At 38.6% G+C, this 57,671-nt stretch carries 47 protein-coding genes (2 of these 47 only partly in view); 10 read left to right on the forward strand and 37 right to left on the reverse strand.

All coding sequences use genetic code 11. From position 1 onward, the window contains the following. From QWY93_RS01965 to QWY93_RS01985, 5 genes are all read right to left on the reverse strand, one after another. Positions 1-383 carry the 5' portion of a YciE/YciF ferroxidase family protein gene (locus tag QWY93_RS01965; protein ID WP_290246513.1) on the reverse strand. The gene continues 124 nt to the left of window position 1, outside the view, so 383 of the gene's 507 nt are visible here — the first part of the coding sequence; the start codon lies at positions 381-383; its stop codon lies off the left edge, out of view. Positions 384-917: 534 nt separating this feature from the next. Then, positions 918-1,673, reverse strand: a complete 756-nt coding sequence (locus QWY93_RS01970; protein ID WP_290246514.1) for an SDR family oxidoreductase — start codon at positions 1,671-1,673, stop codon at positions 918-920. 210 nt (positions 1,674-1,883) lie between these two features. Beyond that, the gene (locus tag QWY93_RS01975) at positions 1,884-2,708 is read right to left on the reverse strand and encodes a universal stress protein (protein WP_290246515.1); all 825 of its coding nucleotides are present in this window, start codon (positions 2,706-2,708) and stop codon (positions 1,884-1,886) included. Positions 2,709-2,752: 44 nt separating this feature from the next. Continuing rightward, positions 2,753-5,176 carry a phosphoenolpyruvate synthase gene (ppsA, locus tag QWY93_RS01980; RefSeq protein ID WP_290246516.1) on the reverse strand — a complete coding sequence of 808 codons (2,424 nt, stop codon included), beginning with the start codon at positions 5,174-5,176 and terminating at the stop codon, positions 2,753-2,755. A 793-nt stretch (positions 5,177-5,969) separates the two neighbouring features. After that, the gene (locus QWY93_RS01985) at positions 5,970-6,968 is read right to left on the reverse strand and encodes a mannose-1-phosphate guanylyltransferase (RefSeq protein ID WP_290246517.1); all 999 of its coding nucleotides are present in this window, start codon (positions 6,966-6,968) and stop codon (positions 5,970-5,972) included. Between the two features lie 665 nt (positions 6,969-7,633). Between QWY93_RS01985 and QWY93_RS01990 the strand changes: the two genes are divergently transcribed. From QWY93_RS01990 to QWY93_RS02010, 5 genes are all read left to right on the forward strand, one after another. Continuing rightward, the gene (locus QWY93_RS01990; protein WP_290246518.1) at positions 7,634-7,951 is read left to right on the forward strand and encodes a transposase; all 318 of its coding nucleotides are present in this window, start codon (positions 7,634-7,636) and stop codon (positions 7,949-7,951) included. Between the two features lie 32 nt (positions 7,952-7,983). Then, positions 7,984-8,331: an IS3 family transposase gene (locus tag QWY93_RS01995; protein WP_290246519.1), complete on the forward strand. Its 348-nt coding sequence runs from the start codon at positions 7,984-7,986 to the stop codon at positions 8,329-8,331. Between the two features lie 160 nt (positions 8,332-8,491). Then, entirely contained in the window at positions 8,492-10,030 is a 1,539-nt protein-coding gene (gene istA / locus QWY93_RS02000) for an IS21 family transposase (RefSeq protein WP_290246278.1), read from the forward strand. A 50-nt stretch (positions 10,031-10,080) separates the two neighbouring features. After that, entirely contained in the window at positions 10,081-10,818 is a 738-nt protein-coding gene (istB, locus tag QWY93_RS02005; protein WP_290246277.1) for an IS21-like element helper ATPase IstB, read from the forward strand. Positions 10,819-10,832: 14 nt separating this feature from the next. Further along, on the forward strand, positions 10,833-11,438 hold the full coding sequence (locus QWY93_RS02010; RefSeq protein WP_290248802.1) for an IS3 family transposase: 606 nt from the start codon (positions 10,833-10,835) through the stop codon (positions 11,436-11,438). 333 nt (positions 11,439-11,771) lie between these two features. On the opposite strand, the gene QWY93_RS02015 is transcribed toward QWY93_RS02010, so the two are convergent. From QWY93_RS02015 to QWY93_RS02150, 28 genes are all read right to left on the reverse strand, one after another. Further along, positions 11,772-13,469 (reverse strand): capsule assembly Wzi family protein, encoded by a 1,698-nt coding sequence (locus QWY93_RS02015; RefSeq protein WP_290246520.1) that lies wholly within the window; start codon positions 13,467-13,469, stop codon positions 11,772-11,774. A gap of 737 nt (positions 13,470-14,206) precedes the next feature. Then, a complete protein-coding gene (locus QWY93_RS02020; protein WP_290246521.1) occupies positions 14,207-15,289 on the reverse strand; it encodes an NAD-dependent epimerase in 1,083 nt (360 codons plus the stop codon). A gap of 238 nt (positions 15,290-15,527) precedes the next feature. After that, positions 15,528-17,567, reverse strand: a complete 2,040-nt coding sequence (locus QWY93_RS02025) for a right-handed parallel beta-helix repeat-containing protein (RefSeq protein ID WP_290246522.1) — start codon at positions 17,565-17,567, stop codon at positions 15,528-15,530. Between the two features lie 184 nt (positions 17,568-17,751). Beyond that, complete coding sequence (locus tag QWY93_RS02030; RefSeq protein ID WP_290246523.1) at positions 17,752-18,594, reverse strand: hypothetical protein; 843 nt, start codon at positions 18,592-18,594, stop codon at positions 17,752-17,754. After that, complete coding sequence (locus tag QWY93_RS02035) at positions 18,594-19,529, reverse strand: Gfo/Idh/MocA family oxidoreductase (RefSeq protein WP_290246524.1); 936 nt, start codon at positions 19,527-19,529, stop codon at positions 18,594-18,596. Before QWY93_RS02035 ends, QWY93_RS02030 begins: the two co-directional genes overlap by 1 nt. A 44-nt stretch (positions 19,530-19,573) precedes the next feature. Then, positions 19,574-20,326 carry a WecB/TagA/CpsF family glycosyltransferase gene (locus QWY93_RS02040; RefSeq protein ID WP_290246525.1) on the reverse strand — a complete coding sequence of 251 codons (753 nt, stop codon included), beginning with the start codon at positions 20,324-20,326 and terminating at the stop codon, positions 19,574-19,576. 141 nt (positions 20,327-20,467) lie between these two features. Next, positions 20,468-21,292 carry a glycosyltransferase family 2 protein gene (locus tag QWY93_RS02045; RefSeq protein ID WP_290246526.1) on the reverse strand — a complete coding sequence of 275 codons (825 nt, stop codon included), beginning with the start codon at positions 21,290-21,292 and terminating at the stop codon, positions 20,468-20,470. Next, positions 21,289-22,497 (reverse strand): hypothetical protein, encoded by a 1,209-nt coding sequence (locus QWY93_RS02050; protein WP_290246527.1) that lies wholly within the window; start codon positions 22,495-22,497, stop codon positions 21,289-21,291. The genes QWY93_RS02045 and QWY93_RS02050 overlap by 4 nt, the downstream gene beginning before the upstream one ends. Beyond that, a complete protein-coding gene (locus tag QWY93_RS02055; protein WP_290246528.1) occupies positions 22,497-23,321 on the reverse strand; it encodes a glycosyltransferase family 2 protein in 825 nt (274 codons plus the stop codon). Before QWY93_RS02055 ends, QWY93_RS02050 begins: the two co-directional genes overlap by 1 nt. After that, positions 23,275-24,510 (reverse strand): hypothetical protein, encoded by a 1,236-nt coding sequence (locus tag QWY93_RS02060; protein ID WP_290246529.1) that lies wholly within the window; start codon positions 24,508-24,510, stop codon positions 23,275-23,277. Before QWY93_RS02060 ends, QWY93_RS02055 begins: the two co-directional genes overlap by 47 nt. A 59-nt stretch (positions 24,511-24,569) precedes the next feature. Then, on the reverse strand, positions 24,570-25,529 hold the full coding sequence (locus tag QWY93_RS02065) for a glycosyltransferase family 2 protein (protein WP_290246530.1): 960 nt from the start codon (positions 25,527-25,529) through the stop codon (positions 24,570-24,572). A gap of 6 nt (positions 25,530-25,535) precedes the next feature. Further along, on the reverse strand, positions 25,536-26,390 hold the full coding sequence (gene murB / locus QWY93_RS02070; RefSeq protein ID WP_290246531.1) for a UDP-N-acetylmuramate dehydrogenase: 855 nt from the start codon (positions 26,388-26,390) through the stop codon (positions 25,536-25,538). Then, a complete protein-coding gene (locus tag QWY93_RS02075) occupies positions 26,391-27,680 on the reverse strand; it encodes a flippase (RefSeq protein WP_290246532.1) in 1,290 nt (429 codons plus the stop codon). Next, positions 27,677-28,204, reverse strand: a complete 528-nt coding sequence (locus tag QWY93_RS02080; protein ID WP_290246533.1) for a serine O-acetyltransferase — start codon at positions 28,202-28,204, stop codon at positions 27,677-27,679. Before QWY93_RS02080 ends, QWY93_RS02075 begins: the two co-directional genes overlap by 4 nt. Positions 28,205-28,209: 5 nt before the next feature. After that, complete coding sequence (locus QWY93_RS02085; protein ID WP_290246535.1) at positions 28,210-29,460, reverse strand: UDP-N-acetylglucosamine 1-carboxyvinyltransferase; 1,251 nt, start codon at positions 29,458-29,460, stop codon at positions 28,210-28,212. 44 nt (positions 29,461-29,504) lie between these two features. After that, the gene (gene gmd / locus QWY93_RS02090) at positions 29,505-30,632 is read right to left on the reverse strand and encodes a GDP-mannose 4,6-dehydratase (protein WP_290246536.1); all 1,128 of its coding nucleotides are present in this window, start codon (positions 30,630-30,632) and stop codon (positions 29,505-29,507) included. A 107-nt stretch (positions 30,633-30,739) separates the two neighbouring features. Then, on the reverse strand, positions 30,740-31,690 hold the full coding sequence (locus tag QWY93_RS02095; RefSeq protein ID WP_290246538.1) for a GDP-L-fucose synthase family protein: 951 nt from the start codon (positions 31,688-31,690) through the stop codon (positions 30,740-30,742). Between the two features lie 120 nt (positions 31,691-31,810). Beyond that, positions 31,811-32,806 carry a mannose-1-phosphate guanylyltransferase gene (locus QWY93_RS02100; RefSeq protein WP_290246539.1) on the reverse strand — a complete coding sequence of 332 codons (996 nt, stop codon included), beginning with the start codon at positions 32,804-32,806 and terminating at the stop codon, positions 31,811-31,813. Between the two features lie 90 nt (positions 32,807-32,896). Further along, positions 32,897-33,265 carry a GxxExxY protein gene (locus QWY93_RS02105; RefSeq protein ID WP_290246540.1) on the reverse strand — a complete coding sequence of 123 codons (369 nt, stop codon included), beginning with the start codon at positions 33,263-33,265 and terminating at the stop codon, positions 32,897-32,899. Positions 33,266-33,422: 157 nt separating this feature from the next. Then, entirely contained in the window at positions 33,423-34,721 is a 1,299-nt protein-coding gene (locus QWY93_RS02110) for a nucleotide sugar dehydrogenase (RefSeq protein WP_290246541.1), read from the reverse strand. A gap of 88 nt (positions 34,722-34,809) precedes the next feature. Continuing rightward, positions 34,810-35,940 carry a Wzz/FepE/Etk N-terminal domain-containing protein gene (locus tag QWY93_RS02115; RefSeq protein WP_290246542.1) on the reverse strand — a complete coding sequence of 377 codons (1,131 nt, stop codon included), beginning with the start codon at positions 35,938-35,940 and terminating at the stop codon, positions 34,810-34,812. A 98-nt stretch (positions 35,941-36,038) separates the two neighbouring features. Then, the gene (locus QWY93_RS02120) at positions 36,039-36,419 is read right to left on the reverse strand and encodes a four helix bundle protein (protein ID WP_290246543.1); all 381 of its coding nucleotides are present in this window, start codon (positions 36,417-36,419) and stop codon (positions 36,039-36,041) included. A gap of 129 nt (positions 36,420-36,548) precedes the next feature. Continuing rightward, positions 36,549-39,131, reverse strand: a complete 2,583-nt coding sequence (locus QWY93_RS02125; protein ID WP_290246544.1) for an SLBB domain-containing protein — start codon at positions 39,129-39,131, stop codon at positions 36,549-36,551. 75 nt (positions 39,132-39,206) lie between these two features. Further along, entirely contained in the window at positions 39,207-39,557 is a 351-nt protein-coding gene (locus tag QWY93_RS02130; protein ID WP_290246545.1) for a four helix bundle protein, read from the reverse strand. Positions 39,558-40,060: 503 nt separating this feature from the next. Further along, positions 40,061-40,372, reverse strand: a complete 312-nt coding sequence (locus QWY93_RS02135) for a GIY-YIG nuclease family protein (RefSeq protein WP_290246546.1) — start codon at positions 40,370-40,372, stop codon at positions 40,061-40,063. Positions 40,373-40,608: 236 nt separating this feature from the next. Next, a complete protein-coding gene (locus tag QWY93_RS02140) occupies positions 40,609-41,955 on the reverse strand; it encodes a UDP-glucose dehydrogenase family protein (RefSeq protein ID WP_290246547.1) in 1,347 nt (448 codons plus the stop codon). Between the two features lie 222 nt (positions 41,956-42,177). Continuing rightward, positions 42,178-42,480 carry a four helix bundle protein gene (locus tag QWY93_RS02145; RefSeq protein WP_290246548.1) on the reverse strand — a complete coding sequence of 101 codons (303 nt, stop codon included), beginning with the start codon at positions 42,478-42,480 and terminating at the stop codon, positions 42,178-42,180. Positions 42,481-42,620: 140 nt separating this feature from the next. Next, positions 42,621-43,139, reverse strand: coding sequence for a helix-turn-helix domain-containing protein (locus QWY93_RS02150; RefSeq protein ID WP_290246549.1), 519 nt, complete (start codon positions 43,137-43,139; stop codon positions 42,621-42,623). 1,118 nt (positions 43,140-44,257) lie between these two features. Between QWY93_RS02150 and QWY93_RS02155 the strand changes: the two genes are divergently transcribed. Together QWY93_RS02155 and QWY93_RS02160 are read left to right on the forward strand one after the other, a co-directional pair. Continuing rightward, entirely contained in the window at positions 44,258-44,761 is a 504-nt protein-coding gene (locus tag QWY93_RS02155; protein WP_290246550.1) for a UpxY family transcription antiterminator, read from the forward strand. A 113-nt stretch (positions 44,762-44,874) separates the two neighbouring features. Next, a protein-coding gene (locus tag QWY93_RS02160) for an IS3 family transposase (protein ID WP_435380184.1) occupies positions 44,875-46,046 on the forward strand; the annotation gives its coding sequence in 2 pieces (ribosomal slippage) (positions 44,875-45,136 and positions 45,136-46,046; 1,173 coding nt in all). A gap of 732 nt (positions 46,047-46,778) precedes the next feature. Here QWY93_RS02160 and QWY93_RS02165 read toward each other — a convergent pair. The 3 genes from QWY93_RS02165 to QWY93_RS02175 form a co-directional block, all read right to left on the reverse strand. Continuing rightward, positions 46,779-47,150, reverse strand: coding sequence for a hypothetical protein (locus QWY93_RS02165; protein WP_290246553.1), 372 nt, complete (start codon positions 47,148-47,150; stop codon positions 46,779-46,781). Between the two features lie 3 nt (positions 47,151-47,153). After that, on the reverse strand, positions 47,154-49,583 hold the full coding sequence (locus tag QWY93_RS02170) for a penicillin acylase family protein (RefSeq protein ID WP_290246554.1): 2,430 nt from the start codon (positions 49,581-49,583) through the stop codon (positions 47,154-47,156). 259 nt (positions 49,584-49,842) lie between these two features. Then, a complete protein-coding gene (locus QWY93_RS02175) occupies positions 49,843-50,415 on the reverse strand; it encodes a DUF2911 domain-containing protein (RefSeq protein ID WP_290246556.1) in 573 nt (190 codons plus the stop codon). Between the two features lie 617 nt (positions 50,416-51,032). Here QWY93_RS02175 and QWY93_RS02180 point away from each other — a divergent pair. The 3 genes from QWY93_RS02180 to QWY93_RS02190 all read left to right on the forward strand — a co-directional run bounded on the left by QWY93_RS02180 (position 51,033) and on the right by QWY93_RS02190 (position 54,775). Further along, positions 51,033-52,103 (forward strand): endonuclease/exonuclease/phosphatase family protein, encoded by a 1,071-nt coding sequence (locus QWY93_RS02180; protein WP_290246557.1) that lies wholly within the window; start codon positions 51,033-51,035, stop codon positions 52,101-52,103. A gap of 106 nt (positions 52,104-52,209) precedes the next feature. Next, on the forward strand, positions 52,210-54,069 hold the full coding sequence (locus QWY93_RS02185; RefSeq protein WP_379945364.1) for a M1 family metallopeptidase: 1,860 nt from the start codon (positions 52,210-52,212) through the stop codon (positions 54,067-54,069). A 295-nt stretch (positions 54,070-54,364) separates the two neighbouring features. Continuing rightward, on the forward strand, positions 54,365-54,775 hold the full coding sequence (locus QWY93_RS02190; RefSeq protein ID WP_290246558.1) for a lipocalin-like domain-containing protein: 411 nt from the start codon (positions 54,365-54,367) through the stop codon (positions 54,773-54,775). 342 nt (positions 54,776-55,117) lie between these two features. Here QWY93_RS02190 and QWY93_RS02195 read toward each other — a convergent pair whose 3' ends face one another. Then, on the reverse strand, positions 55,118-57,671 hold the 3' portion of the coding sequence (locus QWY93_RS02195; RefSeq protein WP_290246559.1) for an efflux RND transporter permease subunit. The gene runs 851 nt beyond the window's last position; the window shows 2,554 of its 3,405 coding nt (coding positions 852-3,405); its start codon lies beyond the right edge, outside the window; it ends in the stop codon at positions 55,118-55,120.

The following is a 57,671-nucleotide window of genomic DNA, read 5'->3' on the forward strand; positions in this document are numbered from 1 at the left end:
TTCAGGGTTTTGGCGAAAGCACATAATGTCCCATAGGCAGCCATTTCAAAATGCTTGATTTGTTGAAGGGAACCAATAAGACCTGCATCCCTTACCTTGCTGTCTGCACTTCTATTCATGATTTCGATCAGCTCCTTGATTAATGCGGCCATAACTTGGTTTTGTTCTCCGGAGGATAACTCATCCTCTTCAGCAAATACTTTTTCCAGCCTTTCCTTTTGAAGCTTTATCTGGTCAATATGGTGGGTAACCAATTGTTTTAATTCCGGGGAATTTATTTTAGGGAGAATCTCTTTTATCACTTCCAGCTGCTGTACTTCAGCATCGTAAATTTCCCTTGCTTGTTCTATAAACAAATGGGTTAATGTGGTGATATTTTGCATGGCTCTTCATTTTTTTCCTCAATTAAAATAAGCACCTCCTCCCCCTCTAACAATGAGGGAAATCAGCTTTGCATCAGGATTGATGTTATTTCAAGGATTGAAAAATTGTTGAATTGTGTATTTGGTTAACTGGATAACTGAATATTGGGATCCGGGAGGAAATTTCAAGGGTTAAATGCTAATTGTTAATCGTTGGAAGCACGGTTAACTATATTACGGTTAACAAGAATTGAATGCCGAAAGGCGAAGGCCGAAAGTCTAAAGCAAAACGTCACTGCGGGGACGACCATGGGGAGGGCATGGCAGTCCCGTATTTGGAAAAAAAAGCTAAATAGGTAGCTTAATATTCGGGATATGAGATTTGAAAAATTATTATTTTGGAATATGGGTTAAATGTTAATTGTTAACCGATTTGCACCTTTGCTTTTTATTTTTGAATTATGATTCAAATATATCACCGAATAGTGTGGGCAGTTGCTCGCCAATGGAACTCTATTCAACAGTTCAACAATAATACATTTCAACATTAAATCCTTACTGTGCTATCCAACCCCCATCCACGGCCATGGCATCCCCGGTCACAAAGGAAGCTTCGTCTGATAGCAACCAGCAAATGGCCAGTGCTACTTCTTCCGGTTTTCCCATCCGGCCAATAGGTTCCATATCCTCAAATTGCTTTTCTGCAACTTTATCTTTCCCTGTAAACCGGTCAATCATGGGGGTATGGATCACCCCCGGGCATACTGCATTGACACGTATATTTTGTTTTACATATTCCAAGGCAGCAGTTTTTGTAAGACCAATGATGCCATGTTTAGAGGCCACATAAGCAGGCAAGCCTGGGAATCCCACCAACCCGGCAACAGAGGCAGTGTTGACAATTGCACCCTTATTTTGCCTTAACATTAAAGGAATTTCATATTTCATACATAGCCAGATTCCTTTTAAATTTACATCAACGGTCCTATCCCAATTCTCCAATGTACATTCAGCAGTAATGCCCTGTTCCCCTTCAATCCCTGCATTGTTGACCGCTAAATCCAATCGTTTATATGACTTTTTTATTTTCCCCATTAATTTTTCCACATCTTTTGGGTCTGAAACATCACATTTCACAAAAATAGCCTCACCACCTGCCGATTGGATCAAATCCACCGTTTCCTCATCCCTGATACAATCCGCTACTACTATTTTTGCACATTTTTTAGACAAAGTAATTGCTGTCGCTTTTCCAATTCCAAAACTCCCACCTGTAACCAGGGCAACCTTTTCTTTAAATTCCTCTTGCATGATATTTTTATTTAATGATTCAAAAATCATAGGCCCTGATCATCAGTTTTCTTGCCTTTGGTGGGTTTTTATTCCAATCTCACTCACCTGAAGGAAAATTCACAGAAAAGAATTCTCAAAAACACCTTTTTACTTTCCCGTAATTATCGAGAAAAGCCCCGGGAAGGTAACTTCTCTTAGAGATTGGGGCCCCATTACTTTATTCCGCATTTATAATTTGATGCTTAACACGGGAATGGAGGTTTTAAAAAGAACCGTTTCTGTCACTCCAATTTGATAACTCCTGGCTTTTTCCCGGTGATGGGAGGCAATCCCAATGATCCCAATATTTTTATTTTCAGAAAAGTCAATAATGCCTTTTTCCACCTCGGCAAAATCATGTATATGTTTCTCTATCTTTATATCATCTTGACCTTCCGCAAATTTCCCCATCTGTTTTTCGGCTTCATCCTCTGGGGTGAAATGATCCGGAGTATTGACGTATAGAAAATGGACCTTAGCATCCAATGCCTTTATCAGGGGACGCATTTTTAAAAATACCGGCCAACTATCATCATCAAACCGGGAAGCAAAAACCATTTCCATAAATTCACTATCCTCGAAAGCTTTTTTGATGGCCAATACAGGCCCAGAAGCTTTTCGAAGAACTTTCTGGAAATCAGATCCTATAAACTTCCCCTCTTCATACCCTTTGCCATAAGCCCCAACCACTACCAAATCAGCAGCAATTTCATCTGAATAATGAACAATTTCCTCCGCCACTACGCCTGTTCGAACCACAGCTATCATGTCCATATATTTGGCCTTATGGGAATCCACAAATTCATTTAGTTTCCGGTTTGCCTCATCCTCAAGGTCCTGGATATCCGGATGATTCGCTTTTTCTTTTTCGGTCAAATGTTTCCAATCCAAATCTGTTTCCACCACATTGATGCAATGGATGTCCATATTTCCAGTTTCTGCTATTTTGATAGCACTGAGTAGGGCATTTTCTGAAAACTGGCTAAAGTCAATAGGTACCACAATTTTTTTCATCACTTCACAATATTTATTGGGTTACAATTATTTGAGCTCATGCCTCAATCCACCACTCCCTTTTCCGGAGCTTTCAACTTGCTCTCTGCCAAGGAAATATTTTCCCAGCCTCTGATCAAAGCATCAGGGGTAAAGGAAATGCTGTCAATTCCCAATTCGACGAGGAACCTGGAAAATTCCGGAAAATCACTTGGGGCCTGGCCACAAAATCCAATAATTCGTCCTGATTTTTTTGCCGACTCTATGGCCATCTTCACCATGGATTTAACACCATCGTTGTTTTCATCAAACAAATCACTGATAATGGCTGAATCCCGGTCTATTCCCAAAGTCAGCTGGGTAAGGTCATTAGAACCAATGGAAAATCCATCAAATATTTTAGCATATTGATCTGCCAGAATAACATTATTGGGGATTTCGGTCATCACATACACTTCCAGACCATTTTCGCCTTTAGCCAAACCAAAACTTCCCATGACATCCAAGACCTTTTTCCCTTCCTCAACAGTACGGCAGAAAGGGATCATCACTTTTACGTTGGTTAGGCCCATTTTCTCCCTAACCCTTTTGATGGCTGCACACTCCAATCCAAAAGCCTCTTTGTAACGATCATTATAATATCTGGATGCCCCCCTAAACCCAAGCATGGGGTTTTCTTCTTTGGGCTCAAAACCACTTCCCCCCAAGAGTTGGGCGTATTCATTAGTTTTAAAATCGCTCATGCGGATGATCACATCTTTTGGATAAAAGGCAGCTGCCACAAAAGAAAGAGCTTCTGCCAGGTTCCGGACAAAATACTCTTTTTTGTCTGGGTAATGCCTGGTCAGAGCAGCAATTTCTTTCCCTACCTCAGTGGCTGCCAACCCCTTGAATTTCATCAGGGCCATAGGGTGGACTTTGATCTGATTGGCCACTATAAATTCCATCCGCATCAGCCCCACTCCTTGATTGGGATACCGGGAAAGAGGCAATGCCTGGTCAGGGTCAGCCAGGATAAACATGGGCTTGGTTTTGGTTTTCGGGAAAGTTTTTAGAGGAATTTCTTTTTCTTCCCAATCTAATTTCCCTTTGTAAGCATGGCCCAAATCCCCATCCCCACAGTATACCGTGATGACCTGGCCATCCTTTAAAACCTGTGTGGCATTTTCTGAACCTACAAGGGCGATGATCCCCAATTCCCTGGCCACAATGGCCGCATGGCTGGTCCTCCCCCCCTTATTGGTCACAATACAAACCGCTTTCCGCAAAAGAGCATTCCAATCAGGGTTGGTAATATCCGCCACGATGATATCTCCCTTTTCCAATTTTGGGGCATCTGCCAGGGAATTCATTACTTTCACTCTTCCACTTACTATAGCCCTGCCAACTGCTTTTCCCGTACAAATTGGATTGGGACTTTCCAGCAAGTGATATTCCTTAACCGTTTCTTTTTTGGACTTGGGATGCACGGTCTCCGGCCTGGCCTGGACAATAAACAATTCTTGGGTTTCACCATCTATTGCCCATTCGATATCCATGGCCACCTGATAATGGTCCTCGATCTGAAGGCACCAATTGGCCAAGGTCATGGCATCTTTATCACTCAAGGTCCATGCATCCCTAAGAGCAGTTGGGGTTTCAATGTTAATGGTTGTTCTCAGTGGATTTTGTTCCTTGGCATAAATCATCCGGTTTTCTTTGGCACCCAGTTTCCGGTAGATCAAACTATATTTCTCTTCCCGAACTGCTTTTTTAAAAAAGTAATATTCATCTGGGTTGACAGCTCCCTGGACCACATTTTCGCCCAATCCCCATGCCCCGGTAATGTAAATAATATTTTCATGCCCAGTTTCAGGGTCCAAAGTAAAGGCCACTCCTGCACAACCAAGATCGCTTCTGACCATTCTTTGCACCCCAATACTCAAGGCTACCTCCATATGGTCAAAACCATGATCCACCCGGTATTTGATGGCTCGATCATTAAATAAGGATAGGTAACATTGCTGGCAAGCCCTAAGAAGGGAGGCCTCACCTTGGATATTTAAAAATGAATCATGTTGTCCAGCAAAACTTGCATTGGGGAGGTCTTCTGCAGTAGCACTACTACGCACAGCTACAGAAACCTCCCCAGCATCAGCTCCAAAAAATTTGCGGTATTCCTGTAATATGGCTTGTTCCCAGGCTTTGGGAATAGGAGCATTTTTTATTAAGTTTCTGCATTGAGCCCCAACATCTCCCAAATTTTCCAGGTTTTTGTTGTCCAGACCTTCCAAAATGGCAACCAGTTTTTCACCCAAATGATTGGCTGATAAAAAATAACGATATGCAGCTGCCGTCACAGCAAAACCATCAGGAACCTGAATCCCCAAAAGGTGTAACTGGCTGATCATTTCACCCAGAGAAGCATTTTTTCCGCCCACTTCGGCCACCATTTTCAGGTTGGTCTGGGAAAAAGGTATTGTAAAACTCTTTTTGCTTTCTTGGTCCATTTTCGATATTATTTCAGCCACCACAAATGATCCGGGCCGCCTTTTGCCACTCACTAAAAGTGGAAAAAGGATAAGCCTAATATGATTTGAGTGGATATTGACTACTATTGAATATCGAAGGAAAAGAAATAAAAACTTATAAGGTATATCGCTGGTATCGGCTGATTTTTGTCACTTGGGGATTGGAAGGTTAAGGGTTAAATGTTAATTGTTAAGCGTTGAGCGCATGATAACAGTTATCAGGAAAAGATTGGTAGTCGAATGGTAAAGGCCGAAAAATCCTAAAGAATAACGTCACTGCTTGCCTGCCGTAGGTAGGCGAACCTGACAGGGGAAGGAGAAGCAGTCTCGTAATTGGAAACTAAGGTTAATTGTTTATTGGTTTAATTGGTTAACTGAAGAATGGGGATTTGATGGAAATGGTTAATCGTTAAGGGTTAACTGTTAAGCGTTGATCGTATGATAGCAATTATCTGAAAATCGAAAAGATCGATAGTCGAAGGGCGAAGGATAAAGGCCGAATGTCTAAGGGAGAAAGCCGAATGCAAGGGATCGGGGATTGAAGAACAAAATCAAAAAGCTAAACGTCTCTGCGATCCGACAAAGGAGGAGAAGCAGTCTCGCATTGGGGACGGGTGATTAATTGATTATTTGTTAACTGATTAACTGAAAAACCAGGAATTGGGATTGGGGAGGATGAGTGTTAATTGTTAAGTGTGAAGCACAGAATTAACGAATTTAACGGTCAATGTTAGGGGCTCAATACTCAAATCTCCCTACTCAATACTATTTTTCAATCCACCAACTCCGGATTTTCGGTAGAAAGCCTTTCGAATATCTTTTTGACATCCTGGGCTTTTTCTCTTTGAAGGATTAAAAGAGCATCAGGTGATGCGATGACCATGGCATTTTTTAGGCCTAAAAACTCTGTATGAATATCCGTGCCTATGACCATATTCCCTTTCTCATCTATGGGGTGGCCCTTTTTCTTAAAATAGTTGAAAATGGAATCAAAAGATCCCATATCAGACCATTCAAAATGGGAAGGAACTACTTTGATTTTAGTAGTCCTTTCCATTACCGCATAATCAACTGATACGGAGGGAATTTCACAGGATAATTCATTATCCAAGAATATCTCATTTTTTGCTTTAAATGCTATTTCAGCTTTGTGGAAAATGTCGGGTTGATATAATCTCAACTCTTCCAAAAAAACGCCTGCCTTAAAACAGAACATGCCCGAATTCCATAGAAAATTTCCTTTTTTAAGGAATTTCTCTGCTGTATCCAAATTAGGCTTTTCCCTAAATCCCAAAACATCTTCCCCTTTAGCTTCAATATACCCAAAGCCCGTATCCGGGTGATCTGGTTCCAATCCAAAAGTGACAATATAACCCTCCCCAGCCAATTCCATGGCCCGGTGGACACATTCTTTATAATGGTCACCATTTTCTATCAAGTGGTCTGAAGGGGTTACGAATAATATATCTTCAGACTTGGCGGCCAATGCAGCAAAAGCAATTGCTGCCGCTGTGTTTCTTGGGCAGGCCTCAATAATTTCCTCAAAATCTTGTTTTCCAACCTTTTTTATAGCCTCCCTGGACAGCAGATAATTGTTCTTATTTCCAACAATAATCAAGCGATCACAGAGCCCTTGATTTCTTTCTACCGTTTTCTGGAAAAGGGTTTTTTGATCAAAAATAGGTATATATTGTTTTGGGCGGCTTTTCCTTGACAAAGGCCAAAGTCTTGACCCCACTCCTCCTGAAAGTATTACATGTATCGTGGCCATAATGGGTAAAAGTTTTTTTACAATATACAGCCTGTGCCTTTAAAAGGAAAATGCTGTTGGAGGTTAATCGTTTATTTGTATAACTGATTAATTGATAAATGGGGGATTCGGGATGGGAAGGTTAAAGGTTAAAAGTTAATGGTTAAGCGCTAGACGCACAATAAAAGGTATCAAAAGGCCGAAAGCCTAAGGGGGAAAGCCGAAAGCAAAAAGCAAAACGTCACTGCGAACCCGACCAAAGGGGGGGGGTGGCAGTCTCGCATTTGGAAACAAAGGTTAATTGGTTATTTGATTATTTGGTTAACTGAATAATGGGGATTGGGGATTTGATAATCGGGTTCGGAGGTTAATCGTTATATGTTAAGTGTTAACCGTTGGCCCCCGATAACGGTAACTAAGGCAGAAATGATTGATAGCTAATGGGCGAGGGATGAAAGCCGAAAGTCTAAGGGCGAAGACCAAATTCAAAAACCTAAACGTCACTGCCATCCGCCAAGGGCGGAGAAGCCGTCTCGCATTTGGAAACAAAGGTCACTTGATTAGTTGATTAATTGGTTAACTGAATTCTCGTGATTCGAGATTGGATAATTGGGATTCGGAAGGAAGTGTGGAGTGTATACCTTTGACTGGACAATAAGTTAAGCTCTTTTCTTAAATTTGAAACAATGAGTAATAGAGAAAGGAGAACATTTGACAAGGCCTTTAAAACGATGGCCGTAGAGCTTCATTTGAATGGAAAAACAAGTACTGAAGTTGGAAGAGAACTTGGGATTGGACCAGACCTGGTCAGGCGTTGGGCCAGGGAATTTAAAGCAAGTGAATCCAGCAGCTTTCCCGGAAACGGGAAACAGCATCTAACAGAAGAAGAGAAAGAAATCCTTGCCTTGAAAAAAGCCCTGAAAGAAGCCGAACTGGAGCGTGATATTCTAAAAAAGGCAGTAAGCATCTTTTCCAAGGGGGACAACAAATATTCCGGTTCATAAGGGCTCACAGGCACGAGTTTGCTGTTGAAAAGATGTGCAGGGTTTTTAAAGTAAGCAGAAGCGGTTTTTATGGCTGGCTTAACCGAAAACCATCCAAATGTGCTGAGGAGCGAGAAGAAGTATCCAGGGAAATCCATAAAATCTATGCTGAAAGCAAGTGCCGGTATGGAAGTCCGAAGATAACCATTGAGCTTAGGGACAGGGGCTTTTCGGTGTCCAGGCCAAGGGTTGCCAGGATAATGAAAGCAAATGGGCTCAGGAGTGTGATATCGGGGAAGTTCAGTGTCTGTACCACTGAATCTAACCACAGTTTCAGAATCAGTCCGAACCTGCTTAACAGGTGTCTAAAACGGAGGTCACTGGGCCACGGTTTACGGTGATAGCGGGCCAGCCATTCCGGGAATCACTGGGCCAAAAATAGAGTCGGTTTTCCGGAGGTCACTGGGCCATTTTAGGATTCCCGAGCTGTTTGGTACCGGAGGTCATTGGGCCACTTTCCATGATAAGTTATTAGCCTTGTAGTCGAATAACAGCAACTACATGGCAGGACAAAGAATAGACATCATGGATTTAAGAAGTTTGATCACCTTCAAGCAGAAGGGGCTTAGCAACCGAAAAGTGGCAGACCTATTGGGCGTCAACCGAAAGACCGTTGACAGTTATGTCAGGCGTTTCAGGGATCTTTCCCTTGGGTACGGGGAACTGCTCTCCCTTGACGGCAAAGATCTACAGGAACTTTTCACCGAGACAGGGCAGACCGAAAAGGAACGTTATGAGCATCTCTCGGGGTGTTTTCCCCACATCGACGGGGAGATGAAAAAGCCCGGCTGTACCCTGCAGGTACTGTGGAAGGAATATATCTCCCAAAATCCGGAAGGCTATAAATACAGCCAGTTCACCTGGCACTACCGGCAATGGAAGAAGCGCAACAACGCCAGTGGCAAGCTGTCCCACCGTGCCGGGGAAAAGCTTTTCGTGGACTTTTGCGGAAAGAAGCTGCACTACGTTGACCGCCGGACTGGGGAGCAGATAGCCGTAGAGGTTTTTGTTGGTGTCCTGCCCTGCAGCCAGTACACTTACATAAGGGCGGTGCCCAGCCAAAAACGGGAGGATTTTATCAGCTGTCTGGTCTATTGTCTGGGCTGGATGGGCGGGGTACCCTATGCCGTCGTCCCTGACAATCTCAAATCAGCAGTGGACAAGGCCTCAAAATATGCCCCGGTCCTCAACAAGACCTTTTCGGATTTTGGCCTCCATTACGGCTGCGCCCTTGATCCTGCCCGGCCCTATAGCCCGCAGGACAAATCACTCGTGGAGCGTTCGGTCACCCTGGTCTACCAACGGATCTATTACCCCTTGGGCAACCATACCTTCTTCAGCCTGGAGGAGCTCAATGCGGCCATTGCAGAAAAACTGGAGGAGTACAATGACTACCTGCTCAGCCATGGACAGGGCAGCAGGCGAAGCCAGTTTTTGGACATCGAAAAGGAGTTCCTGCAGCCCCTTCCCAAAAGCATCTACAGCATCCGTTATTATAAAAAGGCCACCGTCCAGAAATCCTCCCATGTTTACCTGGGAGAGGACAAAAACTATTATAGCTGTCCCTATCGCTATATGGGCAAGAGCGTGGAGTTACAGTACAACCGGAACACCGTGGAGATATTTTACCGTCAGGAGCGGATCGCATCCCACAAAAGGGCTTCCCGGCAAGGCCAGTACATCACCATCGGGGAACATATGCCCAGCAACCACCAATACTACAATGACTGGAGCCCGGAATACTTTGACCGGAGGGCACAAAAAGTTGGTCCGAACACCCAGGAGTATATCGGAACGTTGATCGGCCAGTACACCTATCCCGAAATCGGCTACAAACAGGCACAGGGGATTCTTTCCTTCTTGAAAAGCTATGGACAGGAGCGTCTGGAAAGGGCCTGTAAACGGGCACTGGGCTTCGAAAAAGCCTCCTACCATACCCTTGAAAGGATACTTAAAAACAAAATGGACCTCGAGGAACTGCCTCCTGCCAAGGATCATTTAACCCCGGGTCACAAGAACATCAGGGGCTCCTACAGCTGACAGGCCGCCCTCTTGATGAAACGAATTATAATATCCCAACCAAATGAATTATGAACGAACACAACACCATTGAAAAAATGAAACAGATGCGCATGGGTACCATGGCGGAACTTTACCACAAGAATCTGACAGAACATCTCTATCAGGACATGTCGGCCGACGAACTGTTGGCCTTTCTAGTGGACAGCGAATGGGAGTACAGGCAGAACAAAAGCATAGACAACCTCATACGTCAGGCAGGGTTTAAACAGGCCGCTGCGGCAACTGACATTGATTACCATAACTCCCGTAACCTGGACAGGGGGCTGTTTGAGAGATTGCTCGGACTGGCCTTCATCAAAAACCGGACGAACATCATCCTTACCGGGGCCACCGGATCCGGGAAAAGTTACCTGGCCCAGTGTCTTGGGGTCAGGGCCTGCCAGCACAGGTTCAGGACGCTTTATTACAATACGGCCAGGTTTTTTGATGCGGTAAGATTGGCCAAGCTGGAAGGTACCTACCATAAACTGCTCAAAAAGCTCGAAAAAACCAATGTGCTCATCTTGGACGACTTTGGTCTGGCCCCGATGGATGGGCAGGCCAGGATTGCCCTTATGGACATCATGGAAGACCGCTATGAGAAAAGTTCAACGATCATTGCATCACAGATACCGGTCAGCCAATGGCATGGAACCATTGGTGATGACAGCATTGCAGATGCCGTGCTCGACAGGCTCGTATACTCCTCACATAGGATAGAACTGGAAGGAGAATCCATGAGAAGCAAAAAGAAGTTGGACAATTAAATTTTAACCCTATTATTGCACTTGGAAAGTGGCCCAATGATTCCCGGAATCCGTGGCCCAGTATACGCCGGAAACACTGGCCCAGCATCGCCGGAATAGACAACAGGAACTTCAGCCCTGATGGCCCTGCAAAATCATGGGTATCGGACATTACCTACATCTGGACAGAAGAGGGATGGCTTTACCTGACCATGATCATGGACCTGTATGACCGTAAGATAATCGGATGGTCGATGTCCACCACCATGCATGCCGGGGCAACAGTTATACCGGCATGGCGAATGGCACAGATCAACAGGCCTTTTTTCAGAGACCTGGTTTTCCATTCAGACAGGGGCGTACAATATGCCTGCGGTGAATTCAAGAATGAACTCGATTCTGAAAAGGTGAGGCAGAGCATGAGCAGAAAAGGAAACTGCTGGGACAATGCAGTAGCTGAAAACTTCTTCAAAATCCTGAAATCGGAAACAGGATACCGTAAATACGGATCAGTAATGCAAGCAAAACAGGAAATTTTCGAATTTATTGAAATCTGGTACAATAGGAACAGGAGACACTCCTCACTTGGGTACCTATCACCTGATCAGTTCGGAAAAACCAACAAAAAAATTACCGTATAAAGACTGACCTCGAAATTGTCAGGGTGATTTTTTTTTCAATATCGCACTGACAATTTGAGGAGCCCGCGGCAGGCGTTATTATATTAACATAGAGCTTAATCATTTGTCCAGTTTTTTGTTGCAAATCCAGTGGCTAAGCGTTAATTGTTAAGCGTTTAGGGAACTATAACGGTTAATTGAAATTTAGAAAGATGTGGATGGCTATAGAGCGAAGGTCGAGGCCGGAAAGCAAAAGTCACTGCGAGGACGAAGCGGTCCCGCCTTTGAAAACGGAAGTTATTTCTTAAGCATTGGGTGCACGTTTAACATTTTAACGATTAACACTTAACACCTTTAAAAAAACGGAATCTTCTGATGATCGATAGTCGGAAGGAGATAAATCAAGTGAATTTGAGCAAATACACTGAACTTGTCCTTTCCAACTGGAAATTCAGGGGTGCTTTCGGGTTCAAGTTGCCATTGGTAATTGAGACCATTGATAAATTGAAGCCGGGAACTTAGTAAAAATCGATCCCACTGGTAATCAAAAAGGAGACCAAGGGAAAGATCAACCCAAGGTTTGCGTTCGGATTGTTGCCCTAATCCTCTGTAATAAAAATCCTGGTGATTGGCCAAGCGTTCCAGGACAATGCCGTATTTATTTAATTTGTCAATTAAAGACAGTTCAAGGGTTTGGATATTACTTCCTGCTTGGCCGGCTCCTACCCCCATGGATTCCCCATAATTGGTAAAGCCCCTCACCTGGTAATGGGCATGCCAACTGGTTCCCCCTCTCAACCCATACCTTATATATCTATTAACCGACTCCTGCTGTTGGGTCATTTCTGCCCTGACTTGCACCATTTTTTGGGATACCGGAAGTTTAAATATTTTATTAAAACCCATTAAATAAGCCCTGGCATGTTCTGGGTTTAACATAAATTCCCGCCAATTCAGGGCATGGTCCCTCCTACCGTATTCAAAATAAAATTCAGCTTGGGCTTTGGGAACCAGATATCTACCAAAAATAGAAATTTGCTGGTCCTGCCTTTTCCCATCATAATTGACAGTATTTCCACCATCTATCAAACCAGACTTTGTAAGTACTTCAAAAACAGGAAACCAATCCCCAAAAGAGTTGGTCTTATCCTCACTGTATTGTTGAAAGGTCCGGTTCAGCCCCAGAAACAAACCTGGCACCCATTTGGGCTGATAACTAATGGAAATCCCATTCAGGTAACGCCAATCCTCAGAAAGCTCATCAAAATATTGATCATTGAGTAATGGGTTTTGGGAGCCTTCAAATCCCGAAGGTTGTAATTTTCCCATTATCAATTGGCCCTCAAACGAACCCAAAAATGTTTTTGCAGGACGAGTAGTATTTAAGGTCAGATGGGGAAATCCTCTTGCATTATTGGAAAAAATCAGGGCATTAAACTGTCCTGGCCCCCACCAGATATTCTGGGTGGAAGCCCCCATTTCAAAGGAACCATAATTTAGGGTGATTTTGGATTGCCCCAAACCTAATTTTGAATAGGACTTGGTTCCAAACCTTTCTGGATTATCCCCATGATTCCAGGATACATACCTGGCGCTATTTATGGAATTCCCTAAATTATCCGGGAATCCTTGGTAAGGTCGATTTTGCGCCCATACTAATTCCGGCATCAGCTGGATATTGAAAAACTTATATTTGGCCGCAATTCCCCCAGTAAGCATATACTGGAAACCCACATTAGGGATCATGGGGCCATTCCCATAACCATAAGGCCTCCCTGTATTTAAGGCAAGGGTATTCCTAACCGGCATCCAAGTGATTACTTTATCTGGAGAATCCCGGTTAATTTCTCCCCAATGATACCCCGTTTCAAAAGGAGCATAATCATAACTGGGATCTATTCCAAAAAGAAAATTGGGTTGGAGAGGGCGAAGATTAAAGGAAATGGTGGAGTCTATTTCGCCGAGGAATTGTTTTCGGCGGAGGGATTCTTCGAGGGCTGGGGAGCCTGTTGGTAGGGTTTGGGCGAAGAGGTTTCCTAGGTTATAGCACAAAAAAGAAAGAAATAAAAACAGGAATCTGCCCATCAGGAATAAGGTTGATTTTCAAGGGACAAAGATGGGGATATTTTTTTGTTTTTGGTAGGGGATATGGGATTTGATAATTGTGATTTGGAGAGAAATTGTTAATTGTTAAGCGTTTGGGGAGCGATCGCAGTTATCAGAAACTTAAAAAGATGTGGAAAGCAGAATGGCGAAGAACGAAGGGCGAAAGGGGAAACGTCACTGCGAGGAGGAACGACGAAGCAGTCTCGCATTTGGAAACAAAGTTTAACTGTTTATTTGGTTAATTGGTTAACTGAAAAACCAAGGTCGGTGGCTGAGCGGAGTCGAAGCCAACCGTTTTAGGGAAGAAAAATTTAACAGGTCATCGGAATAATTCGGGATTCGGGATTGGATAATAGTGATTCGAAGGTTAAGCGATAAATTTTAAGTGTTAAGCGTTGGGCGCAAATGGCCGAAAGCCGAAGGGCGAAAGCAGTACGTCACTGCCTCCTGGAGCTTTGCGTAGAGGAACAACAAAGCAGTCTGGCATTTGGAAACGGAGGTTATTTCCTTATCTGCTTAATCTTTTAAATAAAAACTGGAATTCAGGAAAGGAAAATTGTGATTAGAATTGTTGTTTAGTAGAGCTGAGGTTTCTGGTTTAATTGGACCAAAACCTAAGGATTTCGGATTTGAACTTCGACTCCACTGCGGATTTTTTGGTCTAAATTCTATCATTTTACGTCTTAAGATTCCTGGCTTTCTACAATAGACTTACTTTCCTTGTAAAAGTCCCTGTACCATTTAACAAATTCTTTTACCCCTTGGTCAATTGAAGTTTCTGGTTTATACCCTAAGTCATTTTCCAATTCACTTGTATCAGCATAGGTGGAAGGAACATCTCCTGGTTGAATAGGTAATAATTCTTTTTTTGCTTTTATTCCTAAATTATTTTCTATAGTCTCTATAAAATCCATTAATTTAACTGGATTGGAATTTCCAATGTTATAAATTTTATATGGAGCTTTAGCACTTGAAGGGTCCGGCGCCTCACCATTCCAATCAGGATTTCCTTTAGGTGGGTTGTCAATTACGCTAACAATTCCTTCAACAATATCGTCAATAAAGGTAAAATCCCTTTGCATATCCCCATAATTAAATACCTTAATAGGATCCCCCTTAATAATTTTTGATGTAAAAATCATAGGGGCCATATCGGGCCTACCCCATGGGCCGTAAACAGTAAAAAACCTTAATCCGGTTGTTGGAATATTAAATAAATGGCTATAAGTATGGGCCATCAATTCGTTAGATTTTTTTGATGCAGCATAAAGAGAAACTGGATGGTTTACGGAGTGCGAAGTTGAAAATGGCATTTGTGAATTCGCCCCATAAACTGAACTTGAAGAAGCATAAACCAAATGTCCAGTATTATGATTTCGGCAAGCTTCAAGAATATGAGTAAATCCCACTATATTAGAATCAATATATGCTAACGGGTTTTCTAGTGAATACCTTACACCTGCTTGTGCCGCCAAATTCACCACCGCATCAAATTGTTCCTCTTCAAACAGCCGGTCAATGCCACTCTTGTCCTCAAGATTCAACTGGATAAAGCGATAATTGGGATAAACATCACTATGCACGACTTTGCCATATTTAATTTTATCATAGGGTATCCCCGTCATTGCAAGACGGCCATACTTTAGTTGGATATCATAGTAGTCATTTATACTGTCCAAGCCTACCACGGTATCGCCCCGCTCAAGTAACATTTGGGCCAAGTGGAAACCAATAAATCCGGCTGTGCCGGTAATGAGAATTTTCATTTAATAATTCTTTTATAAATTAGATCAAATAGCTTCAAGACTGGAGCCGAACCGTGATGATTGGTAAGGACAATTACAAATTGCGAGAATATGAAGTTGTATTTACAAACTAAAACTAAGCGTTTTTTTCAGTCCATAAATATTCAGTGTGTTAATTTTTTCCAAAATTCCTAACAGATGAAAGTTATAGGGTGAAAATTTCACTATAAAATTTGTTTTCAATTTTGTCGATTCTATATCATAATTTAATTTTCCACCGATTTAACCTCTCCAATGTGGCCTGATCCATTTTAGACTTGGTAACAGTTTCCTGTCTTTCCTCGGTTTTAAACCCTTCGCCCATTCCAAAATACCTAACATTGTATAATCTTGTTCCAGATATATGGTTTTTTCTCTCAACTTTCTCAAAGTTCATAAAATCAACAAGATGTGGGTACTTCTCAACAAACTTAGTAGATCTTATATCCACAATCTCAGTAAACTTCTTATAATTCTCAGGGGAGTCAAAAAATCTATTCTTAACAGTTTGATTTGACCAATACTTCGCATAATAAGCCTTTCCACAATTGATAAAAGTATTATTCTTCAATTGATTAAAAGCCCCTCCATTTATAGTTATAGCACCAAAAAGTGGAGAGCCTGATTCAATAAAAATATTATCCTCTATAATCAAACCACTATTCCCATCATCAATATAAATAGAAGCAATCATATTACTTTTAGGATTATTAATCCCATTAAATATGTTTCCCTTGATGATTGTTCCTGTAGATGATGGATCATTTCCACTATAAACACCTCCCATATCAGTAAATTCATTGCAAACATCTTCAATCAAATTGTCTTCAATCACATGGTCATTTCCACTAAATATAATGGCTTGTCCAGGAGCACCATATAAGTGATTATTTGAAATTAAATGTCCCACTCCAACTATTCTGATACCGGGAGAATAACTTCTAAAGACCCTTGAGAAGTCATTTATCACACAGTTAGTAACGGAGTTATTTGAGGGAATTAAGTTTTTCCTTTCACCTCCGGACAAGTAGATCCCCTCTGCTCCTGTATTTGATATTTTACAGGAATCGATTTTAAGATTTTCGCAGTTTTCTGTTTTAATACCTTCCAGCCCTATATTTCGAAAAGTCGAATTACTTATAGTGATATTCTTAGAGTCGACAAGTTCCACCCCCCTTCCTCTCGTAGTTGTAAAATTCAATCCCTTGATAGTGATAGGAACATCTGAATTCTCAATCCTCATAAAAGGACTTCCCAAAACGGAAAGACTTAAAGTTGCTCTTTTCAAATTCCCAGGCGGAATAAGAAAAATCTGTTCTTTGTCTTTATCATAAAACCACTCCCCTTTAGTATCCAATGCTTCATAAACATTAAAGAAATAAAAACCTCTCAAATTTCGAGAGCTTTTTAGTACTTCGGTAGTAGTGTCATTTGTAGCATAAATACCGTGGTAAGGCGTTTTTGAAGTAACAAGTTTATTCGACACTAAATCCAGGTCCTTTACCTTAAAATTATTATTAATCCAACCAACTGAAAATTGTCCTCCTATCCGTACTTCATCTATTACTTTCCAATTTAGCTTTACATTCGGATCAAAGTAAAAAACTGACTCTTCCCTTAGATTTTGCGGGTCACTTGAAATAACCCGATCGATAGATATCAGTTTATTATTAGGATGCCTCGCCAACTGCATGGGCTCATCATTAAAAAAAAGCTCCATGGCGAGCGGATTTTTCGTTTCGTAAAAACCTGTAGAATTGATACGGGATATTTCACCAATTTCTCCATTAAGTCCCTCAGGTAGATTCAAGTAGTAAATATTACTACCTGACTTGTATTTTTTAAACGAAGTAGCTTCTAACGGAAACCCACCTGAGATAACTACTTTTTCACGTTCAAAATTTGATATAGTTAGACTTTGGAGATCAAGATTCTGTTGATTCAATACTAAACCTGCCGACTGGTATACCCCCTCCCTTAGAAATAAAGTTACATTAGTTCGACTTTTGCCAACCCTACGAATAGCTTCTTTAATGGATCTCAATGGCTGTAAAGATGTTCCAGGATAACTGTCAGTTCCTTTTGGTGAAATAAAGACAACAACATTTTTCTGATTTTGCCCTTGACAAATTGAAATTGCACGCCCCCCTTCACTCGTGTCTAAATCGATCTCCTTAGAGTCAGAGTTTCCGGATACCCGCCCCCCTTCCGTACTAGTACAACAAACCAACAGAAATGACAAATAAAATAGTGGCCACATGTTTATAAATTTAGGGCATCATATCAGAATAACATCAAATCCAACATCATTTTTGAAGACTATTTTTTTAATAATAACAATCTTTCTATGGAAACAATGAAGTACGATGCGTATTGAAAAGTGCAAATGCAATCCACACCTGGCTCGGATGCTATTCTACGGATAGACGAGATTGGTTATTACACTAATTCTGACAAAACAATTCATAGTTATGAAGGACATTTTCAATTTTAGATGTTCCAAACACGATGTAATCTAAATTTAATTCTTTTATATATTGAATGGATTGAGGAATATTACTTGCACCACTTGCAAATATACTCATACCCATTAACATATAAGGATGTGAATCATTAATAAAGGATTCTACCTCTTTTAGTGATGGGAACACATTAAAACCTTCAGCATTAATGTTAAAGCAAACAATAAGGTCTTGAAGTATTTTAGGATCCACCTTATCTAAAATTTTGTTTAAAATAATTGGGTTTAGTGTGATTATTCCAGGTTTATATCCTTTCTGGATTACCTCCTTAATAAATTTAATCAAAATATCTTCTCTGCCCATTCCTATGAGCAAATCAGTAACTATATTCTGAAGATATACAATACTTCCCTTTCGAAGCTTTTTTGGAACTTCAAGATCCAATGCCAAAGGCATAAGATGAAGCAAGTTTCTTGTTACAAAAAGTTTTACAATTTCATTAAAATTAGAAACTATTGAGATATTCTTAAAGAGGTAAGAAAGCAAGCTAAGCATTCCATTTTCATTTACCATACTCGCATATTTATGCGGATATGGTATACTATAGTGGATCTCTTTGTTCAAATCATAATTTTTACCATCTATTAAATCATATCCTATTTCATTGGAATTAATCATAAAACCATCCAATCCAATTTCAAGCGAAGAATTTATAAATTCATCAATTTTGTTGACTGTAGAAAACTTTTGTTTAGTTTGGCTCCCTTTTTCTAAATCAAAATGGTTTATTCCAAAAAACTGATTATCACCTAGAATTATTTTCATTATTTTAATATATTATTCATTATCCTATTTACTTTAAGGGCCTCATGCATTGAGCAAAGTGTGCCTGCATTACCTAAGAGATTCTCCATCTGCTTGGTAAAATCAATTCCTCTTAAATAGTATGGAACTGTTTCCGCAAGATCGGTAACGGCAACTTTTTTAATCAAGACATCTCCCTCATAGATTTTAATGGTTTGCTGGTCCACAAAAAGTCTTGCATTATTAATTAATTCAATTTCAAGCCCAAAAATCGGTTTGCGAATCTCCTTTTTCACCCAATTAAAATTAAGAGAGATACTCATACTACCCGAACTCAAAACAGCTTCAACTACATCATCAACATCTGAAATAATCGATTGTTTACGTGATTCCTGAATATCGAACTCTTCAACATTAGCTAAATAGCAAATTAAATCAATAATATGAGACCCCATTTCATTTAGCACCCCAGAAAAAGAGCCGTTTCTCCAGCCTTTAGGTTTTTTTTCAATTGTATTACTAAAATATTGACCTTTAATTGAAATAATATCAGCTGGTTTTATATTCTTTTTGACCCATTGTATGCAAGGATTATAACGAAGCACATAACCAATATAGACATTATCCCCTTTAATATCACTTTCGGTATTTGTATGTCCACCAAAAGGTTTTTCAACAAATATTCTTTCATCACCTCGTGCAAGTGATCTCTCAAGAATTTGATTATGTATGAAAGGTGGTGTAGTAACTAAAGTTAAATCAAATGAATCATTAAGTCTTTCATCACTTTGTACAAATCGAGAATTAAAGTTTGATTTGAGAAGTTTATACAGAATTTTACCGGGTTCCACAATAGTAAAATTCAGATTCGGATTTAAACCTTTCAATATGGAATAATGAGTTAGTCCCATTCTGCCAAAGCCATATATGAGTACATTATTAATTTGTTTATTCATTGGTAGCATTTAGTTCATCAATAAAACGTCAAATAAATTGTTAATTAAAATGATTTTTTTAATTTAAATATAAACAGCAACATATCCTTAAAATAAAGGAATATATTAGGATATCGTTTAAGAATTTCGGGTCGATCAATTGTTCTTTTAAGCCAAGCTAATCTTAATTTCCACCATATTGGATGTATAGTTTTTTGATTTCCAGCAACCCAATCAAAAACAGCTCCTATATTACAGATTAAATTTGCATCTATTTTCTCCTTATTCAAAAAAATCCATTTTTCTTGTTTTGGGCAGGTCATACCAACAAACAAAATATCGGGCTTGAACTTATTTATCTTATTAATCATTTCATTAGTTTCCTCCTCACTAAACTTTTGTCTAAATGGGGGTGAAAAAGACGAGACCTTAACCTTTGGATACTTAAGTTTAACTTTTACTTTTATTTTTTCTAGGGTCTCTTGGGATGAGCCCAAGAAATAAACCTTTAATGCTAAATCATTAGCCTTGTTTATGAAAAAATCAAAAACTTCTGGTCCCTGATTTTTTTTTATCGCTTTTCCAGTGGAAAGGAAATATCCAAGCCCAAAATAAACCCCATCCAAAACCAAAATATCCGAATCCTTTAATGCATTTTTAAATTTTCCATCGTTCTTGGCGATTCCATATGAATTGGGACTTATTGTGTTAAGAACAACATGTTTTTTATCTAGTGGTACTTTCTCTAAATGATCAGAAAACACATTATAACCCATAGTAGAAACTACTTTTCCAAAAGAACCTTTATACACTTTCATATATAACATTCATTATAACTACTTAAAACTAGGCATTGACAAATACTAATATAGTATCTAAATACTTTATTCTTATTTAAAATCGGTTTGTAATCAAAAATTTTTTTATAATCGAAGATATATAACATTAAACTATAAATATTATATCATATTTTTCCCTAAAAAATTTACTTGCAATAAAAGAACAACCCTTTTCAAAAAGAACGTGTAATTATGTTTCCTGCTAACTTTATACTTTAATAATCTAATCGATTGATAAATGTTAGGATACTTATCTTTAAAGTCTGCATCCAAACTAACAGATTCTAAGGCAAACAAATATGCCCTATATTTATTTTTAGGTGCCCTGACAGACAATCCGCCTAATGAAAGATTGTAGTAGGTCAAAAATTCATCTAGATTAGCCAATTTTCCAACTTTGGAAAATTGCAAAAATAAATCTAAATCTTGACCGCCACCTTTTACTCTGTACCCGCCAATCTGGTCAAATGAACTTCTCCTAAACATAACTGAACAATGTGCAATGCTAAATCGAAGCTTTATTAAATCTCTTACAATTTCCTCATGAGTTAATGGGAATTTCCTTAACGCTCTATATTTATTATCTGACTTAAACCATAATTGGGTTCCTACGCACACCACATCTTCATTTCTATCTAAAAAATCAACTTGTTTTTCTATCCTAATCTTAGCCATTAAGTCATCATCGTCAATACGAACAATATACTTACCCTGACTCTTTGAAATACCAAAATTCAGAGCTCCCCCTAATCCTTGGCCATCTATCCTATATATTTTAATTCGAGGATCATTGACTCTTTTTAAAGTGGACTCAACAGGAATCTTAGAACCATCATCTACTATAATTAACTCAAAATCAGTATAACTTTGGGTTAATATAGACTTAATAGTATCCTCTAAACTCCCTGTATTATCTCTACAAGCCAATACAATTGAAACTGTCATAACTCAACTACTCCAAACTTTCTATTAGCTCCATGCGGCACATCAATGTATACCTTTGTTCCGTTATCATTTACTCTTGGATGGTGGTCTATTCTGTTCACTCCCCTAAATTTTGGATGATGGACAGCCTCATAGATAATTGAATTTTTTGATTTTTCTAGATTCAACAAATAGACTGTTGATCTCCGGAAAAAACTAGGGTAGCTATCAAAAACAAGGATATTATCCAAGTTAGTTGTAGGATGAGAATCATGGAATGGGACAAAATAATCTGGGATCACCTTCCTATTTAAGGCAATATCGATCACAAAAAATTTATTCTCCTTACCAAGCTGACCAAAAACAATTATTTTTTGATTATCCAACCAACAAAAGTGAGAATAAAAATCCTCCTCACCTATTAGTGAATTTGACCCGTTTTCCAAATCAAACACCATTAGCTTTGTGAACTTAATGTTCCCCAACCAATATCTATATAAATACGCAACCTTTCTCCCGTTAGGACTAAACTCAAAATGATTAACTTTATCTTTATCAGGATTTATTTTTAGAATCTCTCTTAACTCATCAAATTTAATTTCTCTTATTATATCACCGTTATTAAGATCTATTGTTCTAAATGCCGTCGAATCATTTAAAACAGCTTGAATATCTATAGCTTCCTTCGAAAAATATCCATAATCTTCCCTAAGGACACTCAATCTCTCAAAGTTGTAAGATACCCCGATCTTTCCTAGTTGATGAATGGCTCCGATTGGATATTGAATTTCACCCTTGAGTTTCCCCGATTTATTAATGATTTTCAAACAGTAATTACCTGTACCTTTATCAAAATCATTATAGCAAATCAATTCATCTGACAGCCATCTTAAAAATGCACCTTGTTGCCAATTCCAAGCTTCGGAGTAGGCCAGGATTTCACCTTTTTCTTCATTTTCTTTTTTTATACATATGGCAACCTTTTCTTTTGGAGGCCAAGAAAAGGCCGACTCATCAGTACCGTGAAACAATACATCTCCCAAACTATTTGACAAATGGATATTGAAATACCCTCCAAACTCATTTTTATAGCCAGCGCTTATAATTTTAAAATTATTAGTAGAGCTATCAAAAACCTTCTTTTTAAAATTCGAAAGATAAAATCCCGGATAAAGTAACTTTTGCTTCATTCCATCCGGTATCAAAAACCTTAATTTTCTTAACATTATTTACGGTTTGTTTTTAATAGTTTAGATTTTGCAAAATATTTCTTCAAGAACTGCCTAATGACCTCTTCACTAAAAAACTTAAAACACAACGCAGAATTTTTTAAAAAACTTTGGTATCCTTTTCTAACCCTATATCTTGAAATCGCTCTATCCCAAATTAAGCCTAAATCAAAAATATCTGAAACTCCACCTTCTCTCATATTAACCGAAACAGTTTCGGTAAACCTAAATTCTACTTTTCCAGATTTAAATGCTTTGTAAGTAAAATCATAGTCAGCAATTAATTTTACACTTGTATCAAATAAACCAATCAAATTATTATATAAGTTTCTATGAACACAAAATGCCGGATGAACTAATGGCATAGTAAATTCTATTTGATTATTTAAAATATCATTATTATTTACTCGATTATACCGCAATTCACCTACTTCACTTACCATATTAGCATCGCCAACTATAATCAAATTATCAGATTGATCATTCAAATTATAAGTTTCCACATATTTTTCTAAAGCGGTAGGTTCTAAGAAATCATCACTGTTTAGGATACAAATTAATTCTCCTTTCGCTAACCTAATACCTTTGTTCATAGCATCATATATTCCTTCATCCTTCTCAGAAAGTATATTCATTTCTTGACTTAATCTTTCTTTGAATTCTAATGCAAGTTTAAGTGTATTGTCCTTAGATTTACCGTCAATAACTAAATATTCAAAATTTTTATACGTCTGATTTTCAATAGATCGAAAAGTATCTTGAATAAACTTTTCACTATTGTAGGTTACGGTAATTATCGAAACTAACGGATTTAGATTCATTTTTACTATTTATAATATGAAGAAAGAGGACAATAAATACTGCCCTCAAGAAGCCATTATTCACAAGTAATGGACCTTTATAATTACATACTATTATGTACAAAAAAACAGAAGAGAACAACACTTTCTGAATTCTTGAAAAACTCTGATACTTATTCCTAAACAAATACCATATCAAAGTAAAATAAACAATAATATAGAATACTCCACCAAACAACAAGTCATTGATATAACCTATGTCAGATTGAACGTCATAAACGTTTCCATACAAGTACCTTCCTTCTCCAAAGAAAATCCCTCCAATGGTACTTGGTAACACAAGCATTCTTTCAAATAGATTGTCCCAGTGATTAGCTCCACTTGAATTTGACTCCAATCCCCTTAAGACCATATAATTGAATATTTCCGGGTCAATAAAAAATGAAATACTAAAAACTAACAATAAAACCGCCAGTAAAATAGCAGAGATAATTTTGATAAATTTTGAAAGACTTACAAAGGCATCTGATTTTCTTAATGTAAAAACAAAATAGACAAAAAGAATAATTGGAATGGCAACTATCCCAATTCTAGCATTAAAAACTATACTTATTATAATTAAAGGTACAAACCAAACATATTTATAAAGTCCTTGAGCAACCGTTGTGAATATGATCATCAAAACAAATCCCTGAAATATGGGATAGGTAAATAAATACTCAGAAGACAAGCCAAATATCCTAAATAATAATCTGTCTCCTTTATTTTCAAACATAAATTGTAGATCTAACATCTGTTCCGTTACATAAATTTTGAAACTAGGAAACGCTAACATTATTACTGCAAAAACTGATTGAACAACACCAATAACAACAAAAGCTTCCAATAATTCCTCTACCGTCCATTTTCGCTTATAGAGGAATAGAGCAAATGGAAGTGAAACAAGAAGTATATTTACAAAAAATCTAAATTGCTTGACCCAATACAAATGTTGAAATCCTACATCCTTAATTCCAGTGCTGAGGTATTCTTTTAGAATGAGATAGAACACAATAAGTGCAAAAGTCAAAATAAATACGAAAATAGACCTTGTGGTTATTCCGAATTTAAATGCACCAAAGTGAATCAAGCTCCAGCCAAGAAATCCAATAATTAAAAGATATTCAGGTGACACCACTAAAAATCTAAATGGAGGAAGGTAAACTACCATAAACAAGAGAATTAGCACTAAATACTTCTCCAACTTATTCTTGCTAATTACCAATGGGCTCATTTAAGAAGCTTCCTTTTGAAGTCCAGAATGCGCGATAAATAATCGGGACCGTTTTCAAATTTACTCAAAAGAAAAACAAGCAAAACCGCCATTCTTATTGGAACTGCTTTAGATTCATCCTTTGCTAAACATAAGATCCTACCAGCCTCTTCAGCGTAACCTTGCCTGAAGGTCCATAGTGAATGCTTCATCAACTCCTTTCCTAGCCGTTTAGATTTTTTCTTAAATACCCAGGCGTTGTTTCCAAACTTATCTATAAAATCCCACCCAACCTGCCTCCGCATTTCGTACATCTGCTTCGCCATTTCTGCAAAAAATAACTGAATGGCTCGCTTATAAGCATTTCCCGTTACTCCATCATTTCTTGTGAAAGCCGTATACAGTACTTCAGGAACGAAATCCAACTTGCTAGATAAGGACATCCTTAACCATAAATCCCTATCCTGTGAAAAATGAAAAAAAGCCCTATATCCACCTGCTGCATTGTAAACATCTTTTCTGAACATAACTTCTCCATGACTCACGCAAATACTATTCAACACATCGTCACTTTTGCTACGTTCCACAATTACCTTCCTATTAAGGATTAAATCCTCTCTTTCAAATAAGCAACCAACTACTCCAACCGATGGGTTTTCGGATAAATAATTTGCTTGCTTTTGTATTCTCTCAGGATAAGAGTAATCACCAGATCCGTGAATGGCTATCAATTCTCCATTAGCTGTATCAACAGCTTTTCGAATTGCATTTGTAAAACCGACATTCTGGTGATGGATCACTCTAATTCTATCATCAAGTGATTCATAAGCTTTCAATTTCTTAAAAGTATCATCCGACGATCCATCATCGCACAAAATAATCTCTACATTTCTATAAGTTTGTTTAATTAAACTTTTTACAGAAATATCAACAACATTCTCTCTATTATAAAAGACTGAAACAATACTGACCAACATCAAATTTTAAATTATTCTTTGCTCTACTTCCAATTCTATCCCGAATTTTCCCATCACTCTATCCTTTATTTCGGTTATCAATTCAATAATATCTTTTCCACTGGCACCATCAAAATTAATAATAAATCCACCGTGTTTTTCAGAAACTTTGGCTCCCCCTTTTGTCAATCCTTTCAGCTTCAGTTCGTCAATTAACGCCCCAACATAATATCCTTTAGGTCTTTTAAAGACACTTCCAGCGTTTGGATAATCTTTAGGCTGTTTTTGCCACCTCTGACTTCTTATCTGGTCCATCTTTGATTTTATCTTCTCGCAATCCCCACTTTCAAGCTTTAGCCAGGCTTTAATTACAATTTTGTTCGTGTTTTTCTGAAAAAAACTATTTCTGTACTGGAAATCCATATCTTCTTTAAAGATTTCCTTAACCTGTAAATCCACTAAATCCAAATAACGAACCTTAACCAATACGTCTTTGATCTCCTCTCCACTTGCACCAGCATTCATTACAACAGCTCCACCAAGCGAACTCGGAATATCGTAAAAAATCTCTAAGCCTGTCAACCCGTTATCCAACGCAAAAAGGCTCAAGTCATACATCGTCACACCTGATTCAGCTTCTAATATTCCATTATCATTCAGACCTATTTGTGAGAAATTACCGTTGAAAATTATAAATTCTCTTTCATAATAGGAATTTGACAAAATAACATTGTGGCCCGAACCTAATAAAACATAATCCTGACTCCTTGAAAACAAATCTATTATATCTTCCTCTGAATCTGGAAAATAAGCCCTCTTACACTTGGAATGTATCTTATACGAGTTATAATTTGTCAGCTCAAATTCTTCGAATACTTTCATTTATATAAACTTACTTATCACTCCTTTAAAAGGTGCGATATCACTTTTTTTGAATTTCAAAATTTCCTTAATTCCTATCTGGACTTCACTACTGTAGAACCATAGGAATAAAAGACCTGCTATTGAATAACTGATGGTGGAGGCAATAGCAGCTCCATCTGCTCCATATTTCGGAATGAGAATAATATTCAAAACAACATTAATAATTAACGCAGGTAGCATCGCTTTCATCGAGACCCATGGCTTTCCCCTCCCTGCCAAATCCATATTCATCACTTTAAATAGAGTTAAAATTAAAACACCAGGTAAAAGTAGTCTCAACACCGAAACACTCTCTATATAGGCCGTTCCATACATTCCTAAAATTATCCAATCAGAAATTATTAACAATACTATTGAAATACAACCTATCACCAATAAAGAGACCCTTAATAATTGAGAAACCTTAAGAGAAAATTGAAAACTATTTTTCGAAGAACTACTTCTTGCAAAAATAATCGTACTAAACAACATTGGTATTTGCCAAAGGTACTGAACAATATTTGCACCTCTTGAGTATATACCCATTTCGAAATCTGAACTTAATTGTTCCAATATTACAATGTCGAGTTGATAATTTAAATTTATAACAAGAAGAGAAACAGCATAAATAGTCCCTAATCGAATTAAATTTTTAACAAGATCAACATTAATCAGAACACTAATAAACCCTAAGAAATTATCCCTAAAAACCAAAACAAAAAACATCATTAATTGTCCTAAGAAAATTGACAATAGATAACCGGAAATATCTGATTTTAGAATAACAAGAGTTACAAATGATAAAATAGTCGTTATTACTGACGGAATCCAGTTTACTGCATTAAATTCCTTAATTTTATTTTTCCCTAAATAAATTCCCGAACAATAAGTATTAAACAAACTAAATGAAACAGGAGCGACCGCAAGCATCAATAAATTAAATTCCTTAAGTGATTTGCTAAAGAAAAACATCAACAAAAAGCATGAAATTGTTGAAATGAATGATGTAAGAACCCAAATCTGAACAATTCCTCTTTTTATTTCGTCTTCAGGATATTTTTTTTTCCCTAAAAAATAGGTAACAGACTGCCTTACTCCAAGCGAACCAATCGTCATAAAAATATTTGGATAAACAATTAGAGCAGCAATAATCCCATTCTTCTCCGGACCCAATGTTCTTGCAACTATAATTGAAGTTGAAAATCCAGATAATATAATAAGTATTTTCGAGATTCCTACCCGAAAAATATCACTAATAAAACTTTTCATCTAGAAGCAATTATTCTCCCCGGGACACCTACTATAACTGAACGTGGTGGAACATCTTTAGTAACCACAGAGTTTGCTCCAATAACAGCCTCTTCACCAACCGAAATTCCACCTATAATTTTGGCACCAGCATAAATTTTGACTCCATTTCCAATTTCAGGATACTTCAATTCTTCATTCACTTTACCATGACTTCCCAGGGTAACGTTCTGAAAAATAGTAACATTATCTTTAATTATAACATCATCCCCTATAACTATTCCAATGGGATGAGGTAAATGTAACTTCTTACCAATAATTGCAGAATAAGAAATATCACAACCTCTCCTAACAACCATCCTATATCTTAGAATATTCAAAAAAAAGCCATGCAAAAAAAACTTACTATTCTGAATGTATACACCCAATCTATAATTTAACATTACCTTATACTTAGGATTTAAAAAAAAATCATACAAAAAAGATGCTGAATCACTTCTATCTTCTTTTAAAAGCTTCAATACAGAGCTTATCATATTCCTCATAAAATCTAAATCCTTATATTTAAATCCTTCAGTTTCAAATATAAATCATCATATCCCCGGTGGATTTGCCAAGCATTTTCAATTACCGTTTCTCCTTCAGCAGTCAACCCTGCTAATAAGAGCGCTATCCCTGCTCTTAAATCAAGCGCCTGAACTGTTGCACCATGAAGTTGTCTTCCACCATTTATAACTAACAAATCTCCTATGACTTCAAAATCCATTCCCATCTTACCCAGTTCTTCAGCATAGGCGTATCTTCCAGGAAACCTAAGGTCAACAATCTTAGAAACTCCACTACTCATCGCTCCATAGACAGCTAATAATGGTTGCATGTCAGAGTTTATTCCGGGATAAGGGCCAGTACTAATTTCCAAAGGATATGTAGTACCCCCCTTCACAATAACGGAATTCTCTCCTTCGTAAATCTTCATTCCACTTTCCTTTAAAAAAACCATAGGTACATCCAAATGGTTTTTAGGGAAATTAAGGATTTCAACATCCCCATCGGTAATTACGGATCCAATGGCCCAAGTAAGGGCTTCCATATTGTCTGGAATGACTTCATGTTCAACCCCTCTTAACTCTTCCTTTCCCTGAATGACTATACATTTCTGACCAAATACCTTTATGTCTGCCCCCATTTTATTTAGCATATGGATCAAATCAAGTATTTCCGGCCGGATATGAGGATTCCAAACTGTTGTAATTCCGTTGGCTAAAGCACCACACAAGATGGCGTTTTCAGTAGCACCTGTGGACCTGATCGGTAGATAAATATCATTACCAATAAATCTCCCAGCATCACCTACTTGAGTGCACAACATACCTTCTTCTTCCCATACTTTCGCACCCAACTGCTCCAACAACATTACATGGATATCATATTTACGCTCGCCTAGCTTACAACCACCCGGCAAGGGAACCCTTCCTTCTCCATATCTTGCGGTCAATGCCCCTAAGATCAATAGTGTATTTCTAATTGACCTTTTGTCCCATTTTAATTCTGTCTCAAGTATCTGATTTTGACGAATTACTACAGTATCATCCTTAGACACATATTCCTTTCCTAGGACCTGTAGCATTTCCAAATGCACTTGGATATCCAACAGACCATTTGGAAAGTTTGAAAGACGAACCTCACCATCCGTTAATATAGAAGCGGCTAATAAACGTAATGCGCTATTTTTGGCACCACTAAGTTTAACTGTTCCAGATAATTTTCCTTTTGTAACTTTGATAGTACTTGTTGTACTCATTGTTAGATTGGCGCCCATAAAATCTTTTTTCAATTTATACTATCCTATTCAAAATTATTCAAAATATTGTACCCACCATCCTTAAGATACTGCTCTTTACGCATTAACTTCAAATCACTCATCATCATATCCTCTACCAAGCTTGCCAGATCATGTTCAGGCACCCAGCCAAGTTTTTCTTTTGCCTTCGATGGATCACCAATCAATAATTCAACCTCTGTAGGTCTAAAATACTTTGGATCGACATTAACTACTTCCATACCTTCAGGTAATTGAAATTCAGCGTTTGAACAAGAGTCTACAAAAGCCTTTTCACCAACTCCTTCGCCTTCAAACCTTAGGGAAATACCAACTTCTTGGAATGCCATTTTTACAAAATCTCTTACTGTAGTTGTAACACCTGTGGCTATTACCCAATCCTCAGGTTGATCTGCTTGAAGAATCATCCACATCATTCTCACATAATCTTTAGCATGCCCCCAATCCCGTTTTGCATCAAGATTACCTAAATAGATTTTTTCTTGAAGTCCTAAAGCGATTTTAGAAACAGCTCGAGTAATTTTCCGGGTAACAAAAGTTTCCCCCCTTAATGGAGATTCGTGATTAAACAAAATTCCATTACAAGCAAAAATATTATAAGCCTCACGATAGTTTACAGTAATCCAATAGGCATACATTTTTGCCACTGCATACGGGGATCTAGGATAAAAAGGAGTCGTTTCCCTTTGAGGTACCTCCTGAACTAACCCGTATAATTCTGAAGTAGATGCTTGATAGATTTTAGTTTTCTTCTCCAATCCTAAAAACCTTACTGCTTCTAAAATCCGTAAAGTCCCAATACCATCCGCATTAGCGGTATATTCTGGAGTATCAAAAGATACTTTCACATGAGACATAGCAGCCAAGTTATAAATCTCATCTGGTTGGGTTTCCTGAATGATTCGCGTCAAATTCATAGAATCTGTCATATCTCCATAATGCAGAACCAACTGTGGATTTTCTACATGGGGATCTTCATACAAATGGTCTATTCTATCAGTATTAAACAATGAAGTCCTTCTTTTTATACCATGAACTTTATAACCTTTTTCTAATAAAAGTTCCGCCAAATAGGCTCCATCCTGACCAGTAATACCCGTAATAAGGGCAACCTTCTGTGATTTATTTGTCATTTTATTTTAATATTACGCTTTTCGTGTTTTTTAAGATTTTTGGATTAAAAGTTAATCGTTAATTGTTAAGGGTCGGATTCCATTAACTCTTAACAATTAACCCTTAACTACAACTTAACTTGTTTAATTGAGTCAATATTCTCCAGGAACCATTGGTAAGTATCCTTAATTCCATCTTCCAATTTGATTTTTGCTTTCCAGCCAGCATTGCTCATCTTGGATACATCCATCAGCTTTCTTGGAGTGCCGTCTGGTTTGCTGCTATCCCAAATGATTTCCCCTTGGTGCCCAACTGTTTTTTGGATCAATTCGGCCAGTTCTTTAATACTTAAATCCAACCCTGTGCCCACATTATAGAGATTATCCTGGAAATCATTTTCCAAGGCAAAAACAACTGCATCAGCCATATCTTCCACATGCAAAAATTCCCGCTTTGGTGTTCCTGATCCCCACAATTCGACAGGCTCATTGCCCTGTATTTTTGCCTCATGAAACTTTCGGATCATTGCTGGCAAAACATGGGAGGTTTCTAAATCAAAATTATCAAAGGGGCCAAATAGATTAGTAGGCATTAGGGAAATGTAATCCTTCTCAAATTGCTTTCTAATAGCTTCACAAGCCTTTACTCCTGTGATTTTGGCAATGGCATACCACTCATTGGTGGGTTCAAGGGAGGAGGTCAAAAGGTATTCCTCTTTAAGCGGTTGAGGTGCTAACTTGGGATATATGCAGGATGATCCCAAAAAGATAAATTTATCGATTCCCTGTTTATGTGCAGTATCGATAAGGTTATTTTGGATCTGCATATTTTCCATCAGGAATTGATACGGGTAGTTGTTATTGGCCAAAATACCTCCTACCCTCGCAGCAGCATCAATTACTACTTCAGGTCTTTCCTTTTCAAAAAAGTTTTTTACTGCCTCCTGATTTTTCAGATCAAGTTCCTTGCTTGTCTTTCCGATCAATTGGTTATATCCTTTTCCTTCCAATGCCCGCCAAATGGCGGAACCTACCATGCCCCGATGGCCAGCTATGTATATTCTTGTATTTTTATTCATCCTATTATTTTGTTTCACAGAGATCACAAAGAAATCACGGAGGTCCACTGAGGTTTATTTGAATTTATCATAAAATATCTCGGTGAATCTCGGTGCCTACTCAGTGTACTCTGTGCTACTCTAAACCAATTCTGGTTTTTCCGCTTTTAACCTTTCATACACTTTTTTTACTTCCTGAGCTTTTTCCTTTTGTAGAACAAGTATGGCATCTTTGGTTTGAATTAAAATGGTATTTTTTAACCCAGCAAATTCAGTATGAATATCAGAACCAATTACCATGTTTCCATTTTCATCCCTTTTTTGTCCATTATTTTCCAGGTATTCATAAATGGATTCAAATGAGCCCATATCCGACCAGACAAAAGATGATGGAACCACCTTAATTTTTTGCGTCCTTTCCATTACAGCATAATCCACAGAAATGGAAGGAATTTCCATAGACAATTTTTGATCTAGAAAACCATTTTCATGGGATTCTAAGGTGTTTTTTGAATGGAGTAATACATCCGGTTGGTAATGAGCCAATTCCGATAAAAACACCCCTGCTTGAAAACAAAACATTCCTGAATTCCATAAGAAATTTCCTCTTTTCAAGAACTTCTCTGCCGTATCAAGGTTTGGCTTTTCCCGGAAACCTTTCACGTTTTCCCCATCAGACTCGATATAACCAAAACCTGTTTCAGGTTTAGTGGGTTGAAGACCAAAAGTTACAATATATCCTTCCTTTGCTAACTCCAATCCTCTTTCAACACTCTGTTCATAGGCCCCATCACTTTCAATTAAATGATCAGAAGGGGTTACAAACAAAATATCTTCAGGATTTGCCGCCAAAGCAGCAAAAGCAATGGCAGCTGCCGTATTCCTGGGGCAGGCTTCAATAATTTCCACATAGTCTTTGATACCAACTTCCTCCAAATCATTTCTGGAAAGCTGATAATTTTCCTGGTTTCCTACCACCATTACAGAATCACAAAGCTCCCGGTTTCTAAGGATGGTATTTTGAAATAATGTCTGCCCATCAAAAATGGGTAAGTATTGTTTGGGACGGCTTTTCCTCGAAAGTGGCCAAAGCCGGCTTCCTACTCCACCTGAAAGAATGACGTTAATGGTTTTCATATATTAAATAATTTAATATTACACAGAGGGCACTGAGAAGGCACAGAGGAACTCTGAGATTTATTTTATTTGATTTTCTTATTAAAAATATTAAAGTACTACCCGTTTTATACCTTCCACCATTCGTTTGACATGAAAATTTAGTAGGAGACCAGTCCTATAATTCCCAAATTTCATGTAAGTAAGAATTTGTGCTAAATGGACATCATTCAAGGCCTCTACAGTTTTGGTTTCAATAACCAACTTATTATTTACCAGTAAATCTATTCTATATCCTTGGTCAAGTTCCAATTCTTTATAAACAACAGGTAATTTTAATTCCCTTTTCACCTCCAAACCTTTTGATCGAAGTTCATAACCCAAACAAGTTTGATAAGCAGATTCCAAAAGTCCTGGTCCTAATTCCTTATGAATATCTATAGCAGCTCCAATTACCTCTTTTGTGAGTTGATCTTCCATATTTTTTCTTACACAGAGTTCACTGAGAAGGCACAGAGGTTCTCTGAGATAAATAATTGAGCCTTATGCCTAATTAAAACTTAAAAAAAATTGCTCTGCCAAATATAAAAATCCTCCGTGGTGCTCAGTGCCTACTCTAAGTTCTCTGTGAAACAACCTACAACCTCCCATCGACCATTTCTTTGGGTAAAAAGGATTTGGTATCAAAAATCACCGTATGGCCATTGGCTTTAATGGCATCCCAATCCAATTGCTTAAATTCTTCATGGCCCACCGTCAATATTATAGCATCGTATTGTCCTAAGGCTTGAGGTGGAGTTAAGTTTAGTCCATACTCTTCACGTACTTCCTTGCAGGAAGCCCAAGGATCATAAACAGATACATCTAAGCCAAATTGGATTAATTCCTTATAAATATCGATGACCCGGGTATTACGGATATCAGGACAGTTTTCTTTAAAAGTAAATCCTAAAATAAGGGCTTTACTTCCTTTTACAACCTTACCCCGGTTTATCAAAAGTTTAACTACCTTATTGGCCACAAACATCCCCATATTGTCATTGACACGTCTCCCTGATAGGATAACCGCGGGGTGATACCCAAGTTGTTCTGCTTTATGGGCCAAATAATAGGGATCCACTCCAATACAATGACCTCCTACCAAGCCTGGTTTATATTTTAAAAAATTCCATTTTGTACCTGCAGCCTCGAGCACTTCTGTGGTATCAATTCCCAATCGATCAAAGATTAAAGCCAATTCATTAACAAATGAAATATTCACATCCCTTTGTGCATTTTCAATGGCTTTTGAGGCTTCAGCCACCTTAATTGAGCTTGCTTTATGGGTTCCTGCTTCAATAATGGAAGCATATAGTTCATCAACATAATTAGCTACTTCAGGAGTAGAACCGGAAGTCACTTTTTTAATGCTTACCAAAGTATTGACTTTATCCCCAGGGTTTATCCTTTCCGGTGAGTAACCACAATAAAAATCTAAATTATATTTTAAACCTGATCCTTTTTCTAAAACCGGAACGCAATCTTCTTCAGTGCACCCTGGGTAGGTGGTGGATTCATAAATCACCAAATCTCCTTTTTTCAAAACACTAGCTACTGCTTTACTGGCTTTTTTTAGTTGTCTTAAATCCGGCCTTTTGATATCATCAATCGGGGTAGGAACAGTAACAATATAGATGTTACAATTTTGAATATCTTTAACATTTGAAGAAGGCAAAAACGAATGCCTATTTTCCTTTAATACTCTCTGGAGATCAGATTCCTCAACTTCCAGTGTATGATCTTTTCCCTCCTTTAATTCTTTTACCCTTTCTTTTTTAATATCATATCCTATCACAGAATATTTCTTTGCCAACTCCACAGCCAATGGTAAGCCAACATATCCCAAGCCGATTACGGCTATTTTGGATTGAGTTAAGGGTAAAATTTGTGTACTCATTAATTGGTTAATAGGTTATTTGTTAATTAAAGATTTGTAAGTGTTAAGCGTTAATCGTTAACCGTTAAAAAGTTCAGCGATTAACGAATTAACCATTAACATTTAACGTTTCATTATTCCACTCCTCCTTAACATTTTGCAAATACTCCCTACCAAATACAGCTCCCAAAGCAATCACTACTCCTAAGATGGTAAAAATCACTAATATCAAAGGCCGTTTAGGAGCAGATTTTTCTGCAGGAACTGTCACCGGCTGTATCACAGAAAATATTGGGGTATCCTTACTTACTTGGAGTTTTGCATTTTCCAATTGCTTGGCCAATTCCGAATATACACCAAATGCCAGGTTATATTCTGCTTCCAGTTTTTCTAATTGGTTACGGGCCACTGAACTTGCTATATTTTGATTTTGGTCTCTAAAACGAGCCAAATGGGCCTGAATCGCCTCAAACTCTTCCTTTTTTTCCTGGTAACGTTCTTGGGTGAATTTCAATTGCTCCCTTGCATTTTGAATTTTATAAGCAATCACCTCTTTTTGTAATAAGCTTTCGGCATATTTCGCCAATTGGGCAGAAGCCAAAGGTTCCGGCATGGTGGTTGAAAGTTGAACAAACCCTTCTTCATCATTGAAGGAAATGGTGATTTGTCCTTCCATTCGTTTAAAATGCTCCAATTGTTCTTCGGTGATAGAAATAATTTTTTCTTTCCCTTCACCTTTAATTACTTCCTTTTGATCCCCTTTAATGGAACCTATAATCAATCCTGGTAGTCCAATAGTTAACTTTTTGATATAACTTAAAACCCCAGGAGAATAATAATCTTCGTAAAATTCCTGATAGGTAATTTCTTGGTCAATCCCCTCAAATTTAAGCGGTGCCTTTAACATCTCCATTTTAAAAGGAATGCTATTGACGATTTTGGGATATAAAGAGGGCGGAATTTCAGAACCACTACTTACCCCCCCTAAATTAATCCCTGCCAGGGAAGCCAATCCGCCAAGACTTCCACCAGCCTTTCCTCCTTCAGAAGTTTGGGGAATATAAGTAGAACTGGCTGTATATTCCTTAGGTGAAAGTAATGCCACCAATAATCCCAAAACAATAAAAAGTCCAACGATACGGAAGACTAACTTCCTTTTATTCCAAACGGTCTTGGCCAGAGCCAACAAATCTATTTCGTCATCGTTGTTTGGGGTGTTTTGATTTTGTGTGTTGTTCATTCCGTTTTAGAAGTAATTGCTATGTTGAGGGTATAAAAAGTTAAGCGTTAATTGTTAAGTGTTAAAACGTTGAACAGTTTACGCTGAACGATTAACGTTTATTTATACCCTTTCCCACCACTATTTTTTAATGTATTTATTAAACCATTGATTTTGTATTTGATGCTTTCCGTATGGTTCATGATTTCCCTATGATCATTCAAACTAATAAATTCAGCATCAAGTGCTCGATATGACTGGGACCTAACTTCTCCACACGAGCCTTTAGCGATATACAAGAATTGAATAAACTCCTTGTTTCCATCGCGTTCAAAACCTTCTGCAATATTGTCCATGATAGACCCGGAAGCACTGTTAATCTGAGCACAAAATCTAAAATCCCTACAAAATGGGCTCAATTTAGTTTGCTTCCTGATAAACTTTGACAATTCTCTTGCTTCTTTCCAAATTTCTAATTCCTCAAAAGTATTTACTCTCATTTTAATAAAAAGTTAAACCTCGAAAAATCACGGAACCTACGTTTTAACCCTTAACACCTTAACATTTAACAAAAATTAAAAGGCAGATTATTAGGCTAATAACTGCTTTCAAAGATACCCTTAAGGGGATTATTGCGCCAACCGATCCACAAGTATGGCCAACGTCGCCAAGCTGGATGCCACCCCAATCCAATTCGTAGCAGAAAGCCCTTCTCTCACCGGTTTTTGAGGTATGATGATTTCGGAACCTGGTTCTACTTCAGGGTAATTATTGAAGAACAATATCTTTTTGGTTTTGGCTACATCTCCATTGGGATAGACTACATAGGCCTTTGCTTTTCTGGCATTATCTGTAAAGCCACCGGATTTAGCGATATAATCCCGGAAACTATGTTTACCTTCAAATCTTGCCGTCGTAGGGAACAACACTTCTCCTCGCATTCTTACGGTTTGGAGTTGTTTGGGAATACTTAAGATGTCCCCCTCATGTAAAATTAAATCCTGCTCCGAACCTGGATTGGCCATAATGTAATCCAAATCGATCCCCACCATTTCGGTAGTCTTAATTTTAATTTCCGCCATTCGTGTTGAATCTGCGGAAGTCACCTCTTTTAACCGGCTGGCTTTATATTCATCAGAAATTAAATTTTCATCTTGATTGGCCAAATCCCCCCCTTTCTCACCAATTTTTTCATCAATACGAGATAGAATATTTATCTCTGCTTCTGTATTCTTACCATCTTCTTTTTTTAGGTTGTTTTTCACCTGTTGAAGATTTTGGGCCCTTAATTCATTATCGGTTGGGCCATTGAAAAATTCAGTTCTTCGAATTAAAGTAGCTCCTTTAGGGTAAGCATATTCATTTATTCCTCCTGCCCTTTTTAATAAATCTGAAATCCTTTCATCAGTATGAGCAATAGCAAATTGTCCTGGGTAGAAGACCTCTCCTTCCACTCTTACAAGCTTTTCTCTTTCAAAATGTGGATTTCTTCGTATGATCACATGGTCAAATGGTTGGAGGGTCAAATCTTTATCTCCATCATTGATTTGTAAATCCTCATCAATGTCAACCGTCATAATCTCCGCTACTTGCCCATCCTGCTCTCCATTGGATCTTCTGGCCACCTCTATATAGGCATTGGTGGCTGATTCCTTTAATCCTCCTGCCTTCAGTACCAGATCCTCCACGCTCATATTTTCCCCATAAGCAAAAGCTCCAGGTTTATTTACTTCACCAGTAATCTTTACATAATATTCTTCCCGGATATCGTATTTGCTTGGGATATGCAATACATCTTCCCTTTTCAGGGGGATATCCCCCGCTTCACCATTAACTACTTCGGCCACATTTACAGGAACAATTTCAAGGGTTAAGTCTTCCTGGGTTCTGTAAAGCGTGGCCCGGTTTAAAAAGGCTTCCCCTTTTAAACCCTCTGCTTGCTGGATCAGATCCTTGATGCTCATGCCCGGTTCTAAGGCAAATTCCCCAGGCCGGTAAACGGCCCCTGAAATCTGCACCCTATTTTCATAACGGGATAACTTTTCACCCACCATAAAAATATCTCCATCCTGGATACTGAAATTTTCAAACTGGGTTCTTCCTATATCCGCTACCTTGCGGGCATTATCCGAAACCCTTCTTACAGTGATTTTTTCTGGATAGGCATTGCTCCCGAATCCACCAGCAAAGAAAATCAAATCAGCAACACTTTCCCCCTGCTTGATTTCAAAAAGCCCTGGTCTTTTGACTGGACCCTTAATCTCTACCCTGGTTTGATAAGAAGGAACCATGATCACATCATTGTCCTGCAATCGGATATTCTGTTGCTGATCACCTTGGGTCAGGAAATCATATACATCCACTTCCGCAATTTCACGGGAATTTCTAAATACCTTTATTTTTCTAAAGGAGCCTTGTTCATTAGGTCCACCCGCGGCATATAATGCATTAAAAACAGAGGCAAAGGACGGTAAAGTGTAGTTACCCGGACTGCTTAACTCCCCTACCATGGACACTTGAATGGACCGGATATTGCCTAATCTGACCTGCAAAAAAGTACCTGGATTATTGCTGGACAAATCGGAGTAAATCGTATTGCTTAATTTACTTTTTATCCTTGCGGTAGCCGCCTGGATACTGGATCCACCTATGGATAAAGGCCCTACATTGGGAATATAAATCCTTCCTTCCGGATTGACGGTCAAGCTGTAGGATTGCTGGGAATCTCCATAGACATCTATCAACAATTGATCTCCAGTACCAATGGTATAATCCATGGGGGTCGGAATATTTAAATTGGGGGAAAAATCAAGTTTCTTATTATGGAATAAGGAAAAACCATAAATTTTCTTCTGTTCCTCTGACAAGTCTTTGGAACTTCCATTATCACTAAAAACAGCCCCTTCAATCGTTCGTTGGGTTTGACCTTTTGAAGAGTTCATAGTATCCCTTGTGGCGGTACCCAACTGATTGATCCGGGTAGCCAATTTACTGGCCTCCACTGCCGGCATTCCTCTTTGTTCTGCCATGGAAGGGATTTCAGCCTTGTTGACCCCTTGTTCTTCCGCTTTTTTAACAATCATCTCGATCTGAGCATCGGAAAGCTCATCGACGTTGACGTTTTGAATGTCGGAGAGAGATTGGGCATGCAAGGTTATTATTGAAAACAATAATATGCAGGTTAAAAGAAGTTTTTTGATTTCAAAAACCATTTGAATTAACTTGAATAATTTAAAATTATGAATGATAAATGAGGAATTACGATTCTCATTTTCCTTAATGTTTATTTATTCTCTTGAAGATTTAATTATTGAATTGAGAATTGAAATAATTTGGTCTATTTCATTTAAAAGGAATTCTATATTGGAATGACCTTTTAATAATTCTTCCCGGTTAAAAAGCTTTAACCAATATCTTGATTCCCTGGCCTCCCTTGCTGCTATGACCATCTTTGAAATAAAATCTTTTCTAGAATGAGCAGATTGTGCTTCTTCCACATTTGCTCCAATAGAAGTTCCAGCCCCTACAATCTGCTCAGCAAGTCGATAATGTTTCCTTTCTCTTAGGAAAAAATACACATCAAGAATCTTTTCACTAAAAGCAAAAGTCTTTTCAATTATTATATTTTGTCTGGACATTATTAATATTAAAAAAATTAGATGAGTTAATACTTCGGGTTTTAAAATTTTACATTTTCAATTCCTCATTCCACATTCCTTCAGGCGCGGCTTCGCCCGGTCGGTCACATTTTTGTACCTAGCGTAGAAAAATCATAATATGCTCATTGAAGTAAGCCATTTCCTAAAAGAAGTTGCAAAATTAAAGAAAATCAGGGAGAATTAAAGGTTTGGTTGGGTTTAATGTTAGCCTCTACACATTTAATGAGAGCTGCATTTTGTCATCCCGAGGTAACGAGGGATCTCACCCAATAACGGTTACATTTGAGATTCCTCCTATCGTCGGAATGACACAGTGCTAAGGCCCACGTCATTCAACTTCTTAATATTTAAGAAAATGTTAACCTCTCGCAGTGACGTATTTTTTATCGAACTTAGGTTATTAATTAACCTCACCCATTATAATTAAGACCGTCTTTTGCCATCCCGATCCGCCTCAGCGGACAGGCATTAGGAGGGATCCCCTACCCCACTTCCTCATTTAGAAAATTCCATTCAGGATTAAAGGAATTAATCAGTGCCACCTTTTTTTCCCTTCTCCAGCATTTTATCTCCTTTTCCCTTTGAATCGCATGATCTACTAATTGAAATCTTTCCCAATAAATTAGAAACTTACAATTATATTTTGCGGTAAATGATTTACTGTTTGGTGAAGGGTTATTATGATAGTATAACCTGTCTACCAAATCATTGGTCATCCCAGTGTACAAAACCGTCTTTCTTTTATTGGTCAGGATGTACACGAAATAATTATGAGTTCCATTTGGTTTCCCCATTTTTTCAGAATGTGGTTGAATACATACCCGGAATCTTGGTTATCAATTTTTATTCAATTTCCGAATACTAGGAGTTTTTTTTCCATTAACTATTTCCTGAAGAGATTCCTCCTGTCGTCGGAATGACAACCACTCATCCCCCCACCCTTGGAGGAAAAGGGAACCAAACTATTTTCCATACACGTCCCATGGAAACACTTCCTCCCCCTCATAGGGGAGGCCAGGAGGGGGTAAAGTCACCCCTCCACCTTTACATGATTCTCAGCACCCAGGCCTATGCCGTAGTGAATGAAGCCCATTTCGTTAAGGTACTTGCGGTCGTAGATATTTCTTCCGTCAAAGACCACTTTGTTTTTCAACAGTTTACCCACTGCTTTCCAGCTGGGCAATCTGAATTCAGACCACTCTGTGATCAGCAAGACCGCATCTGCATCTACACAAGCATCATAGGCGTCATTGCAATAAGAAATCTTATCTCCTACATAAACTTCCTTAGCCTCCTCCATGGCTATTGGATCGTAAGCTTTTACCGTTGCTCCGGCAGCACGCAACTCATCAATGATGACAATGGCAGGAGCTTCCCGCATATCATCTGTATTGGGCTTGAAGCTGAGTCCCCAGAGGGCAAACACCATACCAGAAAGGTCTTCACCAAAGTGCTTTTTCACTTTATTGACTAATGTATGCTTTTGGTCTTCATTAACCGCCTCAACAGCCTGCAAAACCCTAAGGTCGTATCCATACTGCTTGGCAGTTTTCACAATTGCTTTTACATCTTTTGGAAAACAGGAACCACCGTAACCTACACCAGGATAAATGAATTTATTACCAATTCTAGGGTCAGAACCTATGCCTTTTCTTACCATATTGGCATCAGCTCCTACCAATTCGCACAGGTTGGCAATATCATTCATAAAAGAGATTTTAGTAGCTAACATGGCATTAGCAGTATATTTGGTCATTTCCGCAGAGGGGATGTCCATATAGATAATTCTGTCACCAGAAAGCTGGAAGGGTTTATATAACCTTTTCATAATTTTTTGAGCCCGCTCATCTTCCACACCGATGATAATACGGTCCGGTTTGAGGAAATCTTCCACAGCTGCCCCTTCTTTCAAAAATTCTGGATTGGATGCCACTGCAAATTCCAGGTCACTACCTCTATTGTCCAAGGCAGCTTGAATGGTTTGCTGCACTTTTTTTCCTGTAGTTACCGGAACAGTGCTTTTTGTAGCCACTACAATGTAGTCAGACATGTTCTGACCAATTTCTTCGGCCACTGCCAAAACATATTTTAAATCTGCAGAACCATCTTCCCCAGGAGGGGTTCCAACTGCAATAAATGCCACATCTGAATCCTGGATAGCTTCAGCCAAGTTGGTTGAAAAATGAAGCCGCCCACTGGCATAATTCCTTTTTACAATTTCTTCTAAACCAGGTTCAAAAATGGGCATGATCCCATTTTTCAGCTTATCAATCTTTTTTTTATCTATATCTACACATACAACTTCAATCCCCACATCGGCAAAGCATGCCCCTGAAACTAAACCGACATATCCGGTTCCTACAACGGTGATTTTCATGGTCTATATTGTTAAAATGTCTAAATGTTTTTATGTCGAACTGTCGAATCGTCGAACTGTTGAACTGTTGAATCGTCGAATTGTGGAATCGTTAAATGCTGTTTTAAAGAAAAATCCTGATGGATAATTCCACTTACAATTTTCTACTAAGATTATTGTTTCTTCCGATTTGATACTTGTAAAAAACGTTTAACTTATTAATTAGCTCGTCAAATTTCAACCTTAATTCCAAGTTTTGTCTTCAGAAATATATTCCATATCAAATGCAGTAATGATATGGTCTAATACCTCCAATGCGCTGGTATATGCGGTATTAGTAAATCTAGCTCTATCCTTATCTCCCGTACGTCCACTGCCTTCTACCAAATTAGCAGTCACACTACCGATTGCCCTTTTAATTTGGCTAGTTAAATTATTCAATTCATCTTCAGGAAATTGTTTTGTTAATAGATAAATTTCTTTCTTAAGCCCTCTAGCAATTTTCCAGACCTCAAGATTTTCAAATGAATAGGTATAATGATTCATAATAAAAGTTGTTAATGGAAACCTCAGTTAAACAATTCGACAAAAAAACAATTCGACTCTGAATACAGCTTCGCCCCGTCAGTCACAATTTCTTGTGCTTAGCATGCCCATTAGGCAAAAAAAAGGCCAAAAAGAAATTCTTATCCTTTTTGGTCAAATAATATTAATCCGCTACCCTTCCCTGCTTCTTCCACAGATACAAGAGTAAAATTCACTTTCCTGTTAATTAAACGCTCGATCTTTTGAGCCAATTGATCCAGGTATTCTCCATTGAGCTTTTTGCCAACTATATCAATATCAATAGTTCCAGTATCCTGGCCATCGGCATAGTCACCTGTCAAAACCACTTGCTGAACCTCTCCCATTCTTTCCAATACTTCTTCAACAACTGTATCCAGCCCAATATATTTTCGGATGATCCCCTGCAAAAGATTAAATAGGGGATGTTTGGAATTGGCGCTATAGCTGATTTTATTTTTATCTGATGATTTCTCAAGATAACCTGCTTGGGAAAGGTTATTGAGCTCTTTCCTAATGGAATTGGTGGATTCTCCGAATTCCTCGGCCAAGCCTCGCAAATGACTATGGGTTTGCGGGTTGATAAAAAACTTCACCAAAAGTCGTAACCTTGTCTTGGAAGTAATTAATGAATCGAGCATAAAAAGAAACCTTCCTAAATGAGCAACAAAAGTACTCACTGGGTTTTTGAATTACAAAAGAATTCGGTTAGATTTTTAATTAATTTTCACCCACATTTAGGGTTCACTAAAAATTTTGCATTTCATTAAAATATTACACCGTTTAATAACAGTAAATCGGTATTTTAAAACAGAAAAAGTTATTGTTAAATTTTCTTTACTTTTTGATCAAATAGTTTTTGAAGGGGGATATTCAAGAAGGAGGTTTTTGAAATAATTATTGCGATTAGATAATTGTGATTTGGGATTGGGTAATCGGGATTTGTCACGACTTAAACAAATCCCAGATTCAAACTGGAAGCTTGGGAAAGTTTAAAAGGTAATTGGGGTTCACAATGGGTAAAAGTGATTCGGAATTTGCGATTCCATTCATTGCAATAAGAATTTATCATATATGGCTGATTGACCGAATGTAAAATTAACTGGCCATGGGCATTAGCGGCAATTAGTTGGCAATTGCCCCTGTTGGCTGCTATTGCACCTTACAAAAGGTCATTTATTCCCCGGGTTGCGCCTTCTTGGCTTACCCAGGGTTATGGTTATTGCACCCCGATGGGATGCTTTATAGGACTCCGCTATTCTAAATTTGCAATGGCGAAATACCCCTAAAAAGGAAGTTATCCGCAAATTAAAGTTTTATTTTTATTGCCCCCTAATAGCCTGTTCAGTCAAGTAATGCAAGATGGGCAGAAGGAAGCCTGTTAAGGCTTCAACAAAAATAACCTCGGGTGCAAACCCGGGGAAATTTGAATTGTGAATCAACCTATCAACCCTGTTAAGGGTTGAACTAAATTTTCTTTTAGTTTCAAATGGAGTGGACAATATTTATTGGTTAGCGGAAATTGTTCGCCACAATTGACCCTGTTGGCTGCTAATGCTCTTTACCAAAAGACGTTTATTCCCTGGTTGCGCCTTTAGGCTTACCGAGCTTAAATTTTGAGAGACATATATCTATTTTTAGATTTCGGACTCTACCCATAATTAATCCCTTGAAGGGTTTTACCAAAAATCGATTTCCGTCCTCCACTTTGGCATTATTATTTCTTTCTGCGTATTTTTACTTTTTTAATAGAAAGAATATGAGTAGCGAAATCCATTGGTTTGTTATGTATACAGCCCCCAGAGCTGAAAAAAAGGTGGCTCAAAGGTTAAGGGAAAAGAATGTAGAGGTTTTCCTTCCCATGATCACTGAAATCAGGCAATGGAGCGATCGTAAAAAGAAAGTAGAAAGACCACTTTTTAATGGCTATTTATTTGTTAAAACAGATAAAGCCAGGCTCTGGGAATCCTTACAGGTCCAGGGAGCTGTTAAGTTTGTCAACTTTTCTGGGGACCATGCCATAGTCCGACAACAAGAAATAGATGCTATTCAAAGGATCATCACTACGGGTGTAGCAGTTGAAGTGGAAACCACCGAGATTGAAGAAGGAGAACAGGTAAAAATCCTTGGCGGACCCCTTCAAGGTTTTGAGGGAGAATGTGTCCAAAAAGGAAACCAGGATTATTTTGTTATCAGGGTGCCCAGCATTGCCCAGACGGTAATGGTAAATGTTCCAAGGAAATTTTTGGAAGTGATTGGGTGAGAAGTGAGGTATGAAATATTAGACTCGAGACATGTGATGTTAAAGAATTATCACAATGGAGTGTATACCTTTGACTGGACAATAAGTTAAGCTCTTTTCTTAAATTTGAAACAATGAGTAATAGAGAAAGGAGAACATTTGACAAGGCCTTTAAAACGATGGCCGTAGAGCTTCATTTGAATGGAAAAACAAGTACTGAAGTTGGAAGAGAACTTGGGATTGGACCAGACCTGGTCAGGCGTTGGGCCAGGGAATTTAAAGCAAGTGAATCCAGCAGCTTTCCCGGAAACGGGAAACAGCATCTAACAGAAGAAGAGAAAGAAATCCTTGCCTTGAAAAAAGCCCTGAAAGAAGCCGAACTGGAGCGTGATATTCTAAAAAAGGCAGTAAGCATCTTTTCCAAGGGGGACAACAAATATTCCGGTTCATAAGGGCTCACAGGCACGAGTTTGCTGTTGAAAAGATGTGCAGGGTTTTTAAAGTAAGCAGAAGCGGTTTTTATGGCTGGCTTAACCGAAAACCATCCAAATGTGCTGAGGAGCGAGAAGAAGTATCCAGGGAAATCCATAAAATCTATGCTGAAAGCAAGTGCCGGTATGGAAGTCCGAAGATAACCATTGAGCTTAGGGACAGGGGCTTTTCGGTGTCCAGGCCAAGGGTTGCCAGGATAATGAAAGCAAATGGGCTCAGGAGTGTGATATCGGGGAAGTTCAGTGTCTGTACCACTGAATCTAACCACAGTTTCAGAATCAGTCCGAACCTGCTTAACAGGAACTTCAGCCCTGATGGCCCTGCAAAATCATGGGTATCGGACATTACCTACATCTGGACAGAAGAGGGATGGCTTTACCTGACCATGATCATGGACCTGTATGACCGTAAGATAATCGGATGGTCGATGTCCACCACCATGCATGCCGGGGCAACAGTTATACCGGCATGGCGAATGGCACAGATCAACAGGCCTTTTTTCAGAGACCTGGTTTTCCATTCAGACAGGGGCGTACAATATGCCTGCGGTGAATTCAAGAATGAACTCGATTCTGAAAAGGTGAGGCAGAGCATGAGCAGAAAAGGAAACTGCTGGGACAATGCAGTAGCTGAAAACTTCTTCAAAATCCTGAAATCGGAAACAGGATACCGTAAATACGGATCAGTAATGCAAGCAAAACAGGAAATTTTCGAATTTATTGAAATCTGGTACAATAGGAACAGGAGACACTCCTCACTTGGGTACCTATCACCTGATCAGTTCGGAAAAACCAACAAAAAAATTACCGTATAAAGACTGACCTCGAAATTGTCAGGGTGATTTTTTTTTCAATATCGCACTGACAATTTGAGGAGCCCGCGGCAGGCGTTATTATATTAACATAGAGCTTAATCATTTGTCCAGTTTTTTGTTGCAAATCCACAAAATGTTAACTGTTAAAGTTGTTAACAGTAGATCCAACCCTTAACGATTAAACATTTTACTCCGAATTCCAATTATCCAATCACAAATCCCGATTATTCAATTAACAAAATAACCAGTTTATCCCCGTTTCCAAAGGCGAGACTGCTTCTCCCTCCTTTTGGGTCGGGATCGCAGTGACGTATCCCCTTTTGGCTTTCGGCTTTCTTTCAACCTTCAGTAATAAATCTTTTTGGTTCCAGGTAACCATTATCGGAGGGCAACCCTTAACACTTAATATTTTACGCTTAACCATTTTCCTCCAAATCACAATAATCCAATCACGAATTCCGATTATTCAATTAACCAGTTAAACAAATAAACAATTAAGCTTTTCTTCCAAGGATGAGACTGCCACACCCTCCTTTTGGGTCGTCATCGCCTACCTACGGCAGGCAAGCAGTGACGTTTTCTCTTTCGGCATTTGGCTTTCGCCCTTCCGCAATCAATCTTTTCATTTTCCAAATAACTGTTATCCTGCGTCAAACGCTTAACCATTAACATTTAACGATTAATCTCCTAATCCAAATTATCCAATCCCGAATTCCCAATTAAACAATACAACTAAGGCCCATAGTAATAAGGCTGTTTTTTCTCAAATAGCCTTCTAAAACGGTTACCGGTCAATGCACTTAGTCCTGCCATTACAAACCCAATAAAACCTGTAATTATCATCAACACCCCCTCCCCATCAACACCGATGATATCAGCCATCATTTCAGGAAGTGGAGAGCCTGTATTCCAAGTAATCCAGAAGGACTTGGCCAACCATACTAATCCCACCGCCAGGGCGGCCGAGAAAAATGCATGTAAACCATTCCCTCCAATGAAAGCCCCAACAAAGGCCAATATCAACATCATCACCCAATAGGGTAAATAAGGGCCTAAAATGAAGGCTACTGCTGCATATAATAACATTAGGAATAAAAAACGCATATCTTAGTCATTTGGCATTAAAACGGAAGAAAACAACCAGTTTCCCTGACCGGGATAAGAATTTATATTAAAATCCAAATAAGCTCCCCTGGCCCATTTTTCAACAAAATTACAGTAGTATTTGCTCCCTGGATTTCCGGATTGCCCCCCAGGAAATATACCTTTTCCTGTTATTTCATCACCCATTTCCACTACCATCCTCCAACTGGCCCCTTTCCTGTGGCTAGTGGCATTAACGATACCTTTCCCTCCCCCCGTAGGAATATTTTGGACCCCAAAAGCAGTAAAATTAGGTGCCAAATGTTGGATGCTGGTTTTTTTATAATTAGCCCATGAATAATCATCATCTTCCTCAAATTTTTCATTCAACTCCCTTTCCATGGCCAAAAAACTTTGTTCCACTATTTGCTTGGCATTTTCCTTGGAATTGGTTTCAGGATTATCAAAAACAGAATCCTCAGGTTGGTCCCTCAGCAATTTGGTAGTTTGATAATTGCTAGGGAATACTATGGGCATTCCCTCTCTTTTATATTTGCCCCAAGTCAAACTCATCAATTGCTCCCACCACATGGTAAACAATGTTGGGCCGGTAAACTGGGGTTGGGCATGAAGATTCCAGTTTTGAAGGGAGTCAATCAAAGCTTCTGTATTTTCGGAGAAAACCCTGGTGGTATCCTCCAATAAATAATCCAACATTACGGGAAGCGCTTCTGCAGCATGCAAATAATAATCATCCATTTGGAGGTTTTGCATGTCCTTGATAGTAATATTTTCCATCTCCAACAAGCGGGTATTTATCCGACGATTTCGATAATGCTCAAAACTATCATCAAAGATGTAATAGGGGTAGGTTTGGGAAGTGGAATGTTGATTGGCAGAACTAACAAAACCCCTTTCCGGGTTTAAAGTTGATGGGTTTTGGTCTGCAGGTATATATCCCTTCCACTCAAAAGCAGGGTTATTCCCATCCATTAGGTATTTCCCCTGTTCTGGCCATTTCAGGGGGAACTTCCCCTGTACCTTCATGGCGATATCCCCATTGTTACTTGCAAAGGCAAAATTTTGAGCGGGGGAAGTAAAATGGTCTAAAGCCTGGAGATAATCTTGATGATTTCTTGCCCTATTAAGTTCCAAAAATGTTAATTGTTCATTGGATCCTTCATGGGCAGTCCACTTAAGGGAAAAATTGATTTTTTGACCGTTTCCTCTAAATGTTTCATCATAAACTACTGGACCATAATGGGTGTAAACAACAGAATCCATATAGGTCGTATCATCTTTAACCTGAATTTTTTCTACCCTGAGGGTACTTTGGATCCATTGGTCATTGTAGAGGTATTCTCGTTTTTTGTCAGACTTAAAACGGATGGCGTACCAGTCCCTAACATCCCGGGTGGCATTGGTCATGCCCCAGGCAATATTTTCATTAAAACCAATGATCACCCCCAAAGCACCAGGCAAAGTCACTCCTTTTACAGAATATTCCGGAGTGCTTAACTGCATGGCATACCAAAGACTTGGCAAATTCAGATTCAAATGGGGATCGTTGGCCAAAATGGGGTTTCCGCTTTGGGTTTTACTTCCATCCACTGCCCAGTTGTTAGAACCAACCCCTGGCTCCGGGGTAGGGATTGGTTGAATCAAAAGGCTGGAATCCGGATAATTTAAATCTTCCGGTTTATTTATTTCATAGGGAGTAAAGTCCCATTCTTTATCTGATTCAATCACCGGATCCATTTCATTGGGAAAATCAGGAAAAAGTTTTTGCATTGTCTCCTCCCCCAACAGGGCATGGAGATTTGTATATTCAATATCCTTGTCCCCAACCAGCATATCTGCCATATATTTCAGCAATAAAATGGTCTTATAGGCATTCCAGTGTTCTGGCCGATAATCTAGTATTTTGTATTCCACAGGAAGATCTGCTGTCCCCAGCTCATCAATAAATTGATTAACTCCTGAAGTATAGGCTTCTATCAATACCAGTGTTTCGGGATGATGTTTTTTTAAAAACTGAAGGCCCACCTCAGCACTGAAGCCCAGGCCTTTTCTCCTTTGCATCCGGTCGTAATCCAAGGCCCTTTTTCCAACCAGTTCTGCTACCCTTCCAGCAGCAGCCATGGTCTGAAATTCCATTTGCCAAAGCCTGTGTTGGGCGGTCACATAACCTTGAGCCATCATCAAGTCTTTTTCATTGGAGGCAAAAAGGTGGGGAATCAGGTTTTCGTCATAGGCTACCCGGACCGAATCGTTCAACCCCTCAAGGTCTATGGAATTGTCATATTTATCATCCTCACTATAAGCATTTTGCCAAAAGCCATGATTGGGATCAAAAAGAATTCCCAAGGGTGGTATTTGCCCTAAATTGACAGATAATCCTATGGCAAATGTCAAAGTTAAAATTAAGGCAATCAAAAAACCTAAATATTTCATAAAGGGGCCTAGCTTAAAGTATATGTGCTGTTTAAAGTCTAATCATTGAATTTAAATAAATTTCCAAGGAATCTGTATAGGGCATTCTCAAAAAGTACCTAAAATCCCCCTTTTTGCCCAACCCTCCTTCATTTTTTTGTCAATTGAATAGGTTCTCTAAACAGAAACCCTCCTGATTTATTCAAGAGGGTTTCTAATGATATTCAAATAAATTTATCTCCAGAAATCTGAAAAAAGGTTCGAGTTCGCCTTAATAATTTTATTCAACAGTAATCGGAAAAACCAATTTCTCCCATTTAATTACAATTCCGGGTGGTTTAACCTCAAATGAAAGTTGTTCTTGGCTTTCCTCCACCCATTGAGGACTAACTTCCACCCTTAACACATCATTATCCTCATCATATTGATAATGACCATGCTTTAAATTCCACTCGGAGTTAAAAATCAGGGTCCAATCTTCATCTTCTTTTGGAATGGTAAATAAGGAATATTTTCCTGCCGGAAGTCTTTCCCCCTCCACTATCAAATCCTCAGAAAAACTTAAATAAGTTGCTTCATTAGCACCAGTTCTCCAAACTTCTTCATAAGGGACCAAATCTCCCCAAATCACTCTACCTTTAACAGAGGGAGCCCCGTATTGAATGGAAATTTTCTTTCCTCCTACTGTACCTTCGGTAGTAAGTAGCGGACTGGCTCTCTCCTCATTCTCTCCCTCCATAGCCCCCATCATTTCCTCTTCATTCACCCCTTCATCCTGTTTTTTCTTCCCACAGCTTTCCAAAAGGATTCCGCAAAAAAACAATGCTATTAGCAAAGCGTATGACTTTCTCATAAGTAATGATTTCGTTGATTTGGAACGAATTTAAACATTTTTTTCCTTCTAAATCGCCCCAGATGACAAGAATTTATCCCTCTCTGTCCCGTTACCCAGGTTACAATTTCTATTTTGACAAATCCTATACCATAACCATTACCATTACCATTTATTGCTTTTATTTTGGTTTTGAACCTGTAAACAGTTGGATATAAAAAGTAATTGGATTGAATGCCTAATTAATTCACCTCCCAAAAGAAGGTGCTTTAAGTGGAATGTTAAAGTCATAAACCAAAGTAAGGGAAAATCTTCCTTTTGTAATTTACATTTAAATATAATCATTGGTTTTCTGCATTTCTCCAAAAGGGAAAGAGGGGACATAAAAACAAATTAGTACTTACCTTTCTTCTTTGATCATAATGTTCGTGTAATTAATACCCTCTCAATTTTTGATTTTACAGAAATATTTTCAGGATTTATTTTTTGAAATTTAAATAAAAAGCAACCGTTGGTTTATTTTGGAGTTTAATTAAGAAAGCTGTTTCCAAAAATGATACATTTGCAAAGGAATGTGTAAAACTACAGCAGATTAGGGCCAATAGCTGCCCTTATTATCCATTCGCTATTGAATTGCTATGCGTTATATAATTACCCTTGTTTTTTTATTATCCGCCCTCCTTTTTTTCAGTGTAAATATTTCGCCAGAGGCATTGCCTTATGCTGGTTTGATTTCTCTATTGATTCCTTTTTTTCTGATCACCAATTTTATTTTATTTTTTTTCCTTCTTTTACGAAAAAGTAAATCGGCATTGCTTCCCCTGGTAGCCATTATCCTCGGATGGAAGTTTATTGGAATTACCTTCCAACTTAATTCAAAAAGTGAAAACACCGATGGAATTTCTTTGCTCAGCTATAATGTCCACATGTTCAATTACGAAAAGTTTAAGGCAAACGACCCCAACATTTCTCCTAATATTTATAATTGGATCAGGGAGCAAAATGTGGATATCATGGGTTTTCAGGAATTTTTCCAAGATCACACTACCCCTTCCAGAAATGCAATCAAATTGATCAGCAATGAGGGCAAATACCATTATTCCACGCAAATAGTAGAAGGGAAACCTGATAAAATATTCTTTGGGCTGGCCATTTTCAGCAAACATCCCATTATCAATGAAGGCAAAATATTTGACAATCAAAGAAGCAATGGGGCCATGTTTGTTGACCTAAAAGTCAATCAGGACACTATTCGTGTGTACAATGCTCATCTGGAATCCATGAGCATTCCTGCCGAAAAACTTGATAATATGGATGGCATCAAGGAAAAATACAGGGAAACTCTTCATAAACTAAATAAGGGTGCTGTCAGCCGTGCCACCCAGGTCCAGGTATTGGCAGACCATATTCAAAACTGCCCCTACCCGGTTATCCTGATGGGAGATTTCAACGATGTACCCTATAGTTTCACCTATTTTACACTGAAATCAGTATTAAAAAATGCTTTTGAAGAAGTAGGCCGGGGATTTGGTTTCACTTATAACAGGGTGCTTTTCTTTTTAAGAATTGATAATATTTTTTATGGAAAGGGTCTGACCCCAGTTCAATTTAACACCCTGAGAGAAGTTGATTATTCAGACCATTACCCCATTTCCTCCATCTTTCAGCTTCGTAAACCAAACAACCAACCTCAATCCTTAGCAGAATAGACCCTTATTTTTTCAATAACAGTGTAGATTGAACCTCAATATCTTTTACCATCAGTTTGGGGGCTAATTGATTTTCACCTTACTTTTGGCAAAAAAATTAAATGATATGAGGATATTTTTGACTGCAGCTTTGATGTGCATTTTTGGGATGAACATTCCCCAGGCTTCAGCCCAAGTTTGCAGATGGCAACAAGCTGTAAAATATGTAATGGAAGTGGACATGGATGTCAAGAAAAATCAATATGAGGGGCATCAAACCCTCCATTACACTAACAATTCCCCTGATACCCTTAGCAGGGTATTTTATCACCTTTATTATAATGCATTTCAACCCAATAGCATGATGGACACCCGCTCAAGGTCCATTATGGATCCTGACAGCAGGGTAAAAGATAGAATTGCCCATTTGAATGCCAATGAAATTGGATACCTGAAAGTTAATTCCCTGAAAATGGATGGCAATAAAGTTGATTTTGAGCATGTGGGCACCATCCTGGAAGTAAGGCTGGAAAACCCCATTCTCCCCAAAAGCACCGTGGTATTTGAAATGGATTTTGAAGGACAAGTCCCCCTTCAAATTAGAAGAGCAGGTAGGGATAGCAAGGAAGGGATTGATTATTCCATGTCTCAATGGTATCCCAAAATGGCCAATTATGATCAGCAAGGTTGGCATGCCAATCCTTATGTAGGCAGGGAATTTTATGGTATATGGGGGGATTTTGATGTTAAAATCACTATTGATAAATCCTATATCCTTGGAGGTACGGGATACCTTCAAAATCCTGAAGAAGTGGGCTACGGTTATGAGAAAGAAGGGCAAGAAGTAGATAGGCCATGGGGTAAAAACCTTACCTGGCATTTTTATGCTCCCAAAGTTCATGATTTTATGTGGGCGGCCGACCCCAATTATACCCATGACAAAATTCAAATGGACAATGGCGTGACCATTCATCACCTATATCTCAAAAATGAAAATACTGCCCAAAACTGGGAAGCACTTAAATCCTTTACTCCTGAGGCATTGAAGTATATGAATAAACACTTTGGGGAGTACCCCTATGAACAGTTTTCAGTCATTCAAGGAGGGGACGGAGGAATGGAGTACCCCATGGCCACTTTGATAACAGGAGAAAGAAAACTAAGCAGTTTGGTGGGGGTAATGGTTCATGAGCTTGCTCATAATTGGTACCAAGGCGTACTGGCCACTAATGAATCTTTGTACCCTTGGATGGATGAAGGTTTTACCACCTTCGCAACTAATAAAACCATGAACGCCATTTTTTCCAGTACTCCCCAAGACTTCCCCCAAAAATCTGCTTATTCGGGATATTACCATTTGGTAAAATCCGGAAGAGAAGAACCCATGAATACCCATTCAGACCATTTCCATACCAATATGGCTTATGGTTTGGCGGCCTATTCCAAAGGAGCGGTTTTTCTACAGCAGTTGGAATACATCATTGGAAAAGAAAACCTGGAGCAAGGAATGATCCGGTATTTTAACACTTGGAAATTCAAACACCCCAATGCCAACGATTTTATACGGGTGATGGAAAAACAAAGTGGGCTTGAGCTGGATTGGTATAAAGAATACTGGGTCAACAGCACCAAAACGATTGATTATGCTGTCAAATCTGTAGAAAAACAGGATGGTTTCACCAATATCACCCTGGAAAGGGCAGGACTGATGCCCATGCCTATTGACCTGGTAATTACTTATAAGGATGGTTCCCGGGAAATGGTGTATTTGCCTTTGGTCATCCAAAGAGGGAATAAACCCGAGGAAAATAATTTACCTAAAAGAATTAAAACCCAAAAATGGCCCTGGACTAATATTCAAACCACCATTAGGCTGGATAAAGACATGGAAGACATTTCAATTGTTGAAATCGACCCCTCCCAAAGGTTGGCAGATATCAAAAGGGAAAATAATAAGGTGAATCTGGAAGCAGAAGAGACAGAATAATTTTTACCGGATTTTTGAAAATGCCGAATTTTAAAAAAAGGCATGGGGGTTAATTAACCTTGATGCCTTTTTTCTTTCTGATTGGAAAAATATCCAGGTTCTTTTTACTGTTTTTATGGTTATTATTTAAAATGATGGATTTCCTGATTCATCTTTTATTTATAATTAAATCGCTGAATTAATATTGGCTCAAAGAGTCCCATTTTCCAACTACCCTAAAATCCAATCGAATCCATGTAGCCCTTTCTAGAAGATTTTCGTCTTAAGTATAGATGATTAACAAAAAATTATTCCTATGAAATCTAATTTCATTTTTCTTTTCATCTTCCTATTGATGGGTTGCCAAGTGCATGATGAGAAATCCCCCTATGAGAAAAACCCTGAAGGGCTATTGGGTAAATGGCAGATTGTAGAACGTACTTTTAGTATTGGCGGCCCCCCTCAAACCGAAGAAGTAGAAAATGGGGCGATTTTTAATTTTAAAGCAGAAAGCACATTTACAACAAGTGGTTTTGACCAATGTTATGAGGGGACATTTTCTGTGGATGGGGATGAACTAACATTAACCTCTTTATGCCAGGTTGAGGAAGCTGAAAATTCCATAGTTTATCAAATGAGTTTCCAAGAAGACTTTATGGAACTTTTCCCGATTGACCCCATTTGTATTGAGGGATGTAGCAAAAAATTGAAAAAATTAATTCAATAAAAATTTATTTTTCATTGAATTACAGCAACTTAAACACCTTGTACCACTGTTCAAAACCGAACACAAATGTTTTTTTTATTAATTTGTAATGGGATTAATTCAGCGAAATTTCCTCCCTAATCCTCCCCTAACATCCTGAACTTCCCATTTCCTAGTTCATTATTTATCAATATTTTTTCTTATTAAATTCATTGGCAATAAAACCATTTTTGTAAATGAACAGATCATAAGTAGAAAGCAATTTTGATTTTTGAGCCATAAAATAAGAAACCTCCGGGGCAGTACCCCGGAGGTTTGAACACTTAAAAAACCACCAACCTTTAAATAAATCTACATAAACTATTACTTGCGAATAGCTATATTGATTTTATCTGCCAATAAATACATGACAGGTACTATTACTAACGTCAAAAAGGTAGCAAAGGTTAACCCAAAAATAACTGTCCATGCCATTGGACCCCAAAAATCTGCATTATCTCCCCCAATATAAAATTGTGGATCGAAAGAAGATAATAGGGTAAAGAAATTGATATTCATTCCTAAGGCCATGGGTACCAATCCCAAAACAGTGGTGATGGCTGTCAGGAGCACGGGCCGAAGACGGGTTTTCCCCCCTTCCACAATACTTCCCACCACTTCAGAATAGGGAAGGTGATCCCCCTCCTCTATTTCAAGTTCAACCCTTTTCCGCTTTCTAACCAGGTTGGTATAGTCTATTAATACAATAGCATTATTTACAACCACACCTGCAAGGGAAATGATACCTATTCCGGTCATGATCACCACAAAATCCATATTGAAAATGGAAAGCCCAATAAACACTCCAATGGTACTCAAGAGCACCGAACACATAATAATAAATGGAGTCATCAAAGAGTTAAACTGGGCCACAATGATAAGGAAAATGGCAGAAACTGCTATGATCATGGCTCGCATCAGGAATGCCATGGACTTGGCCTGTTCCTCCTGTTCTCCCGTAAACTTGATATCCATATCCTCAGGTAACTCATAATCAGCCAAACGGGTCCGGATTTTTTCATTGACCTCATTGGCATTAAAACCTTCATTGACATTGGAATAAATGGTAATCACTTTATCCAAATCCTTTCTTTTTACAGAACCATAGGTGGAGCTATATTCTATGTCAGCAACAGAGGAAATGGGGATATGGCGGCGATTACCGAATTTGTCCATAAAATAAATTTTCTTGTTGACCAGGGCATTTACATCATACCGGTATTTGTCCGCCAACCGAAGTTCAATGGGAAAGTCATCTTCTCCTTCCTTATATTTGGATACTTCCTGACCGAATAATGCAGTTCTCAACTCATTGGCAATGGTATAGGTGGACAAACCAAACCTTCTGGCTTTTTCCCGGTCAATATGCACGATCAACTCAGGCTTTCCGGTTTCCAGATCCAGTTTCAGTTCTTCAATTCCTCCAATATTTCCAGAATTAATATAATCCTGGATATCCTTCACCTCAGTCACCAATCTTTCATAATTCTCCCCACTAACTTCGATATTGATGGGTTTTCCAACAGGAGGACCATTTTGCTCTTTATCAACCGTTACTTGAACTCCAGGGTATTTATTCGTCAGTTTCCGAATATCCTCCATGATTTCGGAAGTATTCTTACCATTTCGGTATTGGTACTCCAAAAAGCTCACTGTAAGCATGGCCTTGTGTGGAGTCACCCCCATGCTGGGGCCTTCAGCAGGATCACTGGTTCCTTCACCCACCTGCGCAATAAATGAATCCACAATGTCTTTGTGGGGCTCCAAATACTCAAGGACTTTGGCCTCCACTTTTTGACTAAAATCATTGGTAGCCTCAATATCGGTTCCGATCGGGTGTTCGATAAAAATATTAATGTAATTGGGATCACTTTCAGGAAAAAACTCCACCTCCGGAGATCTAAGCATTAATAGTAATAATGAGAATGCAAGAATCCCGAACATCCCAAAGAAAAACAAATAAGGTTTGGCCCCATTTAAGGCAAAAGTCAACAACCTTTCATAATGGTTTTCCAGGCGAACCAGAAAATCCAATTGGAACCAGCGGATGGCCTTTCGCATAAATAAGGTATTGACTAGGGTGATAATAACCGCTAACATCAATATGTTGGCAATGGTATATACCTGCCCCAGATAAAATAAGGTGGCCATAGTCAATAGGATCCCTGCAATCACGAAAGATCTTTTTCTTGGGCTTACTTTTTTCATATCCTGGACCTTCATGAACATGGAAGTCAAAACAGGATTGATCACCAATCCGACAAACAAGGAAGAAGAAAGGACGATAATAAGGGTTATGGGAAGGTATTTCATAAACTCTCCCATCAAATCCCCCCAGAAAGCCAAGGGGATAAAAGCTGCAACCGTGGTTGCTGTTGAGGTAATAATTGGCCAAGCAACTTCACCTACACCTTCCTTGGCAGCCCTAATGGTGGTTTTACCTTCCTGCATCAAACGGTAAATATTTTCAACCACCACTATACCGTTATCTACCAACATTCCCAGCGCCAAAATCATTGAGAACAGAACCATCATGTTTAGTGTAACCCCAAATGCATTGAGGATCATAAAGGAGATGAACATGGACAAAGGAATCGCTACCCCCACAAAAAGGGCATTCCTGAAACCGAGGAAAAACATCAGCACGGTAATAACCAATATCACTCCGGAGATAATACTGTTTTCCAAATTTTCCACCATACTTCGGGTAAACTTGGATTGGTCGTTGGTAATGGTCACCTCCAAATCAGGTGGAAAATAGTTGTTCTTGGCGTTTTCCAGGATCTCCTTGATCTTATCACTGGCCTCCAAAAGGTTTTCCCCACCTCTTTTTACTACATTGACAGTCACCACGGGCAATTTGGAAGAGCGGGCATAA

This window comes from Echinicola jeungdonensis, assembly GCF_030409905.1.
GTDB classification, from domain to species: Bacteria; Bacteroidota; Bacteroidia; order Cytophagales; family Cyclobacteriaceae; genus Echinicola; species Echinicola jeungdonensis.

Coding starts and splice junctions, on each gene's coding strand:
- QWY93_RS01975 (WP_290246515.1), bottom strand. CDS start 2,708: ATGAAAAAAATTGTGGTACCTATTGACTTTAGCCAGTTTTCAGAAAAT.
- QWY93_RS02185 (WP_379945364.1), top strand. CDS start 52,210: ATGAGGATATTTTTGACTGCAGCTTTGATGTGCATTTTTGGGATGAAC.
- gmd (WP_290246536.1), bottom strand. CDS start 30,632: ATGACAAATAAATCACAGAAGGTTGCCCTTATTACGGGTATTACTGGT.
- QWY93_RS02060 (WP_290246529.1), bottom strand. CDS start 24,510: ATGGTAGTTTACCTTCCTCCATTTAGATTTTTAGTGGTGTCACCTGAA.
- QWY93_RS02120 (WP_290246543.1), bottom strand. CDS start 36,419: ATGAGAGTAAATACTTTTGAGGAATTAGAAATTTGGAAAGAAGCAAGA.
- istA (WP_290246278.1), top strand. CDS start 8,492: ATGGCAGGACAAAGAATAGACATCATGGATTTAAGAAGTTTGATCACC.
- QWY93_RS02105 (WP_290246540.1), bottom strand. CDS start 33,265: ATGGAAGATCAACTCACAAAAGAGGTAATTGGAGCTGCTATAGATATT.
- QWY93_RS01995 (WP_290246519.1), top strand. CDS start 7,984: ATGTGCAGGGTTTTTAAAGTAAGCAGAAGCGGTTTTTATGGCTGGCTT.
- QWY93_RS01970 (WP_290246514.1), bottom strand. CDS start 1,673: ATGCAAGAGGAATTTAAAGAAAAGGTTGCCCTGGTTACAGGTGGGAGT.
- QWY93_RS02170 (WP_290246554.1), bottom strand. CDS start 49,583: ATGAAATATTTAGGTTTTTTGATTGCCTTAATTTTAACTTTGACATTT.
- QWY93_RS02175 (WP_290246556.1), bottom strand. CDS start 50,415: ATGAGAAAGTCATACGCTTTGCTAATAGCATTGTTTTTTTGCGGAATC.
- istB (WP_290246277.1), top strand. CDS start 10,081: ATGAACGAACACAACACCATTGAAAAAATGAAACAGATGCGCATGGGT.
- QWY93_RS02020 (WP_290246521.1), bottom strand. CDS start 15,289: ATGAAAATTCTCATTACCGGCACAGCCGGATTTATTGGTTTCCACTTG.
- QWY93_RS02030 (WP_290246523.1), bottom strand. CDS start 18,594: ATGAAAATAATTCTAGGTGATAATCAGTTTTTTGGAATAAACCATTTT.
- murB (WP_290246531.1), bottom strand. CDS start 26,390: ATGAAAGTATTCGAAGAATTTGAGCTGACAAATTATAACTCGTATAAG.
- QWY93_RS01990 (WP_290246518.1), top strand. CDS start 7,634: ATGAGTAATAGAGAAAGGAGAACATTTGACAAGGCCTTTAAAACGATG.
- QWY93_RS02155 (WP_290246550.1), top strand. CDS start 44,258: ATGAGTAGCGAAATCCATTGGTTTGTTATGTATACAGCCCCCAGAGCT.
- QWY93_RS02130 (WP_290246545.1), bottom strand. CDS start 39,557: ATGTCCAGACAAAATATAATAATTGAAAAGACTTTTGCTTTTAGTGAA.
- QWY93_RS02065 (WP_290246530.1), bottom strand. CDS start 25,529: ATGTTGGTCAGTATTGTTTCAGTCTTTTATAATAGAGAGAATGTTGTT.
- ppsA (WP_290246516.1), bottom strand. CDS start 5,176: ATGGACCAAGAAAGCAAAAAGAGTTTTACAATACCTTTTTCCCAGACC.
- QWY93_RS02190 (WP_290246558.1), top strand. CDS start 54,365: ATGAAATCTAATTTCATTTTTCTTTTCATCTTCCTATTGATGGGTTGC.
- QWY93_RS02080 (WP_290246533.1), bottom strand. CDS start 28,204: ATGAGGAATATGATAAGCTCTGTATTGAAGCTTTTAAAAGAAGATAGA.
- QWY93_RS02140 (WP_290246547.1), bottom strand. CDS start 41,955: ATGAAAATCACCGTTGTAGGAACCGGATATGTCGGTTTAGTTTCAGGG.
- QWY93_RS02085 (WP_290246535.1), bottom strand. CDS start 29,460: ATGAGTACAACAAGTACTATCAAAGTTACAAAAGGAAAATTATCTGGA.
- QWY93_RS02040 (WP_290246525.1), bottom strand. CDS start 20,326: ATGAAAGTGTATAAAGGTTCTTTTGGAAAAGTAGTTTCTACTATGGGT.
- QWY93_RS02165 (WP_290246553.1), bottom strand. CDS start 47,150: ATGCGTTTTTTATTCCTAATGTTATTATATGCAGCAGTAGCCTTCATT.
- QWY93_RS02045 (WP_290246526.1), bottom strand. CDS start 21,292: ATGACAGTTTCAATTGTATTGGCTTGTAGAGATAATACAGGGAGTTTA.
- QWY93_RS02025 (WP_290246522.1), bottom strand. CDS start 17,567: ATGTGGCCACTATTTTATTTGTCATTTCTGTTGGTTTGTTGTACTAGT.
- QWY93_RS02095 (WP_290246538.1), bottom strand. CDS start 31,690: ATGAATAAAAATACAAGAATATACATAGCTGGCCATCGGGGCATGGTA.
- QWY93_RS02075 (WP_290246532.1), bottom strand. CDS start 27,680: ATGAAAAGTTTTATTAGTGATATTTTTCGGGTAGGAATCTCGAAAATA.
- QWY93_RS02135 (WP_290246546.1), bottom strand. CDS start 40,372: ATGGGGAAACCAAATGGAACTCATAATTATTTCGTGTACATCCTGACC.
- QWY93_RS02115 (WP_290246542.1), bottom strand. CDS start 35,940: ATGAACAACACACAAAATCAAAACACCCCAAACAACGATGACGAAATA.
- QWY93_RS01985 (WP_290246517.1), bottom strand. CDS start 6,968: ATGGCCACGATACATGTAATACTTTCAGGAGGAGTGGGGTCAAGACTT.
- QWY93_RS02055 (WP_290246528.1), bottom strand. CDS start 23,321: ATGAATCTAAATCCGTTAGTTTCGATAATTACCGTAACCTACAATAGT.
- QWY93_RS02180 (WP_290246557.1), top strand. CDS start 51,033: ATGCGTTATATAATTACCCTTGTTTTTTTATTATCCGCCCTCCTTTTT.
- QWY93_RS02125 (WP_290246544.1), bottom strand. CDS start 39,131: ATGGTTTTTGAAATCAAAAAACTTCTTTTAACCTGCATATTATTGTTT.
- QWY93_RS02110 (WP_290246541.1), bottom strand. CDS start 34,721: ATGAGTACACAAATTTTACCCTTAACTCAATCCAAAATAGCCGTAATC.
- QWY93_RS02050 (WP_290246527.1), bottom strand. CDS start 22,497: ATGTTAAGAAAATTAAGGTTTTTGATACCGGATGGAATGAAGCAAAAG.
- QWY93_RS02150 (WP_290246549.1), bottom strand. CDS start 43,139: ATGCTCGATTCATTAATTACTTCCAAGACAAGGTTACGACTTTTGGTG.
- QWY93_RS02035 (WP_290246524.1), bottom strand. CDS start 19,529: ATGAATAAACAAATTAATAATGTACTCATATATGGCTTTGGCAGAATG.
- QWY93_RS02100 (WP_290246539.1), bottom strand. CDS start 32,806: ATGAAAACCATTAACGTCATTCTTTCAGGTGGAGTAGGAAGCCGGCTT.
- QWY93_RS02145 (WP_290246548.1), bottom strand. CDS start 42,480: ATGAATCATTATACCTATTCATTTGAAAATCTTGAGGTCTGGAAAATT.